Origin of the sequence: Microbispora sp. KK1-11, assembly GCF_006874435.1 — a bacterium.
Lineage (GTDB): Bacteria > Actinomycetota > Actinomycetes > Streptosporangiales > Streptosporangiaceae > Microbispora > Microbispora catharanthi.
This window is the reverse complement of the sequence record NZ_VIRJ01000007.1, coordinates 171,116-228,125: the sequence shown is the minus strand read 5'-3', so window position 1 is coordinate 228,125 and position 57,010 is coordinate 171,116. Positions and strand designations below refer to the sequence as shown.

Genomic DNA, 57,010 nt, shown 5'->3' with positions numbered 1-57,010 from the left:
TTCCCGGAGAACCGCATTTCGGATCACCGCGTGGGCTTCAAGGCCTACAACCTGGACCAAGTCCTGGACGGGGATCTCGACGCGGTGATACAGGCTTTGCTCGACGCCGAACTCGCGGAGAAGCTGGCCGCTCATTCGTGAGCCCGCGGCGAGCCTTATGAGGGGACGATGGGAGAAACGGTGATGGACGTGGGTCGTCGAACGACGATGGGCCGTCCCGGCGGCCCGTCTGCCCGTGATCGACGGTTCCCAGGCCACGCCGCGACGACCGTGCTCTAAGAGACCATGACCTTCCTGCTCGACGAAATCGCCCTCGCCACCGCCCGGCTCGCCGAGGCGGGAGTGCCGTCACCGCGAACGGACGCCGAGGAGATCGCGGCATTCGTACACGGCGTCCCGCGCGGCATGCTGCACACCATCAAGGACGCCGACTTCGACGCGCGGTTCTGGGAGGGCGTCGCCCGGCGCGAGGCACGGGAGCCGCTGCAGCACATCACCGGCCGGGCCTACTTCCGCTACCTCTCCCTTGAGGTGGGCCCGGGCGTGTTCGTGCCCAGGCCGGAGACCGAGGTCGTGGCCGGCTGGGCCATCGACCGGCTGCGTGAGATGGACGTCGCCTCTCCCGTCGTGGTCGACCTCGGCACGGGTTCCGGCGCCATCGCGCTGTCGATCACGCAGGAGGTCGCGCTGGCGCAGGTGCACGCCGTTGAGATCGACCCCGTGGCGTACGGCTGGGCCAAGCGCAACATCCTCGAACACGGCCAGGGGCGCACCACCCTGCATCCGGAGGATCTGGCCGACTGCCTGCCGGAACTGAACGGCCAGGTGGACCTGGTCATCTCCAATCCGCCGTACATCCCGCCTGGAGCGATCCCGCGCGACCCCGAGGTGCGCGACTACGATCCCTCGCGGGCCCTGTACGGGTCGGGGGAGGACGGGCTGGACGAGGTGAGAGCCGTCGAGCGCACGGCGCGGCGGCTGCTGCGGCCGGGCGGGTTCGCCGTGGTCGAGCACGCCGACCAGCAGGGCAACGCCGTCTATTGGCTGTTCGCCGAGGAGAACGGCTGGCGCGACGTGCGGTTGCGCCAGGACCTGACCGGCCGGGACAGGTTCGTCACGGCCCGGCTGACCCAGGACTGATCCGAACGGCCCGGTCGGTGGCCACGCGGCGGCGGAGCCGGGCGGGACACGTGGAAGGATGGCTTCGTGAGCCGACGGTTTGACTGTGCCGACCAGACGGAGCGGATGACCGGACTGGCCGAGGCGACCTCGGCGGTCCGGCGGGGCGAGCTCGTGGTGCTTCCCACCGACACCGTCTACGGGATCGGCGCCGACGCCTTCACCCCTTCCGCCGTCAACGCGCTGCTGGAGGCGAAGGGCCGGGGCAGGGACGTTCCCGTGCCCGTCCTCGTGGGCACCGTACGGGCCGCCAACGCCCTCGTGGAGAGCCTCGGGACGTACGGGCAGGACCTGGTGGACGCCTTCTGGCCGGGGCCGCTCACGCTCATCCTCAGGGCCAACCGGTCGCTGTCGTGGGACCTCGGCGACGCCAAGGGAACGGTCGCCGTCCGCATGCCGCTGCACCCGGTCGCGCTGGACCTCCTCAAGGAGACCGGCCCGATGGCGGTCTCCAGCGCCAACCGGGCCGGCAACCCGCCGGCCACCACGGTGGACGAGGCCGAGGAGCAGCTCGGCGAGTCGGTGGACGTCTACCTCGACGGCGGCCCCTGCGACGACAGCGTGCCGTCGACGATCGTCGACCTGACCACCGCCGTGCCCCGGGTGCTGCGCAAGGGTGCGATCCCCGTGGACAAGATCCGCGGCCTCGTGGGATACCTCGCGACCGAGGAGTGACCGCGATCCGGGCGTACGTCTCAAATGATGAGACGTCGTCAGTGCTCTGATCAGGGAGATCGATGCCGTCTGGCTATCGGGCTTCTTTACTGATGCCACCCCGGCTACCGTGAAGTGCGCCGATATCTCTGTGGAGGCGCGCCCATGGCCAAGCTCGACGGGATGGATCCGAAGCTCGTCCGTGAGTTGCTGTCGGAGGTTCAGCACGCGGCGAAGCAGATGGACGGCATCGAGGCCCGGGTCACCCAGTTGACGCGTACGGCCGGCGTCTCCGTGCACGTGACCCACCGGCCGTCGCAGGTCGCCGACGCGTGCACGACGATGGTCAAGGACGTCACGAACCGCGTGACCCTGCTGGAGAAGAAGGAGAAACAGCAGAGCACCGGCAAGGCCCCCACGGCCCACGGGGCCTCCTTCACGGAGGAGAGGGACACCACCGCCCCGGCGGACGATCCGGCACCGGAGTCCGGCGCGCAGGGCGACAAGGCCGACCACAAGGCCGACCACAAGGCCGAACACAAGGCCGACCACAAGGCCGACGCGAAGACGGACGAGCACAAGGCCGACGGCAAGTCCGACGCGAAGCCGGACGCCAAAGGCGACGGCAAGGCGGATGCGAAGCCGGATGCCAGGTCCGAGGGCAATGCGGCCCACCACAAGCAGGACGACAAGCAGGACGCCACCCGCACGTCGCCGCATGGTTCCGGAGATTCCGGCACGGCAGCGAAGGGCGAGACCTCCCACCGGGCGCACAGCGCCGCCGACGGAGCGGCCCGCGCGAACGGCGACGGCGGAGGCCGCGGCGTGGCCGAAGGGAAGCTCGCGGACAAGCCCTCCTACGGCACCGTCGAGGGTTCCCTCGCCCAGATGCCCTCATCGACACCCGGTCCGGCCCACCCCGCCGACACCACCGGTACGGCCACAGGCACAGGCACAGGCGCGAACACGGGGACGCCTCCGGCCCCCGGTGCGAGCGGCGACACCGGCGCGGGGACCGGCTCCGGTGTGGGCCAGGCGGTCGGCGACACCCAGGGCGTAGGCCAGGGCGTGGGGCAGGGTGCGAGCCATGGCATTGGTCAGGGTGTGGGCCAGGCGGTGGGCGACAGCCAGGGCGCGAGCCAGGGCGTGGGTCAGGGTGTGGGTCAGGACCAGCCTGCCGGACCGGGTCAGCCCGCCGGTGGCGATCAGATCGTGGGTCAGGATCAGGGCGCGAACCACGCGCAGCCCGTCGGCGACAGCCAGGGTGCCGCTCAGAGCCAGTCCGACGGCGGCCCGCATCAGCCCGTCGCCCAGGGGCAGGACCAGAGCCCGGGGCAGGGGACTTCGGTCGATTCGAAGGCGGCCGGGGAGCAACCCCCTACGGGCGGGAACGACTCGGCGATCTACGACACCCCCGGCAAGGATCACCCGGACGACATCGACCCCGCCGGTCGGCAGGTGACCGTCGTCGACGGTGTCAAGGTCGTCAGTACCCCGATGATCCAGCCTGGCGACCAGCAGGGCGTCCAGCCGAGCGGCATAACCGGCGTCGACGCGCAGACGGCGAGCGCCACCGGCGCGCACCCGGACGGGCCGCCCGGACTGGTGCCACCCGCCGAGCCGACCAACCCGGCGGCGAACCGGCCTCCGCAACCCGGCCTCGCACCCGGCGATCCCATGGGCGCCTACGTCGGCACGCCCGCGGACAACCTTTCCGGTGATCCGCTCGCGGGGAACAACCCGAACGCCGTGCAGGGGACTCCCGCCGGCCACGGCGCGGTGACGGCGAGCGCCGGCGGTCATGCGTACACGGGCGACACGGCCGCAAGCGGTACGGCGACCGGAACCTCGCATCCGGCGGACACTGCCGGTGCGAGCGGTACCAGTGGTGCGGCGCAGGCGGCCGGCACGGCACAACCGGCGGGTACGGCCACGGCAGCGACTGGAACCGCTCACCCGGCGGGCACGGCCGACGCGGCACCCGCGGCACCTGCGGGGACGAATGCGGCGAACGGCACGGCTCACGCGGCCGGGACGGCGGGCGCCACGGGCACGGCCGACGCGGCACCCGCGCCATCGGGCGCGACGGGCACGGTGACCGGCAACCTGCAGGCGGTGGACGCTTCCGGCGCCGGGCACGCGGCGGGTACGACCGGCACGGCGACCGGCAGCCTGCACGCGGTGGGGACGGCGGCCGGTGGCGGCCACGTGGCAGGGACGGTGGGGGCTGCGGGCACGACGGGTGCCGGTGGCGACGGCGCGACGGGCCACACCGGGACGACCGGTGTGAGCGACAGGCCCGACGGCGCGGCCGGTGCGAGCGGGCGAGCGTGCGACAACGATGCCGCGACGGGCGCGACGGGCGCGACCGGGGCGGCCGGGGGCGGCGCGGCGACGCACGGCTCCGGCGCGTACGGTGCGGGGACACATGGCCATGGCATGCACGGTGCCGGAACGCACGGTCATGGCACACACGGCGCGGGAGCGCACGGCTCAGGCACGTACAGCGCGGGGACCGACGGTGCGGCGGGGACGCCGGACACCGGCCAGGCTCCGGCTCCCGATGCCCGATCACTCGCCGCCGCGCAGCCCGGGGACGTGCTCGGCTACCCCGCTCACCACTCCGATGACGAGGCCGTCTCGCGCATGCCGGTGGACCACCATCGGGACATCGAGCCCGTGGACATGCCGGACGTCCGCGTTCCGGAAGGGGAGTGGGGCGAGGACGACTGGGTGGCCAGGAAGATCCAGCCCGACGGGCCCGCCGGCCGCGTCGAAGCCGTCGACGTCGTCATTCAGAAGCCGGAGAAGTGACGCGTGCGAGCGCCGTTCCCGCTCGGGCGGTATCGCCGCCAAGGCCCGCCTCACGAGGATCGCTTCCGTGCGACTCAGGCGGCCGGGCCGGACGACGGTGCGGGGCGAGGCGGCGACCGGATGAGCAGAGCCGGGCGGCGGCCCGCGGGGGCGCTCGGGGCAGGGCAGGCGACGACCAACGCCGGCGTGCTGGCCGGCTTCGCACAGGAGGCGTGATCGTGAGTTATGTCGACCCGCCGGCGCCGACTCCGCTGCAGCCGGGGGAGACCCCGCCGGCGCCGTCGAGCACCGACCTGCTCTCGCCCGGCGGGCAGCCGACGGGATGGGTGTTCAACCCGGAGTACCAGAAGCTCGTCGACCTGTGGCTGCAGGTGGTCCCGCTGATGGACCAGCTCACCAAGTCCCTGGACAAACCGTACGAGATGGCGCGGAGCAGGGACGTGTGGGACGCCCCGGTCGCCGAGCGGTACGTCCAGGACGTGGCCGAATGGCGCAACCGGCTCGGGATGTACCGTCAGGCGGTGCTGACGGCGATCAGCGACCAGGCGGCGGACACGCCGCGCTGGATTCCGGGCAAGGCCGGCGCGCCGCACGCCTTCACCTCCTGAGCGGCAACCGACAACCTCCTGAACAGCGACGACGCCCGCGCCACGGCCCGCGTGCGGTCTACTCTTGGAGCGAAGACCGCCACGGGATTGTGAGCCGGTTCCATGGACAGTTCGGAGCCGTTCTACGGGCCTGATTTCGCCCGGCTCGCCGCGCAGGACCCGGACATCGCCCAGGTGCTGCTCGACGAGGTCGCCCGGCTGCGCGGCGGGCTCCAGCTCATCGCCAGCGAGAACCTGTCCTCGCCCGCCGTCCTCGCCGCGCTCGGCTCGGTGCTCAACGGCAAGTACGCCGAGGGCTACCCGGGCCACAGGTACTACCGCGGCTGCGAGGTGGCCGACCGCGCCGAGCAGATCGCCGTAGAGCGGGCCAAGCGGTTGTTCGGGGCCGACCATGTCAACGTGCAGCCCTACAGCGGCACCACGGCAATCCTGGCGGCGTACGCGGCCCTTCTGCGGCCGGGGGACACCGTCCTGGCGCTCGCGCTGGAACACGGCGGCCACATCACCCACGGGTCCAAGGTCAACTTCTCCGGCAGATGGTTCCACGTCGTCTCCTACGGCGTGCGGCGGGACACCGAGACGATCGACTACGACGAGGTGAGGGACCTGGCGCTGCGCCATCGGCCCCGCGTGATCGTCTGCGGCGCCACGGCGTATCCCCGGCTGATCGACTTCGCCGCCTTCCGCGACATCGCCGACGAGGCCGGTGCCTGGTTGCTGGCGGACGTCGCCCACGAGATCGGCCTCATGGCCGGCCGGGCCATCCCGTCGGCCGTGCCGTACGCGGACGTCGTGACCTTCACGACCCACAAGTCGTTGCGCGGCCCGCGCGGGGGAGGCGTGCTGTGCACGGACGAACTGGCGGCGGGGATCGACCGGGCGGTGTTCCCCTTCAGCCAGGGCGGGCCGCTGATGCACGTCGTCGCGGCCAAGGCGGTGGCGTTCGGAGAGGCGCTGCGCCCCGAGTTCGGGGCCTACGCCGCGGCGGCGGTGGACAACGCGAGAACCCTGGCGGAGGGGCTGGCGGCCGAAGGGCTGCGTCCGGTGTCGGGCGGCACCGACACCCACCTCGCGCTGGTCGATCTGCGCGGCGCCGGGGTGAGCGGGGCGGAGGCGGAGCGGCGCTGCGCCGACGCCGGGATCCTGCTCAACCACAACGCGATCCCGTACGATCCGGCGCCCGCGACCGTGACCTCCGGGATCAGGGTCGGCACGCTCTGCGTGACCACCCAGGGCATGGGCGCGTCGGAAATGAGGGAGATCGCGTCTCTCGTCGTCCGGGCCATCCGGCAGCCGGGTGCGATAACGTCGGTCCTCGAACGGGTAAAGGGGCTGACCGCGACGCATCCGGCATATCCCCGTTAGGGATAGGGCGATCTATGTCTTTTGCCCGTCACAACCGATCCGCCTATCCAGGAAACTAGGTCCGTGCGCGAATATCTCCTCTTGGCGCTCGTGGCGGCCGCGGTGACGTACCTGCTGGTGCCGCCGGTCAGGGCGTTCGCGCTGCGCATCGGCGCGGCGCCCGAGGTGCGGGAGCGGGACGTGCACACGGTGCCCACCCCACGCCTGGGCGGGCTCGCGATGTTCGGCGGGATGGCGGCGGCGCTGCTGGTGGCGAGCAAGCTGCCGTACGTCGGCGGGGCGTTCGACAGCGGCCAGACGGGCCAGACGGTCATCGGGCTTCTCGCGGCCGGCGGCCTGATCGTCATCACCGGGTTCCTGGACGACTGGCTCGGCATGGACGCGCTCGTGAAGCTGGGCGGCCAGATCGCGGCGGGCGGACTGCTCGTCAACTTCGGCGTGTACCTGCAGTTCCTCCCGCTGCCGCAGTCGATGGGCGGCTCCCAGGCCCTCGACGACACCCTGCACACGATCCTCACCATCATGATCGTGGTCGTTGTGATCAACGCGGTGAACTTCGTCGACGGGCTGGACGGCCTGGCCGCGGGCATCGTCGGGATCGCGGCGATGGCGACCTTCGCCTACTCGATCGTGCTGCAGCAGACCGCGAGCGGTTCGCGGATCAACGGGACGGCCGCCATCGCGGCGATCCTGATCGGGATGTGCTTGGGCTTCCTGCCGCACAACTTCAACCCCGCCAAGATCTTCATGGGCGACACCGGCGCCATGCTGCTCGGCCTGCTGCTCGCCACCTCGCTGATCACGAGCCTGTCGTCGGTCGAGCCGGACGCGGTCGTCGGCAAGATCAACCGGTTCCCGGTGATGCTGCCGCTGGTGCTGCCGATCGCGGTCGTGGTCCTCCCTCTGGCCGACCTGATCATGGCGGTCGTCCGGCGGACATCGGCCGGGATGTCGCCCTTCGCACCCGACCGCGGTCACCTGCACCACCGGATGCTCGACATCGGCCACTCCCATCGGCGCAGCGTCCTGATCATGTACGCGTGGACGTTCCTGTTCGCCTTCGCGATCGTGGGCCTGTCGATCGGCCGCGTGCCGCTGATCGTGTTCCCCATGACGATCGTGCTCGCGGTGGCGGTGCTGGTGATCATGGGCCTGCCGCGGTGGCGGTCGCGCCGCGCCGCGACGCAGGACCCCAAGAGCGACCAGCGGATCGGAGCGCGTCCGGCCGGGAGCTGCTCGTCCGGCCCCGGCTCCGCCAGACGCGGGACGACGGAGCACGACACGCTCGTCTACCCCGTCGTCCCCCCGCCCGCCCCGCCCGTCACCCCCGGTCGGGCCGCTCCCGCCGCCTCCGGCCAGGCGGTCCCCGGAAGACTCCCGGCGCCGGGCCGGCATCCCTACCCCGGGCAGGGTGCTCCGGATTCCCCGGGCGTCCCTCCCACCACTTCCCGCGCCGACACCGGGACCTTCCTCTGAGCCGTCCCCGCAGGTCGGCGGCGACCCGAAACGCCAGGTAAAGGCGGCACTCCGGGGCTTGTGATAGCTTTCACTAGCAAGGGGCAAGGCCAACAACGCCCCAGCAGGTAGCAATCGCTCGTTTGACAACCGATTCTGGAGTCCCATGCAGGCCAACGACGTGCGCGTTCTCAAGGGCGCCGCCGTGCCGACCTTGATCGTCGGTCTCCTCGCCGCGCTCGTCGCGGTGTTCACGACCGGGGCCAAGGGTGCGTTGGGCGCCGGCATCGGTCTCGTCCTCGTCGCCGCCTTCTTCACCGTCGGCCTGGTCGTCGTCTCCTGGGCCGGCCGGGTCTCGCCCATGGCGATGATGGCGGCCGCCGTGCTGGGTTACGTCGTCAAGATCCTCGCGATCATGGCGATGATGAACGCCTTCTCCGGCACGACCGCGTTCGACTCCCGGGTGTTCGCGCTGAGCGTCATCGCGTGCACGCTCACGTGGACCATCGGTGAGATGCGCGGATTCATGAAACTGAAGATGCTTTATGTGGAGCCTGAGGCGAAGGTTCCCGGGCAGGGCCGCGGATGACCACGCGTACGGGGCAGCCCGATATGACTAGTCCGCATGGCTCCTGCTATCGTCGTGGCGCGATGAGCGAACAGGAGCGCAGGCCCGAGACCGACGGCCGCGACTTCGCCGACGCCGCCTGGTCGGTCCCGAGCTATCTGCTGTCCGGGATCCTGGTATGGGGCGGCCTCGGCTGGTTGCTGAGCTGGTGGACCGGCGTGCATGCGTTCATCCCCATAGGCGTCATTCTCGGGGTCGGGCTGGCTGCCTACCTCGTCTATCTGAAGTACGGCCGCTGACAGCCGGCCCGCTTCCCACGCTCTTCTGTTGATCCAATCGTTGAAGGGAACGCCCGTGCGCGAGCGTAGCGAACGGACGAACAAGCACATGCTTCGGGCATTCGGCCCCGAGCAGGCAGGCGAGGTGGCCAAGTGACCCCCCTCATGCTCGTCGCCGAGGACTTCACGGCGCCGGGACCGTCCATCTTCGACTTCCCACCCCTCTACGAGGGTGCGCCGTACTGGCTGACGAAGCCGGTGCTCATGGCGGTCTTCGGCGCCATCGTGGTGTGCGCCCTCGCGTGGAGCGCCTTCGCCAACCCCAAGCTCGTGCCCCGGGGCATGCAGAACATCGGCGAGATGGGCTACCAGTTCGTCCGCGACCAGGTCGCTCGCCCGTTCCTGGGCAAGGACGCCGAGCGGTGGATGCCGCTGCTGCTCAGCCTGTTCTTCCTGATCCTGCTGTGGAACCTCTTCGGCGTCGTCCCGCTGATCCAGATCCCGGTCGCGTCGCACATCGCGTTCCCGGTGGTCTTCGCGGTTCTGATCTACGTGATCAAGATCTATCTGGGTATCAAGCACCAGGGCCTCGGTGGCTACTTCAAGAACATGATGTTCCCGCCCGGACTGCCGAAGCCGATCTACGTGCTGCTGGCGCCGATCGAGTTCCTGTCGAACCTGATCATCGCGCCCTTCACGCACGCCGTGCGACTCTTCGCGAACATGTTCGCCGGCCACCTGATCCTGGCCTTCTTCAGCGCCGTCGGCTTCTGGTTCCTCTTCGAGAAGCTGACCCCGCTTGGCGCGGGCCTCGGTGTCGTGGGCGCGGTCATGACGATCGCGATGACCGGCTTCGAGATGTTCATCCAGTTCCTTCAGGCTTTCCTGTTCACCCTGCTGGCCGCCATGTACATCGGTGGCTCGCTGCACCCCGACCACTGACGGATCTCCGAGACCCGCCCCTTACGTAGACCAGACCGGTGAGACGACACTCACCGGCCGACCAGTAAAGGAAAAGACGAATGAGCGTTCTCGCTGCGGCCACCGGCGTCATCGGCAACCTTGGTGCCATCGGCTACGGCCTGGCCGCCATCGGCCCCGGCATCGGCGTGGGCATCATCTTCGGCCAGGGCGTGCAGGCCATCGCCCGCCAGCCCGAGGCGTACGGCCTCATCCGGCAGAACATGCTGCTCGGCTTCGTCCTCACCGAGGCGCTGGCCCTCATCGGCCTCGTCGCCCCCTTCATCTACCCCACGAGCTGACGTACCCACTCTGACGGAAGGCTGCACCCATGACTCTGGCAGCTACGCTCCTGGCGGCTGAGGGGGCGGAGAACCCTCTCATCCCGCACGCTTACGAGCTGGTCGTCGGCAGCTTCGCCTTCCTCGTGGTCTTCCTCGTCGTCGGAAAGATCCTCACCCCGCGCATCCAGAAGACGCTGGCCGAGCGGACCGAGGCTATCGAGGGCGGCATCAAGAAGGCCGAGGACGCCCAGGCCGAAGCCCAGCGCACTCTGGAGCAGTACCGGGCGCAGCTCGCGGAGGCCCGCCAGGAGGCGGCTCGCCTGCGCGAGGAGGCCCGCGAGCAGGGCGCCGCGATCAAGGCCGAGCTCCGCGAGGAGGCCCAGGCCGAGGCGCGGCGCATCATCGAGGCGGCCCACGCGCAGATCGAGGCCGACCGCCAGCAGGCGTTCACTCAGCTGCGCGGTGAGATCGGGCGTCTGTCCACCGAGCTGGCGAGCCGCATCGTCGGCGAGTCGCTCGAGGACGAGGCCCGCCAGCGTCGCATCGTGGACCGGTTCCTCGAAGAGCTCGAGGGCCGTCCGGAGGCGGTCCGCTGATGCGCGGCCTCAGCAGGACCGCCCTAACGGAGGTCGAGGAGCGGTTCAACACCGTCGCCGCGACCGCCGACCTCGGCGCCCTCGCCGAGGAGCTGTTCGCCGTCGCCGACCTCTTCGACCGTGAGCACGGGCTGCGCCGGGGTCTTTCCGACCCCTCGCGCCCGGCGGAGCAGAAGGAGAGCGTCCTGCGCTCCCTGCTGCAGGGGAAGGTCGGCGAGGCCGCGCTGGAGATCGCGGTCGCCGCGGTCAGGGCCAAGTGGTCCAAGGCCGGCGACCTGCCGGACGCCCTGGAGCGCGTCGGCGTGATGTCCGCGGCCGCCGAGGCCGAGTCGGAGCGCCGCCTCGACGACGTCGAGGACGAGCTGTTCCGCTTCGGCCGCATCCTCGCCGCCAACCCGGAGTTGCGCCGCGCGCTCAGCGACCCGGCCGTTCCGGCCGAGCGCAAGCGCGACCTGCTCGCCACGCTGCTCGGCGGGAAGGCCGCCTCCTCCACCCTCCGGCTCGTCACGCAGGCTGTTGTGCACCCGCGGGGACGTAGCCTGGAGACGGCACTGGAGGAGTTCGGCTGGATCGTCGCGCGGGCGCGCGAGCGCCTGGTGGGCGTGGTCCGCAGCGCGGTGCCGCTCTCACAGCAGCAGAAGCAGCGGCTCGCGGCCTGGCTGCGAACCACCTACGGGCGAGACGTCCACCTGAACGTCGAGGTGGACCCGGAGGTGCTCGGTGGGTTCTCCGTCAGAGTCGGAGACGACTACATCGACACCACGATCGCCGGACGTATCGAAGAAGTCCGCCGCCGGTTGGCCGGCTGAGGCGAATAGGGAGACAAGAAAGAGATGGCGGAGCTTACGATCCGGCCGGACGAGATCCGGGACGCCCTTGAGCGCTTCGTCCAGGCGTACGAGCCGGAAGGTGCCGCGCGCGAGGAGATCGGGACCGTCGTCGACGCCGGCGACGGCATCGCCCATGTCTCCGGTCTGCCCTCGGCGATGGCGAACGAGCTGCTCGAGTTCGAGAACGGCACCCGTGGCCTGGCGCTGAACCTCGACGTCCGCGAGATCGGTGCGGTCGTCCTGGGCGACTTCAGCGGCATCGAGGAGGGCCAGCAGGTCCGCCGCACGGGCGAGGTCCTGTCGGTGCCGGTCGGCGACGACTTCCTCGGCCGCGTGGTCGACCCCCTGGGCAACCCGCTCGACGGCAAGGGCCCGATCGCCGCCGAGGGCCGCCGCGCCCTTGAGCTGCAGGCCCCCTCGGTGGTCCAGCGCCAGCCGGTGAAGGAGCCGCTGCAGACCGGCCTCAAGGCGATCGACGCCATGACGCCGATCGGCCGCGGCCAGCGTCAGCTGATCATCGGCGACCGCGGCACCGGCAAGACCGCGATCGCGGTCGACACGATCCTCAACCAGAAGGAGAACTGGCTCTCCGGCGACCCGAGCCGCCAGGTTCGCTGCATCTACGTCGCCGTCGGCCAGAAGGGCTCCACGATCGCCCAGGTGCGGGGCCGCCTCGAGGAGGCGGGCGCGCTGGAGTACACCACCATCGTCGCCGCTCCGGCCTCCGACCCCGCGGGCTACAAGTACATCGCCCCGTACACCGGTTCTGCCATCGGCCAGCACTGGATGTACCAGGGCAAGCACGTCCTGATCGTCTTCGACGACCTGACCAAGCAGGCCGACGCCTACCGCGCCGTGTCGCTGCTTCTGCGCCGTCCGCCGGGCCGTGAGGCGTTCCCCGGCGACGTCTTCTACCTCCACTCGCGTCTGCTGGAGCGCTGCGCCAAGCTCTCGGCCGACATGGGCGGCGGCTCGATGACCGGTCTCCCGATCATCGAGACCAAGGGCAACGACGTGTCGGCCTTCATCCCGACCAACGTCATCTCCATCACCGACGGCCAGTGCTTCCTGGAGACCGACCTGTTCAACGCCGGTGTCCGCCCGGCGATCAACGTCGGTGTCTCGGTCTCCCGAGTCGGCGGTTCCGCGCAGGTCAAGGCCATGCGCAAGGTGGCCGGCACGCTCCGTCTGTCGCTGTCCCAGTACCGCGATCTGGAGGCCTTCGCGGCCTTCGCCTCCGACCTGGACGCGGCCTCCCGTGCCCAGCTGGAGCGCGGCGCCCGCCTGGTCGAGCTGCTCAAGCAGCCGCAGTACAGCCCGTTCCCGGTCGAGAAGCAGGTCGTCTCGGTGTGGGCCGGCACCACCGGCGAGCTGGACGACGTGCCGGTCGAGGACATCCGGCGCTTCGAGGCCGAGTTCCTCGACTACCTCGGCACCGCCCAGAAGGGTGTCTTCGACAGCATCCGCGAGACCAAGGAGCTGACGGACGACACGGTGACCACCCTCAAGGACGCCATCACGGAGTTCAAGAAGGGCTTCACCACCTCCAGCGGTGAGCTGCTCGTCAACGACGAGCCGGTGGATGCGCTGGACGCCAGCGAGGTCGGCCAGGAGAAGGTCGTCAAGCACGTTCGCAAGGTTGAGGCGAAGTAACCCATGGGTGCCCAGCTTCGACAGCTGCGGCGGCGGATCAAGTCGGTCAAGTCCACCGCGAAGATCACCCGCGCGCAGGAGCTGATCGCCTCGTCGCGCATCGTCAAGGCGCAGCAGCGGATGCAGGCGGCCGTGCCGTACGAGCGGGAGATCACCCACGCGGTGTCGGCGGTCCTGTCGAACACGACGAACGTCGACCACCCGCTCACGGTGGCCAAGGAGCAGCCGGCATCGGCCGGCGTCCTGATCGTCACCAGCGACCGCGGCTTCGCCGGCGGCTACAACGCCAACATCCTCCGTGAGGCCGACGCGCTGAAGGGCCACCTGACCGGGCGCGGCCTGACCGTGAAGCCGTACGTCGTGGGCCGCAAGGGCCTCACCTGGCACCGCTTCCGCAGCCGGGAGATGTTCGGCGAGTGGGACGGCTTCTCCGACAACCCGACCTACGCCAACGCCAAGGAGATCGCCGACGCGCTCATCACGGCGTTCAAGGCGGAGGACGGGATCGACGAGATCCACGTCGTCTACACCGGGTTCGTCTCGATGCTGACGCAGAACGTGATCGTCAAGCGGATCCTGCCGCTCGAGGTCGAGGAGGCGGAGACGCCCCCGGAGGGCATCCCGCCCTACTACGAGTTCGAGCCGACGGCCGGTGACGTGCTCGACTCGCTGCTGCCGCGCTACATCGAGTCGCGCATCTACAACGCGTTGCTGCAGTCGGCCGCCTCCGAGCACGCCGCCCGGCGCCGCGCGATGAAGTCGGCCACCGACAACGCCAACGAGCTCATCCGCGTGTTCACCCAGCAGATGAACCAGGCGCGTCAGGCCGAGATCACCCAGGAAATCAGCGAGATCGTCGGTGGCGCGAACGCGCTGGCTGACGCCGCAGCGGGGAAAGAGTGAAATGACCGCACAGACTGTTGAGACCACCGTGGGCCGTGTCGCCCGCGTCACCGGTCCGGTCGTCGACGTGGAGTTCCCCGTCGAGGCCATGCCGGACATCTACAACGCGCTCACCGTCGACGTCACGCTCGGCGGCGAGACCAAGACCCTGACGCTGGAGGTCGCCCAGCACCTCGGCGACAACATCGTCCGGGCCATCTCGATGCAGCCCACCGACGGCCTGGTCCGCGGTGCGGCCGTGACCGACACCGGTGCGGCGATCTCGGTGCCGGTCGGCGACTCGGTCAAGGGCCACGTGTGGAACGCGCTGGGCGAGCCGCTGGACGCGCCCAAGGCCTCCATCGAGGTCAACGAGCGGTGGCCGATCCACCGTCCGGCCCCGGCGTTCGACCAGCTCGAGGCCCGTACGGAGATGCTGCCCACCGGCATCAAGGTCATCGACCTGCTCACGCCGTACGTGAAGGGCGGCAAGATCGGTCTGTTCGGCGGCGCGGGCGTCGGCAAGACCGTTCTGATCCAGGAGATGATCCGCCGCGTCGCGCTGAAGTTCTCGGGCACCTCGGTGTTCGCGGGCGTCGGCGAGCGCACCCGTGAGGGCAACGACCTGTGGCTGGAGATGGAGGAGGCGGACGTCCTCAAGGACACCGCGCTCGTCTTCGGCCAGATGGACGAGCCCCCGGGCACCCGTCTGCGGGTGGCGCTGTCCGCTCTGACCATGGCGGAGTACTTCCGCGACGTGCAGAAGCAGGACGTGCTGCTGTTCATCGACAACATCTTCCGCTTCACCCAGGCGGGTTCCGAGGTGTCCACGCTGCTCGGCCGCATGCCGTCCGCCGTGGGTTACCAGCCGACCCTCGCCGACGAGATGGGCGTGCTCCAGGAGCGCATCACCTCCACCCGCGGTCACTCGATCACCTCCATGCAGGCGATCTACGTGCCCGCGGACGACATCACCGACCCGGCGCCGCACAACGCGTTCGCGCACCTCGACGCGCAGACCGTTCTGTCCCGGCCGATCTCGGAGAAGGGCATCTACCCCGCGGTGGACCCGCTCGACTCCTCCTCGCGGATCCTCGACCCGCAGATCATCGGTGAGGAGCACTACGCGGTCGCCCAGGAGACCAAGCGAATCCTGCAGAAGTACAAGGAACTGCAGGACATCATCGCCATCCTGGGCATCGACGAGCTCTCCGAAGAGGACAAGGTCACCGTTCAGCGGGCGCGCCGCATCGAGCGGTTCCTGTCCCACCCGATGTACGCCGCCGAGGCGTTCACCGGCCAGCCGGGCGAGTTCGTGCCGCTGGACGAGACCATCGCCTCGTTCAAGGGCCTGTGCGCCGGCGAGTACGACCACCTGCCCGAGCAGGCCTTCTTCATGGTCGGCGGCATCGAGCAGGCCATCGCCAAGGCGAAGGAACTCGAGCGCTAGGACGCCTTCGACGCCTGTACGGCACGGCCGCGGCCGCGCCGTACAGGCGTCCGTCGAAAGGGAGCTGAGAAGTGGCAAAGCTTCGCGTGGGCGTCGTGTCGCCGGAACGTGAGATCTGGACGGGCGAGGCCGACATGGTCATTGCCAAGACCGTGGACGGCGAGATCGGTATTATGCCGAACCACGCTCCCGTTCTCGGTGTCCTCGTCGAGGGCGGGGTGCTGCGCGTCAAGCGCGGCGACGAAGGCGACCTCGTGGCCGCGGTGCACGGCGGATTCATCTCCGTCGCCGACAACGACGTGTCGATCCTGGCGGAGGCGGCCGAGCTCGGCTCCGAGGTCGACGTCGCGCGGGCCAAGGACGCGCTGCAGCGTGCTCAGGCCTCGATCGAGGCCGACCAGGAGGACACGGACGCACGACTGCAGGCCAAGCGTGCGGCTGCCCGGCTGCGGGCGGCCGGCGAAGAGGTCTGACACGACAGGAGGAGGGCGGCCAGTGGCGGCGCTTGGGATACTCACGGGCGTCTTCGCCGTGGCCGCGCTCCTCGTCATCCGGGGCTTCGTCCTGGCACGGGCCCGGGGCACGATCGTCTGTCGAGTACGGGACGGCCAGGGGGGCTGGAAGAGCGGGGTCGCCCGCTACGTAGGGGGAGAGCTCCACTGGATCCCGTTCCTGGGACTCGGTCTGAGGCCGCGCCACGCGATCGCGAGGCGCGGCCTCACCGTTTCCAGCCGGAGGATGCTCGACACGGGTGAGGGCCCCGCCGGCTACTGGACCGTCGTCTGCTCCGCCGAGCGCGGCCCGCTGTCGCTCGCGATGAGCGAGGACGCCCTCACCGGCTTCCTCGCCTGGCTGGAGTCCGCCCCGCCGAGCGCCCACCTCGACGCCGCCTGACCGCGCGCGGGCAGTTTTACAGCGACTCAGCGGGTGGCGCCGGGCTTCCAGAGGATCTCGTCGCCGGCGGAGGCCACGCGGCAGAGGATGAACATCAGGTCGGACAGGCGGTTCAGATACGTGGCCGTCAGGGGGTTCACGTCGTCGTGCGCCTCCAGCGCCGCCCAGGCCGACCGCTCGGCCCGCCGTACGACCGTGCGGGCGAGGTGGAGGAAGGCCGTGGCGGGTGCGCCACCGGGCAGGATGAAGCTGCGCAGCGGCTTCAGCTCCGCGTTGAACCGGTCGCACTGCTCCTCCAGCCAGGCGACGTACGGCTCCTCGACCCGCAGCGGCGGAAATTCGAGGTTCTCGACGACAGGGGTGCACAGATCGGCGCCGACGTCGAACAACTCGTTCTGCACCCGGCTCAGGACGGCCGTGACGTCCTCGGACAGGCCGCCTGTGGCGAGAGCGACGCCGATGGCGGCGTTGGCCTCCTCCACGTCCGCGTAGGCGGCCAGGCGGGGGTCGGTCTTGCGGGTGCGGCTCATGTCGCCCAGTGCGGTCGTGCCGTCGTCGCCCGTCTTCGTGTAGATCTTGGACAGGACGACCGGCTTGTCGTTGTCGGCTCGGGTCATGCCGCTCAGGGTAGTCGCCGCGCTCCGCTTCGCCGGGAGGAGGCCGCCACGGGTCACTGGGAGGAGGCCGTCAGGGGACCGTCGGAGGAGAAGGTGCGGCGGAAGATGTACACGGCGGTGTCGACCAGCTGTTCCGTGGGTGGGGACGGTTCGGTCATCACCCACTCGATGAGTAACTCGGTGATGGCGCCGATGAGGCCGAGCGCCAGCAGGTGGAGATCGAGGGGAGGCATGCGGGCCGCACCCCGCGCCGAGGACTCTATGACCTTGGTGAACGACGCCACCGCCTGCTGACGGGCGCCGCTGAGCACGTTGCCCGCCCGCCGTACCTCCAGGTGCATCAGACGGGCGCGCCGCACGTCCTTGGTGACGAAGCGGATGTATTCGCCGATGCCGGCGACGATTCTGTCGTCGAGCGTGGGCGGGGCCGTGTCGATGGCCTCGGTGACCGACGCGAGGGTCTCCTCGATGCACCGCTCGTAAACCGCGCGCATCAGGTCTTCACGGCTGGAGAAGCATTCGTAGAAGGCGCGATTGGAGATGCGCGCCGTCGCGCACAGCCTCTCGATGGTGGTGGCGTGGAAGCCGGGTTGGGCGAACAGGGTGTATGCGGCCGATATGAGCCTTTCCCTCCTGTCTGCAAGCCTTTCGGCAGCCGACATCCCCCGATAGTCCCGTCCCGCCACTTTTCACCTCACCCTGTCATGGTCCCCCCAGAAGTCCCCATTATGAACGCAAGATCCTTTTTGCGGAAGTGCTGAGAAATAAGCACTTTCGGGCTATGCCAAAGACGGTCATTAGCTTGACAAGGCCGTCAAGAGGTCAGCACGCTTACCAATTGAGATACACGGGCCTCGCTGCAATTGCATCGGCAATTACAGCAGCCCGCGCGCCAGGGCGGTCGTCACCGCGGCGGTGCGGTCGGAGACGCCGAGTTTCGTGAAGACCCGCAGCAGATGCGTCTTCACCGTGGTCTCACTGATGAACAGCGCCTTGCCGATCTCCGCGTTGGTCAGCCCCCGCGCGACCAGCGCCAGCACCTCCGTCTCACGCCGGGACAGCGCGGTCGCGGCGGGGGCGCGCAGGCGGGTGACGAGCTTGGTGGCCACCGAGGGCGACAGCACGGTCTCCCCGCGCGTCGCGGCGGTGATCGCGGCGAGCAGGTCGGCCCGGGAGGTGTCCTTCAGCAGGTAGCCGGCGGCGCCGGCTTCGACGGCCCGGACGATGTCCTGGTCGGTCTCGTAGGTCGTGAGCACGATCACCCGGATCTCGGGCCGGGCCGCGAGGATGCGCGTCGTCGCGCTCACGCCGTCCCCGCCGGGCATCCGCAGGTCCATCAGGACGACGTCGGGTACGAGCGCCGCGGCGCGGGCCACGGCCTCCTCGCCGGATCCCGCCTCGCCGGCCACCGTGATCGCCGGATCGGACTCCAGCATCCCGCGCAACCCCTCGCGTACGACGGGGTGGTCGTCGACGATCAGCACGCGGACCACGGGGTCGGCGGACGCGGACGAGACGGGCGGAAGGGACGAGGCGGACATGGCGTGCTCCCTGCGGCTCAAGGGACTGTCGTGTCGGATTCGGCGGGATCACCGGGATCGGCGGCGGGGGAGGAGCGCACGGTGACGCTGAGGGTGGTGCCCCGGCCGGGGAGGCTCTCGACGCCGAACGTGCCGCCCTCCTGCTCGACCCGCGACCGCATCGCGCGCAGACCGTATCCGTGTTCGGCTCCCGTGCGGAACCCCGCGCCGTCGTCGCCGACCCGGAGCGTGACGTGGCAGGGGCCGTACTCCAGGGTCACCGCGACCGACGAGGCTGCTTCGGCGTGCCTGCGCACGTTCGCCAGGCCCTCCTGGGCGGCCCGCAGGAGCACCACCTCGACGCCGGCGGGCAGCGGCCGCGACGCGCCCTCCACCGTGAACACCGCGCCGATGCCCGCCTCCTCCCCGAGCCTGGCGGTGACCCGCCGCAGCGCCTCCTCCAACGTGGAGCCGTCGAGCGGCGCCGGTGTGAGCGCCTCGATCAGGCCGCGGGCCTCGGCCAGGTTCTCCCGTGCGGTCCGTACGGCGAGGGCGAGATGGCGCGAGGGGTCGGGCTGGGCCTGGGCCGCCTGGACGAGCATGATGATGCTCGTCAGCCCCTGGGCCAGGGTGTCGTGGATCTCCCCGGCCAGCCGCTCCCGCTCGGTGAGCGCGCCCCGCTCCGCCGACAGGCGCGCGATCTCGGCCCGGCTCGACTCCAGCTCGGTGATGAGCCGGGCGCGCTCCGCGCTCTGCTCGATGATCCGGGTGATCCACGGCCCGAAGACCAGCGTGAACGTCAGGATCAGCGCCACCGAGCCGGCGAACATCACCACCTCGTCCCGGTCCCACCGGGCGTTCACCAGGAACCGGCAGACCGGGGCGAGGTTGAGGATCAGCACGACCACGACGGCGCGCCGCACCCGCAGCATCATGAACGCCTGCGGGCACAGGGCGAACAGCACGAACGACACCGACGACACCAGGAGCGCCGCCGGGACGAAGACCGCCACCACCAGGGCCCAGTAGAGCAGGGCCCGGCGGTCCTCCTCGCCGTCCAGCATCATCGACCGGCGCCCGAGCAGCGCGTACGCCACGGTGAGCACCGCGAGCCCGCCGACGGCCGCGGCCCTGGCCGCCACCGGCGCGTCGGTCACGGCGACGAACACGGCGGTGACGGCCAGGGTCAGGCCGAAGAGGAGCTCCCACCCGGCGGAGGTCTTCCAGGCGTGCGCGTCCGTGGCGGTCCCTCCGGGCCTCGCGCACCCGGCGCCAGGGGCGGGGCCCCGCCTGCCCGGAGATCGGCCGGCGCCGCGCTCCGCGATCGGGCTCATCCGTCGCGCCGCCCCTTCCAGCGGAACGTCGTCACGCACAGCACGAGACCGCCGACCAGCCAGGCGGCCAGGACCAGGGCGATCTTGCCCAGCGCGTACGACCCGGTCAGCTCCAGGGCGGCCCCCGCGTCGCCCAGGAAGACGGACCGGAACCCCTGGCACATCCACTTCAGCGGGAAGATCGAGGCGGCGTTGACCAGCCAGTCGGGCAGCTCCGTGATGGGGATGAAGACCCCGGAGACGAACTGCAGCACCACGAAGGGCAGGCTGATCACCGCGGTCGCGCTCTTGCCGGAGCGGGGCAGGCCGCTGACGGCGATGCCGAGCACGGACGCCGCCGACACGCCGAGCACGAACACCCAGGCGAACGTGGCCCAGGCCGACACCTCGGCCGGCAGTTCCAGGCCGTAGAACAGCACGGCGATGGTGAGCAGGATGGCCACCTGGAGCACCGTCATGACCAGCACGCTGGCGATCTTCCCGATGAAGTACGCCGCGCGCGGCATCGGCAGCCCGACGAGCCGCTTCAGCGTGCCGTCCTCCCGGTCGCCGGCGATGCCGATGCCGAGGTTCTGGAACCCCGTGCCCATCACGCCCGAGCCGATCAGGCCGGCGGTGTAGAGCTGGGCGACGGTGACGCCGGTCCCCTGGGCGCTGTCGGAGAAGATCGAGGCGAACAGCACCAGGAACACGATCGGTAAGGCGAAGGTGAAGACGACGGCGTCCCTCTCCCGGAACAGCACCTTCGTCTCGACGGCCGCGCGGGCCAGCGCGATCCTGAGCGGGGACGGCAGGGGTGCGGCCGCACGCGGGACGACGGCCGCGGGGGTGGCGGTCATGACGCACTTCCAATCGTGACTGCGGTCTCCGGGACGCCGCCGGCAAGCGGATCCGCTGAGTCGATGAGGCGGAGGTAGACGTCCTCCAGCGTGGGCCGGGTGACGGAGAGTCCGGGGATCTCCCCGTCGTACCGACGCGACAGCTCCAGGACGGCCGCGGTGGGGTTGTCGGTCTCGATCTCGCCGTCCGACCAGCTCACCCTGGCCTTCGCGGTGGCCCGGCCGCCCAGGGTGGCGGGGTCGCCCTCGGCCACCACGCGTCCGCGTGCCACGACCGCCACCCGGTCGGCCAGCGTCTCGGCCTCCTCCAGGTAGTGGGTGGTCAGCACGATCGTCGTGCCGTCGTGCGCAAGTCCCTCGATGAGCTCCCAGAACCGGCGCCGCGCCTCGGGGTCGAAGCCCGTCGTCGGCTCGTCCAGGAACAGCAGCTCGGGACGGCCGATGACGCCGAGGGCGACGTCCACCCGCCGCCGCTGGCCGCCGGAGAGCTGGCGGATGCGTTTGCCCGCGCTCTCGGTGAGCCCGACCTGCTCCATGAGCTCGTCAGGATCGCGGGGGTTCGCATAGTAGGTGGCGAAGTGCCGCAGGGTCTCCCGCACGGTCAGCTCCGCCCGGTCGTCGGCGGTCTGCAGCACGATGCCGATGCGAGACCGCCACTCGCGCGTCGGCCGGGCCGGGTCCTGCCCCAGCACGGTGACCTCACCCGCGTCGCGTTTGCGGTAGCCCTCCAGGATCTCGACCGTTGTCGACTTGCCGGCGCCGTTCGGGCCGAGGACGGCGAACACCTCGCCGTGCTCGATGTCGAGGTCCAGGCCCGCGACGGCCTGGACCTCGCCGTATCGTTTCGTCAGGCCCCGTACGCGTATGGCGTGTTCCATGCCCCAAGAATCCACCGCGCGAGGATCACGGAACACCCTCGATCGGACGATGACCGGTGTCCTCCATACGGTGGACACGGGCCGGGGTCAAAACAGCGTGGGGTTCTCCGGCTCGATGCCGCGCAGGGCGTCGTAGTCGAGCGTCACGCACTCGATGCCGCGGTCGGCGGCGAGCACGCGGGCCTGCGGCTTGATCTCCTGGGCCGCGAAGATCCCCTTGACCGGAGCCAGGCGCGGATCGCGGTTGAGCAGTTCGAGGTAGCGGGTGAGCTGCTCCACGCCGTCGATGTCGCCGCGCCGCTTGATCTCGACGGCGACCGCGCCGCCGAGGTGGTCGCGGCACAGGATGTCCACGGGGCCGATGGCGGTCATGTACTCCCTGCGCACCAGCGTCCAGCCGTCCCCGAGCGTGGTGATGTGCTCGGCGAGCAGTTCCTGCAGGTGCGCCTCGACGCCGTCCTTGCGCAGGCCCGGATCGACGCCCAGCTCGTGGCTGGAGTCGTGCAGGATCTCCTCGATCGTCAGCACGAGCTTCTCACCGGTCTTGCCGTGCACGACCGACCAGGTGACCACCCCGTCGATCGTCTCCTCGCGGACCTTGCAGGGAGGGTTCATCCAGTTCAGGGGTTTGAACGCGCGGTCGTCCGCGTGAATCGACACGCTTCCGTCCGCCTTCATCAGGATGAGCCGAGGTGCCATGGGGAGATGGGCGGTGAGCCGTCCCACGTAATCCACGCTGCACCGCGCGATGACCAGCCGCATGTGCGCCAACCCTACCGGGGTTACGGAGGTCCGGAGGCGTTCTGGGACACTGTCCGTCATGGCGCGGACGTCGCGGGCGCCCGGCGTCGCCGGGTCCGGCGGCTCGTCACGGCCCGCGTCCGGGGCATCCGCGCGTACGCCGGTTGAGCCAGTGCTGGAAGAATGGGCCGTCATCTCCCGTTCTGCCTGACATGAACCCCCCGGAAGGATGCCCGCCGTGAGTCCCCGCCGTGCCCGCCGCCGCGGCCCGTTCGAACGCCCGGACGGCCGTGCCGTACGGCCGATGGGCCCCCAGGTGGCCGGGGTGGACCGCGTGGAGAGCGCGCACGACGGCGAGTGGGTCGTCCGCAACGTCTCCGGCGCCGCCCAGGGCAAGGCGTACCGGTGCCCGGGGTGCGAGCAGGAGATCAGGCCCGGGCTGCCGCACGTGGTGAGTTGGCCGGCCTGGTCCGGGGGAGAGGACGAGCGGCGGCACTGGCACACCACGTGCTGGCGCAACCGGGCCAACCGGGGTCCGGGCCGCAGCCGTTACTGACACGAGCTTTCGGAGTGGGAATGGACATCAGGGCGTCCACGGTGCTGCCTGCCCGGCGCGAGGACATCGAGCTGCAGACGGCCGACGGGCTGACCCTCGTCGGCGAGGTGGCGCTCCCGGAGAGCCGGCCGCCGGTGGCGACGCTGGTCTGCCTGCATCCTCTGCCCACCCACGGCGGGATGATGGACAGCCACGTGCTGCGCAAGGCGTCCTACCGGCTGCCCGCGCTCGCCGACATCGCGGTGCTGCGCTTCAACACCCGGGGCACGACCTCCGACCGTGGCACCTCCCAGGGGTCCTTCGACGGCGGCGAGGCGGAGCGGTGGGACGTCGCCGCCGCCCTGGAGTACGCCGACTTCCACGACCTGCCGAACCCCTGGCTGCTCGGCTGGTCGTTCGGCACCGAGCTGGCGCTGAAGTGGGGGCGCGACCCGATCGTGCGGGGCGCGATCCTGCTGTCGCCGCCGCTGAAGCGGGCCGGCGAGAAGGACCTCGTCGCCTGGGGCGAGTTCGGCCGCCCGCTGGTGGCCCTGGTGCCGGAGCACGACGACTACCTGCGGCCGGAGGAGGCCGCACGCCGCTTCGCGTCGGCGCCGCAGGCGGAGGTCGTCGGCGTGGAGGGGGCCAAGCACCTGTGGGTCGGCGAGCCGTACGTGCGGATCGTGCTGAACGAGATCGTCAAGCGCGTGAACCCGGCCGCCGCGCCGCTGCCGACCACGGTCTGAGCGTGGCGGGCGGGCCGGCTGGGGTCGCGAATCGGTGACGAACGGCGGTGGCGGGCGCGCGGCGCGTTACCGTGACCTGCATGCAGCTCTACTCGCGATCCGCCGGGAGCGGCCTGCCAGTCGTCCTGCTCCACGCGTTCCCCCTGTCCTCCGCGATGTGGCTCGCCCAGAGGGAGGGCCTCGCGCCCGTCTGCCGGGTGATCACGCCGGACCTGCGCGGCTTCGGCGGAACGGTGCTCGGTGACGACGAGCCCTCGATCGACCTCATGGCCGACGATGTGGTGCACCTGCTCGACCAGGAGGGCGTCGACCGTGCCGTGGTCGGCGGCCTGTCCATGGGCGGCTATGTGGCGATGGCGCTGTGCCGCCGCCACCCGGACCGCGTACGCGGCCTCATCCTCGCCGACACCAAGGCCCAGGCCGACGCAGAGCCGGCCCGGGCGAACAGGGAGCGGATCGCCGCGGCGGTCCTGGAGAGCGGCACGGGCATCCTCGTGACCGAGTCGCTGCCCCCGATGCTCGGCGCGACCACCAGGGAGCGCAGGGGGATGGTTCTCGGGCGCGTCCGCGGGCTCGTCCAGGCGGCCCCGCCCGCGGCCGTCGCGTGGGCCCAGCGGGCGATGGCCGCCCGGCCCGACGCGTTCGGCACGTTGCGGTCCCTGGCTGTTCCGGCGCTGGTCGTCGTCGGCGACGAGGACGAGCTGTCGCCGCTCCCGGACGCCCAGGCGATGGTGGAGGCCATCCCGCAGGCACGGCTCGCCGTCATCGAGAAGGCGGGCCACCTGTCCGCCATCGAGCAGCCAGAGGCGTTCAACCGCGTCGTCGCGGAGTTCGTCAAGTCCCTCGACTGACTCGGCTGGGCCGGGAAGCGGGAGCGCGGACACGACAACGGGGCCCGGCGGTGCCGGGCCCCGTTCGTTCAGCCGTCAGACTCCCCGAATGCGCCAGTGACTACTCCTGCCACCACTCCGCGTCGTCGTCGGTCTTGGCGGAGCTGATCGGCTCGACGGCCGGCGTGGAGGGCACGGCCGGCTTCTCCACGACCGGCGGAGCCGACAGGGCCGGCTTCGGCGGGGCCGCGGTCACGGGCGCCGGCTCCGGGTCCATGCCCGGCAGCGGAGCGCCGCCGAGCAGCTGACGGAGCTGGGCGAGGTGGCTGGTGATGCTGTCGCGCTGGCGGGTGAGCTCGTCCACCTGGCGCTGCATCGCCGTACGGGTGCGCTCGGCCTCGTTCTTCGCCTCGGTCACTATCGTGTCGGCGCTGGTCTTGGCGTCGGCCACGAGCTGGTCGGCGTTCTTGCGCGCGTTGGCCAGCAGCTGCTTGGCGTGGGTGTCGGCCTCGCGGCGGGTCTGCTCGGCCTGCTGCGTGGCCTTGGCGGCCCGCTGCTCGGCGGTGGCGGCGCGCTGCTCGGCCTCGGCGACCAGCTTCTGGGTGTTGGCCTGGGCGGTGGCGTGCCGCTCGGCCTCCTGCCGCTCGGCCTCCTCGCGGCGGGCGGCGAGCTGGATCTCGAACTCCGCCTCGTCCTGGGCGCGCTTGGCCTCCGACTCCTCCAGGATCCGCTGCGCCTGGGCCCGCATCTCGTCCGCCTGACGCTTGGCCGTGGTGAGCACCTCGTCGCGCTCGCGCTTGGTCGAGGCCCGCAGCTGGGCCACCTCACGCTCGGTCGTGGTGCGCAGCTTGGCGATCTCGCGCTCGGCGTCCGCCCGCTTCTCCGCGACCTCGTGGTCGGCGGTGGCGCGGATCTTGGCGACCTCGCGCTCGGTGGTGGCGGTCAGCTCGTCGGACTCACGCCTGGCCGTCGACCGGATCTCCTCCGCGTCGCGCTCGGCGGTGCTGCGCATCTCCTCGGCCTCGCGCGCCGCCAGCGCCCGCTTCTCCGCCGCCTCGTTCTCCGCTGCCGCCCGCAGGTCGGCGGCGTCCACCTTGGCGGCGGCGCGGATCTCGTTCGCCTCCGACCTGGCCGCCTGGACGAGCTCGGTGGCCTGCTCCTCCGCGAGCCTGAGCAACTGCTCGATGCGGGCGCCGAGACCCGAGTACGTCGGCCGCTCCTGCTCCTGCAACTGACGCTGCGAGTCGGACAGCTCCCGCTGGAGGGCGCTGACCTGTTCCTTGGCCTGACGCAGTTCGGTGTCGAGGGTCTTCAGGTGGTCGTGGACCTGGTGCCGGTCATAACCCCGGAGCACCACGTCGAATTCGCGAGATGGGGCGTCCTCGAAGAAGTTGTTGAGCTGGGCGTCGATGTCGGACTGCATGAGGCTCGATCCTGGTTGTCGAGACGGCTACAGGGGCCGGACGGGGGGTCGGTTCCGAGGCGGGGAAGCCGGTTTGGCGTCCACGTCCGGTGGTACGCCAGCGTACTCCGGTACTGCCGCGTTGGAGGCCCCCTCCGACTTTCTGCGCGACTTGTTACGTATGAACGTTTCTTGCGTTTGCCTAGCGCCTGGACGTCTCGACGAGCTCGGTGAGAACCCCTCCCACGTCCTTGGGATGCAGGAACGCGATCGAGGCTCCCATCGACCCATGCCTGGGCCGCTCGTCGATCAGGCGCACGCCCTTCGCCCCGATCTCCTCCAGGGCCTTGGTGACGTCCGCCACGCCGTACCCGATATGATGCACGCCCTCGCCCCGCTTGGCGAGGAACCTGCCCACGGCGGTGTCGGGGTGCAGCGGTTCGAGGAGCTGGACATACGACGCGCCCTGGTCGCCGTCGGCCACGTGCAGCATGGCCTCGCGGACGCCCTGCTCCTCGTTCACCTCCCGGCTGACGACGGTCAGGCCGAAGACGGACTCATAGAACTCGATCTTCTCTTCCAGGTTGTGGCAGGCCACGCCCACGTGGTCGATTCGCAGCAGCATCGCCGTCTCCCCTCGCCGTTCCGTCCCGCCGCCCGCTTCCGGACGGCCTTACTACTCCTGGGTATGGTGACACCGTCGCCCCGATCTCGTAGTGGAGGGTCTCAATGTCTGGTTCCGTCATCGTCGCCGGAGCACGTACACCGATCGGACGGCTTCTCGGCTCACTCTCCGACCTGTCCGCCGTCGAGCTGGGCGGGATCGCGATCAAAGCGGCGCTGGAGCGGGCGGGCGTCGCCCCCGGCCAGGTCCAGTACGTGATCATGGGGCAGGTGCTCCAGGCCGGGGCCGGTCAGATCCCCTCGCGCCAGGCGGCGGTGAAGGCCGGCATCCCCATGACCGTGCCCTCCCTCACCATCAACAAGGTCTGCCTGTCGGGCCTCGACGCGATCGCGCTGGCCGACCAGCTCATCCGCGCGGGCGAGTTCGACATCGTCGTCGCGGGCGGCATGGAGTCGATGACCAACGCGCCGCACCTGCTGCCGGGCCTGCGCAAGGGCGTGAAGTACGGCAGCGCCGGGATCCTGGACGCGATGGCCTACGACGGGCTCACCGACGCGTTCGACCAGATCGCGATGGGGGAGTCCACCGAGCACCACAACGCCAGGCTCGGCCTGACCCGGGAGGAGCAGGACGAGTTCTCCGCGCGGTCGCACCAGCGCGCCGCCGAGGCCACCGAGAAGGGCCTGTTCGACGACGAGATCGTCCCGGTGCCGCTGCCGCAGCGCAAGGGCGACCCGGTGCTGTTCTCCGCCGACGAGGGCATCCGCAAGGACACAACGGCCGAGGCCCTGGCGAAGCTGCGCCCGGCGTTCACCAAGGACGGCACCATCACGGCCGGATCGGCCTCGCAGATCTCCGACGGCGCCGTCGCCGTGGTGGTGATGTCGAAGGCCAAGGCCGAGGAGCTGGGCCTCGAATGGCTGGCCGAGATCGGCGCGCACGGCAACGTGGCCGGGCCGGACAACTCGCTGCAGTCCCAGCCCGCCAACGCCATCACGCAGGCGCTGGCCAAGCAGGGGCTGACCGTCGGCGACCTCGACCTGCTGGAGATCAACGAGGCGTTCGCCCAGGTCGTGCTGCAGTCGGCGAAGGAGCTCGGCGTCCCGCTCGACAAGGTCAACGTCAACGGCGGCGGCATCGCGCTCGGCCACCCGATCGGCGCGTCCGGCGCCCGGATCGTGCTGACGCTGGCCCACGAGCTGAAGAGGCGCGGCGGCGGCCTCGGCGCGGCCGGCCTGTGCGGCGGCGGCGGCCAGGGCGACGCGCTGATCATCCGGGTTCCGGCGCCCGGCGCCTGATCGGAGCCGCAGGTGGACGTCCGTGAGCTTGTCGGCCAGGCGCGGCAGGGACGGCCGCGCGCGGTGGCGCGGCTGATCTCGCTGGTGGAGAACGCCGTCGAGAACGCGGCGAACGCCGCGAACACCGCGCGGGCCGCCGGTTCCGCCGGTTCCGCCGGTTCCGCCGGTTCCGCGGGGGGAGACCCTGCGGCGCCCGCGGCGGCGAGCCGTGCGCTGCGCGAGGCGATGGCCGAGCTCGCCACCGGCGCCGCCCGGCCGCACCCGGCCAGGGTCATCGGCCTGACCGGCTCTCCCGGCGTCGGCAAGTCGACCTCGACCGGCATGCTCATCCGGGCGTTCCGCAGGCGCGGCAGCACGGTGGGGGTGCTGGCGGTCGACCCGTCCAGCCCGTTCACCGGCGGCGCCCTGCTCGGCGACCGCGTCCGCATGCAGGACCACGCGACCGACCCCGGCGTCTTCATCCGCAGCATGTCGAGCCGGGGGCACCTGGGCGGGCTCGCGTGGGCCACGCCGCAGGCGCTGCGCGTGCTGGAGGCCGCCGGGTGCGACGTGATCCTCGTCGAGACGGTCGGCGTCGGGCAGGCCGAGGTGGAGATCGCCCGCCTGGCCGACACGACCGTCGTCATCCTCGCGCCGGGCATGGGCGACGGCGTGCAGGCCGCCAAGGCGGGCATCCTCGAGGTCGCCGACGTCCTGGTGGTGAACAAGGCCGACCGCGACGGCGTCCAGACGACCGTGCGGGAGCTGCGGAACATGACGGGCCTCGTCGAGACGCCGTGGCGGCCCCCGATCGTCACCACCGTCGCCTCCAAGGGCGAGGGCGCGGACGACCTGCTGGCCGCGCTGGACAAGCACCAGGCATATCTGGAGGAGTCCGGCGAGGCCCGCAGGCGGCGGCTGGCCAGGGCCCGCGACGAGATCGAGGCCATCGCGCTGGCCCAGCTCAGGTCGCGCTTCGCCGTGCTCCACGGCGACCGCCTCGACGCGCTCGCCGAGCGGCTGCTCGGCGCGGAGACCGACCCCTACGCCGCCGCCGACGACCTCATCGCCGCGCTGCGCTGAGGCGTCCGGCTGAGGTGTCCGGCTGAGGTCTCCGGGGGCCCCGGCCCGTACGGCTCTCGCCTCGCGGCGGCCGACGGGTCAGGGCTCGCCGGTGTACTTGACCGTGATCCTCGTGAAGCCGAGGGACTTCAGCATGCCCTCCAGCATGGCCTTGGCGTTCTGGTCGGCCCGCGAGCGCAGGTCACTGGCGGTGGCCGCGTCGCCGATCTTGCGTTCGGCCAGCACGTAGAGCTCCTGCTGGTTCTGCGGCGAGGACGACAGGAAGTCGGAGATCCGGTCGAAGATGCCCCTCTCCTGGGCGAACACGTACGACCGCTTGTTGTCGAGGTTGGGCTTTTCCAGCTCGGCGTGCGGCAGCCGCACCGTCACCGCCGTGCGGTCGGGGGAGACGGTGAAGGCGTCCTTGGGCAGCGTGGAGAAGTCCACGTAGGCGTCCACGGTGCCGGCGCCCACGAAGAGCGTGCGGGAGCCCTTGATCGCGTCTGGGAGGAACTTGGCGTCCTTCTCCAAATCGACGATGACCTGGAAGTCGCCGGTCGCGGCCTCGAAGCGGCTCAGGTTCTGCACCGACCGGAGCAGCGCGGGGCCGCTGCGGTCGATGGTCTGCTCGCCCAGCGGGTTGAGCCAGGACCAGGTCAGCCGGGCGCCGACCACGAGCAGCAGGACCACGAACAGCAGGCCGGCGAGCACCCGCCAGCCACGCCGGGAGCGGGCTGCGGGGGCCCCGGCGCTCGCCGTGGCATCGGTGGCGGCGGCGCCGGAGTCGGCCGGCGCGAACGAGGGACGGGTCTGACGATCCACGGGGGGAATCTTCCCGGTATTCCCGCGATCTCACGTTCAACAAGATCATTTCTGCCTACAGGCCGTGCTTCGGTCCTCCCAAACCCGTCTTCCGTCCGGACCGATGGCCGGACCGGCCGCTCCGCAGCGTCCGGCACGGTAACCGGACAGGCCTCCGTCGCAGCGCTCACGCGCCCGGCCCGCCGGCCGGGCGCGGCGCCGCTACAGCCCTGACGTCCAGGCCGTCCGCCGGGCGCCGCCTCGCCCGCGCGTTCCCGCGGCCTGCCGCGCGCCGCGCCCGGTTCTGCCCCGGGCGGGGCGCGGACTACGCGGCGGGGACCAGGAGCGTGCCGGGGACACCCGCCACGCCGGAGTCGTCCTGGGGGCTCGCGTCGCGGGCGCCGGTGTCGTCCGTGGCAGGCCGGGCGGGGTCCGTGCGACCGCCGGCCCGGTCGCCATCGCGAGCGCTGTCACGACCACCGTCTCGTCCTCCGTCTCGTCCTCCGTCGCGTCCTCCGGGGCGGGCGGTGCGCCCGGGGCGCCCGTCGTGCCCCTCCCGGCCGGGAACCGGGCCGCCGGACCGCGGACGGCCCGGCCGATGGTCTCGGACGGCTGAGGGGCTCGCGCCGCCGGGCCGGTTCTGCGCGCCGGGCTGCGGGCGGCCGGGCCGGTTCAGCGCGGGTGACGGGCTCGCGCCGACGCCGCCGGGCCGTTCCTGCGCACCTGGCCGTTCCTGCGCTCCGGGCGCTCCGGGCCTTTCCTGTGCTCCGGGCCGGTCAGGCGACGCGCCGTCACCGGGCCTGCCGGTCCTTCCGGGCCGCCAGGGGTGCGGCGACCGTCCCGGTCCTGGCGCCCATGGGCGGCCTCTCCGGGCGCCCTCGCCGTTCGGCGTGTCCCACGGACCCGGGTAACCCGGGCGGCCCGCCGGCCCCTGACCCATGGGGCCCTGACCCACCGGACTCTGACCCATCGGGCCCTGACCACCAGGGCCCTGACCCGCCGGATCCTGGCCCGCGGGGCTCGCGGCGGGAGACGGCCACACCGGGGCGGCCGGACTCGGGCCGGTCCATTCCGGACCGGTCCCGCCGCGCGGGTCCGTGCCCTGCCCCCAGCCGGGGTCGGGGCCGGTCGGCATGCCGGTGGCGACGGCCGTACCCCGCGGAGTCGGCCCGACCGGATAGTCCGGCGTGTACGCGGGGGTGGGGTTCACCGGATAGCCCGACGCGACGGGGTCGGCGGGCCGGGTGCCGCCGCCGAAGTGCTTGGCCTGCAGGCCGCAGGAGACGAAGTCGGAGTAGAACATGCGCAGCCAGTCGCGCCGCTGGCCATTGCTCAGTTCGGAGAACCAGATGGCCGCCTCCTGGTGCTCGCGCAACGGTCCGCTGGGCAGCGAGACGTCCCGCAGCCAGGCGACGACGATGGCCCGGTAGCCCGCGGCCACGGTTCCCGGGCAGGGGCGGGCCAGGCGGTCGAGAAACTCGGCGGCCGCCCGCTGGGCGTACCCGGACCCGAGGTCGTCGATGTGGACGACGACCACTCCCGGCCCCGCGGGATCACCCTCGCCGTACGCCCGTTGCTCGACCCTCTTGAAGGCGGCCGGCGTGCCGTCCAGCTTTATCGCGAGCGTGGTGAAGACGCTGGCGAGCTCGGCCAGGCCCCCGCGCAGCGCCGGATGCACGCAGACGCTGATCGGCCATTCCTGGCAGACGAGGCGTTCGCTCACCGTCATCGTCCGCGGCACGGTGACGAGCCGGGCCGCGCCGGTCCCCGCGGCCAGCACGGCGATCACCGCGGCGGCCAGCGCCAGCGTCCGCCGGGTCACCAGGGCCACCCATCCGAGGAGCAGCGCGGTGCTGAGGCCCAGCAGCCACAGCGTCTGGTCCGCGTAGGCGGTCTCGCTGACGCCGGAGAGCAGGTCGTACGGCTCCCCGGCGGCGGGCGCGAGGCGGTCGGCCCAGTTGGGCCCGGTGGCCAGCCAGGTGAACAGCCCGAACGTGCCGGCTCCCGCGATCAGCGGGACGACGACGACCGGCACGAGCCAGCCGAGGATCCAGCCGACCACGACGTACAGCCCCAGCCCGGCGACGGACATCGCGAGACCGCCGGGCAGCAGCGGCCCGCCCTGCCCGGTCAGCGCGGCGCGCAGCCCGAGCAGCAGCACGGTGGCCCCGAAGGAGCCGGTGACGACCGCGATGATCGACAGCGGCGCCCTGGCGGCCCGCCACGGCGTCAGGACACGGCCCTTCTCCGCGCGGCGCCTGCGGAACGCGACCCAGGCCGCGAACGCGGCTCCGAGCGGTCCCGTCAGGCGCAGCGAGCCGATGACGGCCGCCACTATGTCGTCCCAGTCCATGAAACCGGGAATGAGGACGCTCCACGCGGCGATGAGCGCGAGCACGAACAGCACGGTCGCCGCGACCAGCGCGCCGTGTCTCAGCTCACCGCGTGAACCGCCCCTATGCTCACCCACAGCAGGGCGCGGCCCCTGGCCACGCCACCGAAGTCCGGCGCGCATGCGGCGCCGGGACAGCGATGCTGTCCATTGAGAATCTCCCCCGTGTCTGTGTGAGCGGTGCGCGAACCCACGCCGTTCCCCGTGGCGCTGGTTCGCCGGCCGGCCTCGCCTCGCCCGCCGTCGGACGCGTCCCCCGCGGACCCCCGTCCGCGAGACGTCCTCTAGCAGACGGGGTTCCCCGTGCCGCCGGGTTTGCCGCCGCCTCACCTTTCGACGTGGCAACCATAACGGAGCGTGACCCGCACGGGGGGAGTTCTGGGGTCAAGGAATAGAGCCGGTTACGCTCGGTGCGCCGGTCGATCTTGGCCGCCGTCGCGCTACCGTATATCGCTGTGTCCGTTCCGCCCAGCTCAGAGCCACCGCCCACGGGTGGCCCCCGGCCGCTCAAGCTCCCGTTCGACCCGATCGAGCGGGCTGCCGAGACCTGGCGTTCGACGTTCGGGCCGTCGTCCGCCATGGCCGCCGTCACTTCGATCATGAGAGCCCACCAGATCCTGCTGGCGCAACTGGACACGCTGCTCAAGCCGTACGACCTGACCTTCGCCCGATATGAGGCGCTCGTGCTGCTCACGTTCAGCCGGGCCGGGTCGCTGCCGCTGTCGAAGATCGGCGAGCGGCTGATGGTGCACCCGACGAGCGTGACCAACACCGTGGACCGCCTCGAACGGGCCGGCCTGGTCCGCCGCATGCGCAACCCGCGGGACGGCCGCGGCGTGCTCGCGGAGATCACCGACGAGGGCCGCGACATCGTGCGGCGGGCCACGGCCGACCTGATGAACGCGGGTTTCTGCATGGGCATGTACGACGACGCCGAGCTGGACGAGATGTTCGGGCTGCTCAGGACCCTGCGCGTCGCCGCGGGCGACTTCAGCTCCTGACGCGGCCCTTGGCGAGCATCGCGAACGAGCCCCGGACGAGGGCCAGCAGTTCGGCCCCGGCCGAGTTCTCGTCCAGTGCGGTGCGGGGGTCGCCGGTGAGCGCGGTCACCACGTATGTCCTGCCCGCGGCGTCACGGGCGAGGTAGCCCATGGAGAGCACGCCGGGCTCGGAGCCGCCCTTGAACCAGACCGTGGGCCAGGCCTTGGCGTCGAGCCCGAGCCCGGCGTCGTTGGCCGACATGACCTCGCCGAGGGGCGGCGTGTTCAGCGCGGACAGGCCCGAGAAGGCGCGGCAGACGTCCCCGGGAGAGGCGAACCACTCCAGCCTGTCGATGTCCCTGGGCTTGTTCCACGCCTTCACCTCGGTCAGGGGCGTACGCGCGACGGTGGTGGCCAGGTAGCGGTACCGCCGGGAGCGGTCGAGCGACAGGTATTTCCTCGCGAGGCGCGGATAGCCGACGGCCTTCAGGAGGAAGAGCTCCCTGGTCGTGAGGAACGGCCGGTTCAGCGCCGCGTGGCCGGACCACCGCCCCGCCTGGGCCTCCACCCGGGCGCGGCCGACCTTGTCGATCAGCAGGTCGGCGCCGGTGTTGTCGCTGATCGAGATCATCAGCTTGGCCGCCTCGCGTACGGAGACGGTGCTGTTGTCGGGACGGTCCTGGAGCGTGCCGCTCGGCAGGCTCTTCAACTCGGGCCGGATGGTCAGGGGCGTGTCCCAGGAGAGCCGGCCCTTCTTGATCTGCTCGGCCGTCGCGCCCAGCACGTACAGCTTGAACATGGAGCCGAGCGGCCGGGGGGTGTCCGGGGCAACGGTGTGCACGGGACGGCATCCGCCGTCCGCGCGGACCTCGGCCGCCAGGAACCCCACGTGGGGCGCGATCGCGCGCAGGCGCTTGTCCAGCTCGGCCCAGCTCCGCGGCGCCTCGCGCTGCTCCAGGCCGAACAGGAGGGCGTCGATCCTCCCGTCGCCGTCGACGGACATGGAGAGCTGGACACGTCCCCGGGCGGTCGTGACCACCCCGGACAGAGCGGTGGGCGTGACCTGGGTCAGCGACTCGAGCCGCAGGCCGACCAGGCTCTTCAGGGCCTCGTTGACCTGAGCAGGGGGCACCTGCGTGAGGAAGCCGGCGCTGAAGTGCGCCCTGATCTGGTCCTCGGGAATCGGGAGGGCGGCGGCCGCCGCCAGGAACCAGCGAAGCTGCTCGCCCACCGGAGAGTTCGGAATGTCCGGCGTGGGTGTGGGGCTGGGCGCCGCGAGTGCCGCACCGGCGGCGACGGCGGCGGGAGCCGCGGCGGCGGGTGCGGCGGTGGTCGCCGCGGCGAGCACGAGCGCCGCGCTCATGAGGGGAATCGTCCTGCTGCGCATCGATCTCGGTGCGATCGGCACGAGAGAGCTCCTTCGAGGTAGGGAATCCGGCGCTCGGGTGCGGGACCGTCGGCGGTTCGCCGCGGCGGTGGGCGGCCACGTGATCTCACGCTAAAGATCACTGCGCGGTCCCGATACACGGCGTACCCCCGGCTTGCGGGCTGCGGGGAGCCGCACCGAATGTGAGGACAACCTCATAGACGGTGGACGCGCGCGCCCGTCAGGATGCCTGCCATGAAGTCCACGGCAGCGGTCCGGCCGCTCGCGGCGGGCATGGCCGCCGTCGCCGCCGCCGGGATCGTCGCCGGCGCGTTGCTCGAGACGGGGCTGCCGGCCCCCGCGTCGCAGTGGGCGTTCATGTCGATCGCCCTGCTCCTGCCCGCCCTCGGCTGGTTGATCGCGGCCCGGCGGCCGGACAACGCCTACGGCTGGCTGCTGCTGGCGGCCGCGGACTGTCTCGGGCTGGGCGGGCTCGGTATCGGCCTGCTGCTCCGGCTCGGTCCTGATCCGTACTGGCCGGTCGTCGTCGGCGCCGTGCTGAGCTCGGCGTTCCCGGTCTTCTACGGCCTGTCGTGGGTGTTGGTGCCGCTCCTGTTCCCCGACGGGAGACTGCCGTCACGGCGCTGGCGGGTCGTCGCGGTCGCGGCGGCCGTGGCGATCGCCGCGCACTGGCTGGGCGTGCTGTTCATGCCGGCCGGTTATCCGGACGAGGTCGTGCACGCCAACCCTCTCGGGCTGCGGGGACCGCTCGGCCTCGTCGCCGCGCTGCTGGCGACGGCCGGTCAGCTGGTCGCCTTCCTGCTGGCGCTGGTGGTGCTGGGCGGCCTTCTCCTCCGTCTGCGGCACAGCCGTCCGCCCGAGCGGGGCCGGCTCGGCTGGATGGTGGCGGGCCTGCTGGCCAACCTCGGCGCCTTTGTCGTGATCATGTTTTCCGGAGCGTCGGAACCGCACGACGCCGCCGACGTCGTCGGGGTGCTGGGCCTGGTCGGGGCGCTGCCGGCCGCCATCGGCGCCGCCGTGCTGCGCCACGACCTGCTCGACATCAGGGTCGGCGTCCGGGGCTCGCGTCTGTACCTCGTGTTCGACGTCCGCCCGACGGTCGACGAACTGCTGTCCCGCCTGGGCCCGGACCTGGAGGAGGCCGAGCCGGTCGAGCAGCTCGGCAGGCTGGCGCAGGCGGTGCGGGCGGGACTGGACGCCCGCTGGGCCGCCGTCGAGCTCGGGGACGGCACCCGCGTCGTGGCGGGGGAGGAGCGGGGCGAGGCCGTGCTCACGGTCCCGGCCGGGCTGGGGCGCATCACCTGCGGGCCCAAGACGGCGGGGCGGCTGACCCGCGACGACCGGCGGCTGCTCGCGGCCCTGGCCGTGCCGGTCGGGCTCGCGATCCGCAGCGCGGCGCTCGCCGCCCGGCTGGTGAACGCCCAGGAGGCCGAGCGGCGGCGGATCGAGCGCAACATCCACGACGGCGTGCAGCAGCAGCTCGTGGCGCTGATCGCGGGGCTGGAGCTGGCCCGCGCGACGGGCGGCGGGGCCGAGGCCCTGGCCCTGCTGCGGGAACAGGCCCGCCAGGCGCTGGCGGACCTGCGGGAGCTCGCGGCCGGCATCCATCCCTCCGTGCTGAGCCAGGGCGGGCTGGTGGAGGCCGTCGAGGGGCGGTGCTCGGGCCTGCCGGTCGCGACCACCGTGACGGCCGATCCGGCCCTGCGCACCCGCAGGTTCCCGGACGAGATCGAGGGAGCGATGTATTTCGTGGTCAGCGAGGCGATCGCCAACGCGCTCAAGCACGCGGGGGCGTCCCGGATCGAGGTGCGGCTCTGGCACGACGCCGGCAGGCTCCAGGCGTCGGTGACCGACGACGGGACGGGGTTCGACCTCCGGGCCGTGGCACGCCGCGGGCTGGCCACGCTGGCCGACCGCATGGCGGCGCTCGGCGGAGGGCTGGAGACGACGGCCGGGCCCGGAGAGGGAACGCGGGTGCGCGCCTGGGTGACCGCCGATGTCTGAACGTCCCCCCGCCGGGCCCGCCGCCGGAAGGCAGCCGCGCAGGCTGCGCGCCCTGGTCGCCGACGACCACTACCTCGTACGCGAGGGCACCCGGCAGTTGCTGGAGAGCTCGGGGGAGGTCGCGGTCGTCGGAGCGGTGGGGAGCGCGGCGGAGTTGGTCGACGCGGCCAGGCGGCTCGGTCCCGACGTGGTCGTCACCGACATCCGCATGCCGGGCGAGGGCTGGCGCCCGGGGTTCGAGGGGATCGACGCCGCCCACCGGATCCGCGCGGACGAGCCCCGCGTCGGTGTCGTCGTGCTGTCGCAGTTCGCCGACTCGATCTACGCCTTCGAACTGTTCAGGGGCGGCACGGAGGGCCTCGCGTACCTGCTGAAGGACCGGGTGGGGGACCTCGACGAGCTGCTCGGCGCGATCCGCTCGGTCGCCGAGGGCGGCTCGGTCATCGACCCCAAGGTGGTGGAGGGGCTGCTGGCGCGCCGCGCCGTACGGGGAGAGCGGGAGGCGTTCACGCCCCGGGAGCGTGACGTGCTGCGCGAGATGGCGCGCGGCAGGTCGAACGGCGGCATCGCACGGGCACTGTCCCTGTCGATCTCCGCGGTGGAGAAGAACGTGAACTCGATCTTCCTGAAGCTGGGGCTGGAGGCCAGCCCGGACATCCACCGCCGGGTCGCCGCGGTCCTCGCCTATCTCGGCGGCTCCTGATCCGCGCCGCCCGGGTGGGCCGGTGACGCACACCACGGGTTCGTCACCGGCCCGAGGGCGTCAGCGGCCGACGGCGCGCAGGGCGTCGACGATGCCCCTGCCGTAGAAGCCGTTGTTGTCGGCGGTGCCCTCACAGGTGTGCGTGGCGGTCACCGTGGTGCCGTCCGGCAGGTGACGGGTGTAGGTGTAGGCGGGCGGGTTCGGGCAGGCCGTCCTGGTGGCCGTTCCCTTGAGGATCGCCTCCACCTTGTCGGGGTCCATCGTCAGGCCGCCGTGGGCGCGGTCGTGCTTGCCGTACCGGCTGACGATCAGCGCCGCGACGCCGGCCGCGCGCGGCGAGGCCATCGAGGTGCCCTGCAGGTACTGGTAGTAGGCGCAGACGGAGCCCTTGCAGTCCTTCACCACGTACGGCACCGTCGGGTCGCCGTTCTCGTCGATCTCGCCGTTGGCCACGGCGAGCGCCTTGGGATAGGCCGAGAGCGTGGCCTTGGTGATGTCCCTCGTGTTGCCGGCGGTGTCATAGACGTCGCCGCCGGGCGAGGCCACGTCGACGTAGCCGTTGCCGTAGCTGGAGTAGTAGGCCTTCCGCTTGCTGATGCCGGTGGAGGACACCGAGATCACGTGCTCGGCCTCGGCCGGCAGCGAGACGCAGGACGCGGGGATGGTCCGGGTCCTGACCGCCTGGCCTGGGAAGCTGGCGTAGTCGGGGCTGACGGCGTCGACGTTGGTCTTGGTGTAGTCGATCGCCTCGTTGCCGGCCGCGCTGACGAGCGTCACGCCGCGCGCGTGGGCGTAGTCGAGCGCCCGCTGGGTGGCGGCGATGTACAGCCGCTGCTGGGCCTGCTCCTCGGGGCTGTCGGCCGGGTTGTCGGTGCAGTTGAACAGCCACGGGTCGATGTAGTAGCTCATGTTGACCACGTCGACGCCGATGTCGCCCGCGTAGGTGAGGGCGTCGACGGTGGGCTGGAGGAAGAAGTAGCCCGAGTCCTGGCCGGCCCGCAGGTTCACGATCGTCACCTTGGGCGCGACGCCCGAGATGCCCAGCTTGTTGATGGGGGAGGCGATCGACGAGGCGACGTGGGTGCCGTGGCCGTCCTCGTCCACGTCGTTCGGGTCGGTGCAGGACCCGTCGGGGTCGTCCTCGCACTTCCCGTCGATGTTGTCGCCGTTGGCGTCCGCGGGCAGGTCGACGGTGAAGTTCCGGCTCAGCCGCCGGTCGAAGTTGGGCGCGATGTCGGGGTGCGAGCCGTCGACGCCGGTGTCGAGGATGCCGACGAGGACCCGCTTGTCGCCCTGCTCGAACCTGTGGGCCTGGTCCGCGTGGATCTGCTTCATGTCCCACTGCAGGTCGGCGAGCGGCTCGTCCTTGACGTTGCGGCCCCACTTGGGGCCCGTGGCGCCGCCGCGGCCCTCCTTCTCCACGGCCTTGCTCCTGGCCGCCTTCGCCACGGCCTTCTTCGCAGCGGCGGACGCCTTCGCGTCGTCCGGCGCGCTGCCGATCACGCGGTTGCGGGCGACCCCTTCGATGGCCGCCGCGCCCTGCAGGGCGTTGACGAAGCCGGCGTTGGTAGTGCTGACCGTGGCCAGTCCGACCTCGGTGTTCACCTTGATCACACTGCCGCCCGCCGCTTCGATCGCCTTCTGGGCGTCCGCGGCGGCCGCGCCTTCCTTGTACAGGACCACGTATTCGGTCTGGGCCGCCGACCCGGCGGCCGCCGGTTCGGCCTGCGCGGGTGTGGCGAGGGTTGCCGCCACCATCGCCGCGGTCGCGGCGACGACTGTCAAGCGCTTCACATCCACCTCCGTGTGGACTTCGAGGGCGCTGACCATGTTTGAAGATTTCCTGGCTCTGTCAAAGGTCCGTGACAATTCGCGACCAACGTGTGACATGAGCACCGGGGAGGCGACCGGCCGGCCGGGGGAGCGGTGGTGGCCGAATTTACTAGGACGTCCTAGTATTTTCTCGGAGAGTGAGACCCGGGGAGGGGTACATGAAGCCGGACGCGACGAGCGCCGAGGCGACAGAGGCGGGCAGGGCCCGCTGGCAGGCGCGATACGACGCCGCCTTCAAGCGGGACCGCGAGTTCCGGACCCTGTCGGGGCTGGAGGTGGACCCCGTCTACGGGCCGCCCGGGGAGGACCCGAGGTTCGAGCGCATCGGCTGGCCGGGCGAGTTCCCCTTCACCCGCGGCCTGTACGCCACCGGCTACCGCGGCCGTCCCTGGACCATCCGTCAGTTCGCCGGGTTCGGCAACGCCAGGCAGACCAACGAGCGCTACAAGATGATCCTCGGCGCCGGGGGCGGCGGCCTGTCGGTGGCGTTCGACATGCCGACGCTGATGGGCCGCGACTCCGACGACCCCCGCTCGCTCGGCGAGGTGGGCCACTGCGGCGTGGCGATCGACTCGGCCCTCGACATGGACCTGCTGTTCGACGGCATCCCGCTCGGCGAGGTCACCACGTCGATGACCATCAGCGGGCCCGCCGTGCCGATCTTCTGCATGTACGTGGTCGCGGCCGAGCGGCAGGGCGTGCCGGTGGGGAAGCTCAACGGCACGCTCCAGACGGACATCTTCAAGGAGTACATCGCGCAGAAGGAGTGGCTGTTCGCACCCGAGCCGCACCTGCGGCTGATCGGCGACCTGATGGAGTTCTGCGCCGCCGAGATCCCCGCGTACAAGCCGCTGTCGGTGTCGGGCTACCACATCCGCGAAGCGGGGGCCACGGCCGCGCAGGAGCTGGCCTTCACGCTCGCCGACGGCTTCGGCTACGTCGAGCTGGGCCTGTCGCGCGGGCTCGACGTGGACGTGTTCGCGCCGGGCCTGTCGTTCTTCTTCGACGCGCACATCGACTTCTTCGAGGAGATCGCGAAGTTCCGCGCCGCGCGGCGCATCTGGGCCCGCTGGATGCGCGACGTGTACGGCGCGCGCACCGAGAAGGCGCAGTGGCTGCGCTTCCACACCCAGACGGCGGGGGTGTCGCTGACCGCCCAGCAGCCGGACAACAACGTCGTCCGCACCGCGATCGAGGCGCTGGCGGCCGTGCTCGGCGGCACCAACTCGCTGCACACCAACGCGCTGGACGAGGTGCTCGCGCTGCCGTCGGAGAAGGCCGCCGAGATCGCGCTGCGCACCCAGCAGGTGATCATGGAGGAGACGGAGGTCGTCAACGTCGTCGACCCGCTGGGCGGCTCCTGGTACGTCGAGGCGCTGACCGACCGGCTGGAGGCCGAGGCGGAGAAGACCTTCGCGAGGATCCGGGAGATGGGCGGCGACGGCACGATGACCGCCGGCATCCTGCGGGGCATCGAGGAAGGCTGGTTCATGTCGGAGATCGCCGAATCGGCCTTCGACTACCAGCGCAAGCTGGAGAAGGGCGACAAGCGGATCGTCGGCGTGAACTGCCACACCTCGACCGTGGAGCAGCCGCTGGAGATCCTGCGGATCAGCCACGAGGTCGAGGTCGAGCAGCGCAGGGTGCTGTCCGAGCGGCGCGCCGCGCGGGACCGGGAGGCCGTCGACGCGGCGCTGGCCGCCCTGCGGGCCGCGTCAAAGGGCGACGACAACATGATCCCGCCCATGCTGGAGGCCGTGCGGGCCGAGGCCACGCTGGGCGAGATCTGCGACGTCCTGCGCGAGGAGTGGGGCACCTACTCCGAGCCCGCCGCCTTCTGACGCGGACGTTCCCGGGACGGCGTGCGCCCTGACGTCCCGGGAACAGGCTCCGGCCGGACCGCCGCCGCATCCCCGGCGCGCTGCGGGGGCTCGGCCGGCGGCCGGAAAGCGATCACGACATGAAGTGGTTGAAGGCCCGGCCGTCGAGCTTCCAGCCGGGCTCGTTGTTGACGATGCTGATCATGTGCGACTCCACGGCCAGACGCCACTTGCCGTTGTCGCTCAGACGCCAGACCTTGGTCGTGCCGGCGGCGCAGCCGTCCTCGGCCGCGTATCCGAGTATGCCGTCGTTCACGAATCTGCCTGATCCGACCAGCTGGTCGCGCTCCTGGGGGGAGACGGTGACCAGGTAGGACGACTTGATCGTATAGCGGAGCCGCCACATGGGCTTGCCACCGGGGAAGGCCGTACGGGAGATGTAGTACAGCGGCGTCTGGGTCACCCGCATGCCGTGCTTGGTGACGGCCTGCTCCATCTCCGCCTGGTCGGCCGTGTAGAAGAAGCCCTGGTCGCCCTTGGTCGTCAGTTCGTAGAGCCGGACCTTCTGGATGGACGTGCTCGATGCGGCCGCCGTCGCCGACGACGGGGCGGCTGAGGCGGGGACGGCGCCGGCGGCCGACGCCGAGGCGGCGAGGGCCAGCGCGAGACCGAACGTGGCAGTGCGCCCGCCGAGCCGAATAGACATGTGCTGTCCTTTCGCAAGATTTCAACGTTCGGTCAGCTTGGGCGGTGTGCGGCCGGGTTCCCGGCCATTTCAACGAACGTGCAAGCGACGTCCCCGGTGGTTTCGCGGATCTTTGAAACGTCAGAAGGGTTCCGGCCGGCTTGGCTAGGGTGTGCCTTCACGTAGTGGAAGAAGTGCCTCGGGGGAAAGGTGCGACGCGCGGAGACGTGGAGCGAATTGCGGCTCTGCCCCAGCCCGGGGGTTTCGGTCGCGGTCTCGCCGCAGGTGTCGGTGCTGTCGCTGTTGGTGGACGCGGTGGCCGCTCGGCGGCGGGGACTGCCGGAGCGGTGGCGGCGCAGGATCCGGGAGTCCGTCGGCGCCGAGGGCCGGCAGGCGTGTCGCCCGCTCGGCGCGCCCGGCCACTCCGTGGCGCCGGACACGATCGTCCCGCTGCCGCCGGTCGCCGACGCCTCCGTGGAGTCCCAGATCGCCTGGCTGCTCGACATGCGGCCGGACGCGCTGCTCGACGACATGGAGCAGGCGTACGGGCCGGAGCGCGTGCCCGAGCACTGGAGGCTGGCCGCTGAGCGGCCGCGCCGGTGGCTGAACGGGTACGCGAGCGCCGTCTCCGACGTCTGGTCCGCGGTCAGGCCTCTGTGGGAGCGAGCGCAGCCGCTGCTCGACCGGGAGGTCGAGCGGGTCGGTACGGCGGTGGTGCGCGGCGCGCTCGACGCGCTCCTCGGCACGCTCAGCGAGCGCATCAGGTACGCCGAAGGCAGCCTGCTCATGAGCGACCAGGAGCCCGCGCGGTACGACCTCGGCCGTCGCAGGCTGGTGCTCGTGCCCATGCTCTCCGGGCCCGACGCCACGATCCTCAACCTCGACCTGCCCGGCTACGTCTGGATCGCCTACCCGCTCCCGCGGGCGGACGCCGTGTGGCTCGGGGCCGATCCCGCGCGCCGAGGGGCCGACGAGCTGGCCTCCATGCTCGGGCCGGCGCGCGCCGGCCTGCTGTCGTCGCTGGTCCGGCCTGCGACCATGGGTCAACTCGCCACTCTGGCCGGTACGGTCCCGAGCGCCATCACCTACCACTGCGACCGTCTGGAGGCGGCCGGGCTGATCCGCAGGGAGCGCAGAGGGCGCGAGGTGTGGATCCTGCGCACCCGCCGTGGCCACGAGATCATCGACCTTTTCTCCCGCTGACGGCCACGCTCGTGTGATCCGCCTAGAGCCCGGACAGGGCGGCGACGCGGTCGAGGAGAGCTTCGAGGGTCTTGTCGTCGGTGGCCGGGGCCATGACCGTCACCCGCAGGTGGCGGACGCCCCCGAGCTCGGCCGAGGTCAGGTGGAAGGAGCCCTCCTCCAGCAGGGTCTCGCGAATGGCGGCCTGGTCCCCGTCGCCGCACCGGAAGCAGACGATGTTGCTCTCCGGCTCGTACGGGCAGTGGAAGCCGGGCCGCTCGCGGGCCAGTTCCCAGAAGCGATGCGCGGTGGCGTACCGCCGCGCCACGTGCTCGCCGAGGCCGCGCTCACCCCGCCAGGCCAGGTTGAGGAAGACCTTCAGCCCGAGCGCCGCCTTGGTGCACTCCACGGTCCTGCCGATCAGGTCGAACCCCTGGTCGCCGTAGAACAGGTAGCTGGCCCGCTGCCGGAACGCGGCGTCCAGGTCGCCCTCGCGCCGGACGAGCACGGCCGCCGCGAGGCCTGAGGTGCGCAGCATCTTGTGCGCGTCCCAGATGACGGAATCGGCCAGCTCGACGCCGTCGAGCAGGTGGCGGTGCCCGTCGCTGAGCAGCGCCGACGCGCCGTGCGCGCCGTCCACGTGGAACCACAGGCCGTGCTCGGCGCAGAACTCGCCGATGGGCCGCAGGTCGTCGTAGAGGCCGGTGCCGGTGGCGCAGGCGGCGGCGACCAGGGCCATCGGCCGGCGGCCGGCCCGCCGCGCCCGATCGAGCCCCTCGGGGAGCCGGGCCACGTCGATCCTGCCCAGGTCGTCCACGTCGAGCGGCACGACCGCGCGCTCGCCGAGGCCGAGGATCGCCGCCGCCCGGGTGACCGAGTAGTGCGCCGACGGCGGCGCGAGGAGGGCGAGATCGCCGGGCACGCCCTCGGTCCACGCGTCCGGCGCGGCGGCGGCCCGCGCGGCGAGCAGCGCGGTCAGGTTGGCCAGCGACCCGCCGTGGGTGAGCACGCCGCCGCCCTCGGGGAAGCCGACCTTGCCGAGCATCCAGCGCAGCACCTCGAACTCGACGGTCGCCGCCGCGGCGCCCATCTCGTAGATCGCCATCGGGTTGTTGATCGCGCCGTGGACGAAGTCGGCCAGTGCGGCGGGGAAGTCGGGCGCGGCCGTCTGGTGGGCCAGGTAGGCCGGATGGTGCAGCCGCGTGCTCTCCGCGAGGTAGGCGTCGAGCCACTCCCGGTAGCTCTCCGGGGTCATGCCGCCCTCCCGGATCCAGCGGGTGAGCCCCAGCCGTCCGGCCAGCTCCCCGGGCGGCCGACGGCGGATCACCGGCGCCGCCCCGTCCTGGCTCTCCCGGACGTACGCGGCCAGGCCCTGCACGGTCACCTCGGCGGCGTGGACGAAGTCGTCGATGTCCCAGGCGTGATTCGGGGTCATGGCGCGATGATGGACGTAGTGGACGCCCTTCCGCCACAGACACCGAATCGACGAAGGGAAGAAGGCGTGACCGCCGAACTGGATTCGACCGACAGGAAGATCCTGGAGCTGCTGCAGAAGGACGCGCGGCTGCCCAACAAGGATCTCGCCGAGCGGGTCGGCGTCGCCCCCTCCACCGCTCTCGAACGCGTGCGGTCGCTGCGCCGGCGGGGCCTGATCACGGCCTTCCGCGCGGAGGTCGACACCCAGGCGCTCGGACGGCCGCTGGAGGCCCTGCTGGCGTTGCGCGTGCGGCCCCACACGAGCCAGCTGGTGGACCCGCTGCGGGCGTTCGTGCTCGGGCTCCCCGAGACGATCGCGCTGTTCCACGTGGCCGGCCCGCAGGACTTTCTGGTGCACGTCGCGGTGCCCGACGCCGATCACCTGCACCGGCTGGTCCTCGAGCGCATCCTGGTCCGTCCGGAGATCGTCCATCTGGAGACGACGCTGATCTTCCGTACCGAGCGCAGGACCGTCCAGGGCCCGGTTGGCTGAGGAAACGGTGAGCTGACGGGCGGGGCGGGTGGTCTCAGGCGCCCACGGTTCCGTCGACGCCCTCGCGCAGGAAGTCGGCGTGGCCGTTGTGCCGGGCGTACTCGTGGATCATGTGCAGCATCACCAGCCGCAGCGAGACCTCTTCGCCCCACCGGGGCTGGTAGGCGGTGACGTCGAGCGACTCCGCCGCGCGCTCGATCCTGCGGGAGTGCTCGACCTCCGCCTGCCAGGCGGCGAACGCCTCCGCGCCGGTGGACCCGCTCGGGTCGTACGCCGCCTGGTAGTCGCCCTCCTCCGACCAGACGAGCGGCACGTCCTCCTTGCCGATCACACGGCGGAACCACGCGCGCTCGACCTCGGCCATGTGCCTGACCAGGCCGAGCAGCGAGAGCGTCGAAGGCGGCATCGACCTGCGGCGCAGCTCCTCGTCCGACAGGCCGTCGCACTTCAGCGCGAGCGTGGCCCGGTGGTAGTCGAGGAACGCCCGCAGCATCTCGCGCTCCCCGGCGACGGTCGGCGGGCCGATGCGTTCCACTGCCATCTCCTGCTCCCTCCATAGGGCGTTTTGTGCGTCATTCACCCTACGGCGGGCGCCGGCCCGCCCAGATCGCGGAGGAAGGCGGCGGGGATCGCACGGATCACGCGGGCGGGTACGGCAGGATTGGGGGTATGGCAGCGGAGTTCTCTCGACCTGGATCGCTCTACGGCGCCGTGGACCTCGGCGCACGCAAGCAGGCACTCGAGGCCCAGGCGCGGCGTGAGGCCGCCGGGCCTTCCGGAGCCGCCTCGGCGGACGTCATCGAGGTGACCTCGGCCACCTTCAACGCCGAGGTGGTGGAGCGCTCCCTGAGCGTTCCCGTGATCGTCGAAGCGACGGTGACCAGGGCCGAGCAGGTCCGGCAGTTCAGCGGCGTGATGGAGAAGCTGGCCGCGGAGGCGGCGGGCGCATGGGTGCTGGCGAGGGTGGACGTGGAGGCCGACCCGCAGCTCGCCCAGGCGCTGCGGATGCGCGCGGTGCCCACCGTCTATCTGGCCTTCCAGGGGCAGCTCATGCCCCTGTTCGAGGGCCCGTTGCCGGAGGCGCAGCTCCGGCAGGCGTTGGCGCAGGTGTTCGAGCAGCTCGGCATGGAGCCGGTCGCGCCGGGCGAGGACCAGCCCGCAGAGCCGCCGGTCGACCCCGAGCTCCTGGCGGCCGAGCAGGCCGTCGAGAAGGGCGACCTGGACGCCGCGGCCGCGGCGTACGAGCGCCTGCTGGCGAGGGCGCCGTCGGACGAGGGCGCGAAGATCGGCCTCGCGGGGGTCGGGCTGCTGCGGCGCACGCAGGACCTCGATCCGGCCGACGTGCTGCGCCGGGCCGCCGCGAACCCCGACGACGTGGACGTGCAGACCCAGGCCGCCGACCTGGAGATGGTGAACGGCCAGGTGGACGAGGCGTTCGACCGGCTCATCGCGCTCGTGAAGCGCACCCGGGGCGCCGACAGGGACAAGGCGCGCGTCCACCTGCTGGGGCTGTTCGACGCGCTGCCCTCCGACGACCCGTCCGTGTCGCGGGCGCGCAGGGCGCTGGCCAGCGCGCTTTTCTGACCCGTTTCCGGCCGGGTTCCGGCCCGCGCCCGCCCGGCCCGGCCGTACGGCGGCGCGCGGGCCGGGCACGGCGCGTGGCGGAACAGTACGGGCACGGGCTGAAACACCCCGCCGGGGATGGCACGATGGATAGCACCCATGAGCCGTCCAGCCGGATGCGCGAGCGTGGCCGCCACGCGGAGGCCGCGCCCCACTGGAGCAGCCGGGAGAGCACGGCCAGGCATCACCCGCAAAGGAGCGGATAGACGTGGCCACCGTGCCCAGCGTGTCCTACTCGATCACCGTGCGCCTCGAGGTGCCCGCAGGGGGCAAGGCGGTCAGCCTGCTCACCCACGCGGTGGAGAACGCGGGCGGCGTGGTGACCGCCCTCGACGTGACCAACGCCGGTCACGAGAAGCTCCGCATCGACGTGACGTGCGCGGCCAAGGACGCCGACCACGTGCAGGCGATCGTGGACAGCCTCGGCGCGGTCGAGGACGTCGTGATCCACAAGGTCTCCGACCGGACCTTCCTCATGCACCTCGGCGGCAAGATCGAGATGCAGTCGAAGGTCCCCCTGCGCAACCGCGACGAGCTGTCGATGGCGTACACCCCCGGGGTGGCGCGGGTCAGCCTGGCGATCGCGCGCAATCCCGAGGACGCCCGCCGCCTCACGATCAAGCGGAACTCGGTCGCCGTCGTCACCGACGGCTCGGCCGTCCTCGGCCTCGGCAACATCGGCCCCGCCGCCGCACTGCCGGTGATGGAGGGCAAGGCCGCCCTGTTCAAGCGGTTCGCCGGCATCGACGCCTGGCCCATCTGCCTCGACACCCAGGACGTGGACGAGATCGTCGCGACCGTGCGGGCCATCGCGCCGGGCTTCGGCGGCATCAACCTGGAGGACATCTCGGCGCCGCGCTGCTTCGAGGTGGAGCGGCGGCTGCGTGAGCTGCTCGACATCCCGGTCTTCCACGACGACCAGCACGGCACCGCCATCTGCGTGCTCGCCGCGCTGACCAACGCGCTGAAGGTCGTCGGCAAGGAGCTTTCCGAGGTGCGGATCGCGATGGCCGGCGCCGGAGCGGCCGGCACCGCCGTCCTGCGCCTGCTGCTGGCGGCCGGGGCGAGGAACGTCGTCGTCTGCGACTACCGCGGGGCGGTGCACCTCGGCCGCGACGACCTCGACGACTCGCTGCGGTGGATCGCCGAGCACACCAACAGCGAGGGGTACGGCGGCGACCTGCGCGGTGCGGTCAAGGGCGCCGACGTCTTCATCGGCGTCTCCGCGCCGGGGATCCTGACCGGGGACGACGTCGCCGCCATGGCGAAGGACGCGGTGGTGTTCGCGCTGGCCAACCCCGAGCCGGAGGTCTCCCCGGACGACGCCCGCGAGCACGCGGCGGTCGTGGCCACGGGCCGGTCGGACTACCCCAACCAGATCAACAACGTGCTGGCGTTCCCTGGCGTGTTCCGCGGCCTGCTCGACGCCCAGGCGGACGGCGTCACGCCGGAGATGCTCCTCGCGGCGGCCCGCGCGCTGGCCGCGGTCGTGACGAGCGAGGAGCTCGGCCCCAACTACATCATTCCCAGCGTCTTCCACCCCGACGTGGCCAACGCGGTGGCGGCGGCCGTACGAGAGTCGGCCGGGGGCAAGGCGCGCGGCTTCACCGAGGCCTGATCGACTCCCGGGCGGTGACGCCGCTGTCACGGTAAGTAATATGGCGCGGCAAACCGGGGTCGGCGTACACGAATCCGCAATCCTCCCTCATGATGGGATGTATGGCGGAGGCGATCTACGTCGGCGGGTTGCTTGTAGCGACGCCACTGCTCGACGACCCCAACTTCCGGCGTAGCGTGGTGCTCGTCCTGGAGCACGACGAGGACGGCGGCACTTTGGGTGTGGTCCTCAACCGTCCCAGCGAGATCGCCGTGACCCAGGTCTTACCGTCCTGGGACGCCTTGGTCACGGGTCCTCCGGTGCTGTTCGAGGGGGGCCCGGTGCAGACGGACAGCGCGCTCGCGCTCGCCGTCGTGCTCAGCGGCGAGGAGCCGCTGGGCTGGCGCCGGCTGCAGGGCAGGGCGGCGGTCTCGCGCCTCGGCACGGTGGACCTCGACGCGCCCCCGGAGATCCTGGCGGGGGAGATCTCCCAGATGCGGATCTTCGCGGGCTACGCGGGCTGGACCGCTGGACAGCTCGAGAACGAGCTCCAGGAGGGCGCCTGGTACGTCGTGGACTCCGAGCCGGGGGACACCTTCCACCCGAACCCGGCCACGCTGTGGCGCACCGTGCTGCGCAGGCAGAAGGGCGACCTCGCCATGGTCGCCACCTTCCCCGACGACCCCCTGCTCAACTGATTCCCCGGCACGCCCCGCCCGGGCCGCGCGGTGACGCGGAGGCCGGGCGCGGGGAGCGCGCCCGGCCATCTGGGTGAGGCGTCTCAGCTCGCGGTGCAGCTCACCGACGGCACCGCGTTGGTGCCGGTCCAGGAGCCGAGGAACCCGAACGAGGTGGACGCTCCGGCGGCGAGGCCGCCGTTGTAGCTCACGTTCTTGGCCGTGATCGACGATCCGCTCGACGTCACGGTGGCGTTCCACACCTGGGTGACCGCCTGGCCGTTGGCGAACGTCCAGGTCACGGTCCAGCCGGAGATGGCGCTGGAGCCGGCCTTGACGGTCACCTCGCCCTGGAAGCCGCCGCCCCACTGGTTGGCGACCTTGTACGTCGCCGAACAGCCCTTGGCGCCGCCGCTCGGGGACGGGCTGGGGCTCGGGGACGCGCTCGGCGAGGCGCTGGGCGACGCCGACGGGCTGGGGGAGGCGGACGGGCTGGCCGACGGGCTCACCGGCGGCTGGCCGCTGTAGATCGTCGCCTCCTTGGCGGTCGACTTGATGCCGTTGGCGCCGTTGAAGAGCCGCTGGCCCCAGGAGGTGAGCTGGTTGACGTTGAAGTTCGTCACCTGGTCCAGGTATTCGACGCCGCCGCCGTTGCCGCTCCACGACCAGCCGAGGTAGCCGACGCCCCGCGACTGGGCCTGCGACATGATCGTGTCCTCGTCGGGGTCGCCGTCCGAGTGCATGTTGCCGAACTCGCCGATCACCAGCGGCAGGCCGGCGGTCTGGAACGCCTGGAGGTAGCCGGTGACCTCGGCCGCCGTGTCGAAGACGCCGTACATGTGGATCGAGAAGACGGTGTTCTTCTGGGGGTCGCTGTCGAAGACCGAGGCGGCGTTGTCGCGCATGACGAACTGCCAGTCCTGGCCCCAGTTCGGCGCGTCGACCATCAGCAGGTGCTGGAATCCGGCCGCCCGCATCCTGCTGATCGCGCTCTTGGTCGCGCTGGTCCAGGCGGACGGGCTGTTGTTGCCGTACGGCTCGTTGCCGATGTTGATGACGACGTAGTTCTCCTGGCCGGTCAGCACGCTCTTGAGGCCGACCCAGTAGTCGACCGCCTGGTCCAGCGTGTACGCGCCGCTCTGCTCGCCGTAGCCGGTGGTGTCGTGGTTCTCGAGCACGCAGATTAACCGGTTCTGCTTGCACAGGGAGATGACGTTGGCGACGTCGCTCGCCGCGTTGGCCGTCCAGCGGCCGCCGCTCAGCACGACGCGGACGGTGTTCGCGCCCAGGGACTTGATGTTCGCGAACGAGCTCGTCTGGCTCGAATACCAGGTGTGGGCGTGGCTGGTGCCCCGCATGATGAACTGGTTGCCGTTGGCTTCGAGGATCTTCGTGCCGCTGACGTGGAGTCCGGTGGCGGCCTGCGCGTTCTGGGTCATCGCGACCACTGACATCAGGAGGGCGAGGAGGGCCGCGCCCGCGGCGATGAAACGTGTTCTCATTCGGTACCTCGGGTGGGGGTCTCGGCGCCGATGGAAGCGCCGCACGCACCATAGGCAGGGGGAGCCGGGGCCGTACAGGAGACGGCTCTCGCGCGCTCGCCGACGGCCGCCTCCCTACTGAACCGGTTCGGCGGCGCGGGCCATCGGACCAGCGCGATCTCCCGCCGCGGGCCCTCACCTGGCCGCGTCATCCCGATGAAACATTCACCGATCGGCCGCTGTGCGAGGGCGTGGAGGTCGTCTGTAGAGTCGGCTGCCATGCCCGATCTCGGCGTGCCCGAACCCCGTTGGGCGCCTCCGGGCGCCGTACGGTTCGCCGGCGGTGTGCCCGTCGCCCTGGTGGCGCCCGGTGCGGGGCTGCCGTCGCTGCCCACGGCCGTGGGCGACATGGCGACGCTGCGCCACATCGACCTCGACGGGAACGCGCTCACGACGCTGCCCGGCTGGATCGGGCGCCTGGAGCGGCTGCGGGTCCTGCTGCTCTACGGCAACCGGATCGCGGCCCTCCCGCCCGAACTCGGCCGTCTCGCCTCGCTCGAACACTTCAGTGCGGGGCGCAACGCGCTGACCGCGGTGCCGGACACGCTGTGGCGGCTCAGCCGGCTGCGGTCGCTCAACCTGGCGGAGAACGAGATCGCCGGCCTTCCTCCCGGCCTCGGCCGCCTTCGCGAGCTGCGCATGCTCGACCTCGGGCACAACCGGCTGCGCGAGGTGCCCGCGGAGATCGGCGACCTGCCCCGCCTCACGGACTACCTCTACCTGAGCGACAACGGGTTCACCTCGGTGCCCGCCTCGCTGGGACGGCTCGACCGGCTCGGCTATCTCAATCTGGCGGAGAACCGGCTGGCCGCGCTGCCCGCGTCGATCGGCGGCATGACCGGCCTGCACGAGCTGCGCGCCCACGACAACCTGCTGACGGCGCTGCCGGAGACGATCGGCCGCCTGACCGGGCTGCGCGAGCTGCACCTCAGGAACAACCGTCTCGCCGCGCTGCCCGACGCGATCGGAGGGCTGCGCGCGCTGCGTCACCTGGACCTGCGCGGCAACCCCCTGGAACGGCTGCCCGACTCTGTCGTACGCCTGACGGAGCTGACCCACCTCGACCTGCGGGCGACCCGCCTCTCCACGCTGCCCGGCGGGCTCGCGGAGCTGCCGCGGCTGGAGAAGCTCGATCTGCGCTGGATCAAGTTCGACGAGGTCCCGGCCTGCGTCCGCCCCCTGCGCGAGCGCGGGTGCGTCGTCCTGCTGTGAGGACGCGCCGGCGCGTCAGCCCGGGGCCGAGGCCGGCTCGGCCGCCCCGGAGCGTACGGGCTGGTCCCAGCCGGGACACAGGGAGCGCTCGGCCAGTGCGAGCAGGTCCTCCAGCCGCCGTGCCAGTACGGCGGGGTCCTGTGTGCGCTCGTCGAAGCAGGCGAGGGCCACGCTGACGAAGACGGCCACGATGAACTGCGGCTGCAGGTCGCACGGGTCCGCTCCCAGCCTGCGGGCCACCTCGGCGACCAGCCTGCGCTCGTTCTCCTTGATCAGCCGCATGGTCCCGGCGAGCAGGGCGGGCGTGGAGTGCACGACCTTCTGGCAACGCAGGTACCTGCCTGCCTCCGCATCATCCGCCTCTCGTAGGATCTGCAGCAACGAGCGCATCGCCTGGCACAGCGCCGTGAACGGCGACTCCGACTCGGGGCGCGAAGCCAGCTCCGCGAGGAGCATCCGCTGCTCGTCGGCGGTCAGCGAGAGCGCCACGTCCTCCTTGGAGGCGAAGTACCGGAAGAACGTCCTGGGCGAGACCTCCACCTCGGCGGCGATCTGGTCGACGGTCGTCGCCTCGTAGCCCCTGGTGAGGAAGAGGTCGAGGGCCGCGTCGATCAGAGCGTCCCGCGTCCGCTGCTTCTTGCGTTCGCGTAGACCCACGGCGGTCACCTCCTCGAAACTGCCGGTTCACAAACTCTCAGATGTCACCGTATGTCGGATAAAAGGATTTGTCATCTGTCATCGACTGACATAAATTACTGCTGGTCGACACAGTGGTGCTAAGGGGGAATCTCCATGACTCAAGCCGTATCGGTGGACGCCGACGCGCCTCCAGGACGAGGCCAGGGGCATCCATGGCTCACGCTGCTCGCCGTCTCGCTCGGCGTGATCATGGTCATGCTCGACGGCACGGTCGTGGCGATCGCGAACCCGGTCATCCAGGTCGAACTGAAGGCGACGCTGGCGGACCTGCAGTGGGTGACCAGCGGTTACCTGCTCGCGCTGGCGGTCTTCCTGATCACCGCGGGCAAGCTCGGCGACCTGTTCGGGCACAAGCTCGTCTTCCTGGTCGGCGTCGCAGGCTTCGCGCTGACCTCGCTCGCCATCGGACTGTCGTCCTCGATCGGCGTGCTGATCGCGCTGCGGGTGCTGCAGGGACTGTTCGGCGCGCTGCTCCAGCCCGCCGCGCTCGCGTTGCTCCGCTCGGCGTTCCCCGGTGAGAAGCTCAACATGGCCATGGGCGCGTGGGGCGCGATCATCGGTCTGTCGAGCGCGGCGGGCCCGATCGTCGGCGGCCTCCTGGTGGAGAACGTGAGCTGGCAGTCGGTGTTCTTCATCAACGTGCCGGTCGGCGTGGTGGCTTTCGCGTTCGGGCTGTGGGCGCTGCGGGAGAGCAAGGCCAAGATGCTGTCCCGGGTCGACTGGCTCGGCGTCCTGCTGCTGTCCGGCGCGATGTTCGCGCTGGTGTGGGCCATCATCAAGGCTCCCGAGTGGGGCTGGGGCGACGCCAAGACGCTCGGCTTCCTCGCCGCCGCCGTGGTGGTCGGGGCCGTGTTCCTGTTCTGGCAGTCGAAGGCGAGCGAGCCGCTGCTGCCGCTGAGCCTGTTCCGCAACGCCTCGGTCTCGATCGGGACCGTCCTCATGATCCTCATGTCGTTCGCGATGTTCGGCGCGATGTTCTTCCTCACGTTCTTCTTCCAGGGCGTGCACGGGCTCACGCCGCTCGACTCGGGTCTGCGGATGCTGCCCATGAGCGCCGGCATGATCGTCGCCTCGCCCATCGCGGGCATCCTCATCGGCAAGCTCGGTCCGAAGATCACCATCGCGGGCGGCATGGTGATCAGCGCCTTCGCGATGTTCCTCATGTCGCGGCTCAGCGTCGAGGCCGCCTTCGCCGACAGCGCGATCCCGTTCGTGCTGCTCGCGTTCGGCCTGTCGCCGGTGTTCGTCGGCGCCACCGAGATCATCGTGGGCAACGCGCCGGAGGAGCTGAGCGGCGTCGCGGGCGGCGTGCAGAACTCCGCGATGCAGGTCGGCGGCGCCCTCGGCACCGCCATCCTGGGCGCGGTCGTGTCCGCCAAGGTGGCCGACGTGCTGCCCGGATACCTCGGCCCGGTGGCGCAGGGCGTCAAGCCCGCGGAGATGGAGGGGCTGAAGGCCCTGGCCTCGGTGGGCCAGGCCCCGCCCGGGCTGCCGGCCCAGGTGGCCAAGACGGTCTCCGACGCGGCGCACCTGTCCTTCATGGACGGCCTGCACCTCGGCTTCGTCGTGAGCACGGCGGTCGCCCTGGTCGCGGCGGCCCTGGCCCTGTTCGTCAAGGCCGGCCGCAAGACCGAGGGCGCCCCGATCCACATGGGCTGACGCCAGGCCCGTTCCGTACGGCTCCCGCCACCCCGGCGGGGGCCGTACGCGCGTCAGGGCCGGAGGCGCCTGCTCGCTCAGTAGACTTGGTATCCGTGAGCGGCACGAAGATTCTTCCCGAGAGCGACGTAACACCCCGGCTCTCGCACGGCGACGGTGACCACGAGCGCTTCTCGCACTTCGCCGACAAGAACAAGATCACTGAGAGCTACGTGACCGGCGCGCCGGTGCGGGCCCTGTGCGGCAAGGTCTGGGTGCCCAGCCGCGACCCGAAGAAGTACCCGGTCTGCCCGGAGTGCAAGGAGATCTACGAGGGGTTGCCCAAGGGCGAGCCGTCCGGCGAGTGAGTGTCGATACGGGATCATCGCCTCCCCGGCGGCTAGGGTCAGCCTTCTGACCAGCCGTATCGGGGGAACGAATGGTTCGGCGACCCATCGCCGTCTTCCTTGCATGCCTTTACGCGCTGGGCGGCGTCTGCGCCGCCCCGGCGTCCGCCGCCTCCCGGGCGACCGGTGGTCTCACCGGCGCCGGACTGCGCGGATCGCCGGCCTCCCGGCCGGACGCCTGCATCGCCCGCCACGCCGTTCCGCAGCGCCGGCACGGCGTGGGCGCGCTCACGCACGCCCTGGAGCCGCGTGAGCCGGGACCGGACGAGGTCGCCAGGATGGCGGCCGACCTGGCCCGCAGGCTCGGCACGGCCCGGCCGGGAGAAGGCGCCCAGCCGGGAGAAACCGCGCAGCCGGGTGGCGCGGCGCCACCGGTGGTCGCAACGCCACCGGGTGACACCGCGCGGGCGGCGAGCGGTGCGAACGACCGGCGGAGCGTTTCCGAGGCCGTCGAGCGGATCACCGTCCCGGTGTGGGTGCACATCATCAGGGACCACGCGCTCGGCCTGCCCGACGCCGCCGTCTCCCGGCAGATCGCCGTGCTCAACACCGCCTATTCCGGCGGCTACGGCGGGGCCGACACCGGCGTCCGCTTCGAGCTCAAGGGCATCACGCACACCGACAACCGGAGCTGGTTCCGCGACCCCCTCGGCTACGAGGAGCCGATGAAGAAGAAGCTGCGCGTCGGGGGCCCCGAGACGCTCAACCTGTACATCGCGCAGCTGAGCCGGCTCGTGCTCGGCTACTCCACCTATCCGTACTGGTACGACGACGAGCCCGTGCTGGACGGCGTGGTGATCGACTGGCGGAGCGTCCCCGGCGGCCCGCTGCGCGACTTCGCCAGAGGCTTCACGGCCGTGCACGAGATCGGCCACTGGCTGGGCCTGCTGCACACCTTCGAGAACGGCTGCAAGGCCCCGGGCGACTCGGTGGACGACACTCCCGCCGAGGCGTACCCGACGAACGGCTGCCCCTCCAAGAAGGACACCTGCCCCGCCTCGGGTGGCGACCCGCTGCACAACTTCATGGACTACGCCCAGGACCGCTGCATGCGCGAGTTCACCGCGGGCCAGGGCGTACGCGTCCACCAGATGTGGGACGCCTATCGCCGCCCGGCGCCGCAGGGAGCCGACCCGGGGCTGCAGAAGGCCGCCGCGGGGCTCCAGGGGGCCGCCGCGGACGGTGCGGACGGCGCGGACGGCATCACGAACGACCCTGTGCGGAGCCTCGCCGCGCAGGGCCCTGCGGGCTCGGCCGACGACGTACAGGGCGATGAGGAATCGCCGGGAGGAACAGGGCGATGACGAATCGGCCGGAGCCGTTGACGTCGCGGCGCGGGTGTGAGTAACTCCACAGCAGCGTTCATGGTCACGAAGCTTCGCGCCCGGCCCTGAGCGCCGAGTCGCTCGCCGGTTCCGTCCCACGCGCCCGGCCAGGCCGCCCGGGGAGGCTTTGTGGATGACCAGTGGATGCGCCGGGTCTGGCCCCCCGCCGAGGAGGAGCCCCCGCCGTCCAAAGAGGGCCCCACCCGCCCGTACGGCGCCCCGGGCGGGTCGCCGCGGTCGTCCACTCCGCCCGCGTCCCCCCAGTGGCCCACACGGCCGTACGGCGGCCGTGAGCCGGACCGGAACGCCGCAGAGGAGAGCATCACCGGTCTGTACGGCGCGCCGGTCGCCGAACGGCGCCAGGCCGACCGCCCGGCCTGGCCCTCGCTGGGCCTGGAGTCCCCGGAGCCCGAGGACGACCTGCCCCCTTCGGCCCGCCGTTACCGTGCGCCCGAGACGCCTCCCCGCCCGATGCCGCGGTGGCTGCGGCGCCTTCTCGTCGGCGGTCTCGCGCTGGTCTGCTCGGCCGCCGTCATCGGCGCGGTGGTGGTCACGGTCCTGCATCGGGCCGAGAGCGCGCCACCCACGGTGATCCACGACCAGATCGCCGGGGTCTCCTACACGTTGCCGCCGGAGTGGCGGGAGGGCGTGGTCGCGCCCGTGACCGGCTTCACCTCCGTCGCCGCGCGCGGGGACAGCGCCACGGTCATGGCCCGCTCCGGCGACCGGGTGGACCCGCCCAACCTGCGCTCGGCCGTCATCGACCTGAGCGATCTCTACGCGCAGCTGCTGCTGCACGGCGACAAGGTCGAGGTGCTGGACGACCGCGCGGTGACCGTCGGCGGGCGGCCGGGTCACACCCGGGCCGTACGCGCCGAGTACACCGACGTGGTGAACGAGCCCGCCTTCATGCGGGTGACCCTGCTGACCCGGCCTGACGGCGGCAGCACGGTCCTGCTCGGGCTGGCCCATCCCGACCGTCCCCAGTCGCGCGCCGAGATCGAGGGCCTGATGTGGGGAGCCCGCTGATCCCCCGCCGTACGGGAGTGGATCGGACGACTCGGGACAACGCCGGGCGACGGCATGCCACGGCATGCCACGGCCTCCCGGAGGTCATCGCTGATCGAAGGGGCTGCCTCCGGGAGGCCGTGGGTTCATACCGGCAGAAGGGTTGACGCGGTTCCCCGCCGTAGATGCGGTCCGGTCCATGACGACCCGCACGACGAGTTCACGACGTCGTCCGATCGGCCGACCGGTTCTCGGCCGGCGTGCCACCGCGAGTCGCGGTGGCTGGTGATGGTGTGGTTCACCGAGCGGGCCGGTTGGCGAATCCGGCGGCTCCGGATGCCCCACTGCCGCCCGACGCGGTGGGAACGTCGGCGGGACCGAACGATCGGCTGCCGGATGTGGTGGGTCCGAACCCTCCGGGGCCGGGCGCTGGGGTGGGAACGTCGGCTGGTCCGAACGATCCGGGGCCGGCCAGCAGTGTGGTCGGTTCTGGTTCTCCGACGACGCTGATCGGCGCGCCGTCTCGGCGATTGTGCGTCTGCTGCGCCGCGACGGCGGGCAGGGCGGTCAGGGGCACCAGGCCGGCCGCCACGACCGCCGCTGCCAGGACTGACCGGCTGCGCGTCTCCCTTCGCGGGTTCTCTGTCATGT

55 protein-coding genes (1 of these 55 only partly in view) are annotated in these 57,010 nt (G+C 71.5%); 37 read left to right on the top strand and 18 right to left on the bottom strand.

From position 1 onward, the window contains the following. The 18 genes from prfA to FLW16_RS13475 all read left to right on the top strand — a co-directional run. Positions 1-141: the 3' end of a peptide chain release factor 1 gene (gene prfA, locus FLW16_RS13560; protein ID WP_221891051.1), read on the top strand. It extends 906 nt beyond the left edge of the window; only the last 141 of its 1,047 coding nucleotides appear in the window; the start codon falls outside the window, past its left edge; the stop codon is at positions 139-141. A 144-nt stretch (positions 142-285) separates the two neighbouring features. Next, entirely contained in the window at positions 286-1,140 is an 855-nt protein-coding gene (prmC, locus tag FLW16_RS13555) for a peptide chain release factor N(5)-glutamine methyltransferase (protein WP_142560349.1), read from the top strand. 66 nt (positions 1,141-1,206) lie between these two features. Then, positions 1,207-1,854, top strand: coding sequence for an L-threonylcarbamoyladenylate synthase (locus tag FLW16_RS13550; protein ID WP_142560348.1), 648 nt, complete (start codon positions 1,207-1,209; stop codon positions 1,852-1,854). Positions 1,855-1,998: 144 nt separating this feature from the next. Beyond that, complete coding sequence (locus FLW16_RS43640) at positions 1,999-4,647, top strand: hypothetical protein (RefSeq protein WP_185949402.1); 2,649 nt, start codon at positions 1,999-2,001, stop codon at positions 4,645-4,647. Positions 4,648-4,865: 218 nt separating this feature from the next. Next, positions 4,866-5,255, top strand: a complete 390-nt coding sequence (locus FLW16_RS13540; protein WP_139575869.1) for a hypothetical protein — start codon at positions 4,866-4,868, stop codon at positions 5,253-5,255. Positions 5,256-5,357: 102 nt separating this feature from the next. Then, complete coding sequence (gene glyA / locus FLW16_RS13535; RefSeq protein WP_142560347.1) at positions 5,358-6,620, top strand: serine hydroxymethyltransferase; 1,263 nt, start codon at positions 5,358-5,360, stop codon at positions 6,618-6,620. Between the two features lie 63 nt (positions 6,621-6,683). Beyond that, a complete protein-coding gene (locus FLW16_RS13530; RefSeq protein WP_260615232.1) occupies positions 6,684-8,096 on the top strand; it encodes an MraY family glycosyltransferase in 1,413 nt (470 codons plus the stop codon). Between the two features lie 145 nt (positions 8,097-8,241). Further along, a complete protein-coding gene (locus FLW16_RS13525) occupies positions 8,242-8,664 on the top strand; it encodes a hypothetical protein (RefSeq protein ID WP_142560346.1) in 423 nt (140 codons plus the stop codon). Between the two features lie 62 nt (positions 8,665-8,726). Further along, on the top strand, positions 8,727-8,942 hold the full coding sequence (locus FLW16_RS13520; protein ID WP_079320510.1) for a hypothetical protein: 216 nt from the start codon (positions 8,727-8,729) through the stop codon (positions 8,940-8,942). A 132-nt stretch (positions 8,943-9,074) separates the two neighbouring features. Beyond that, complete coding sequence (gene atpB / locus FLW16_RS13515; RefSeq protein WP_260615229.1) at positions 9,075-9,863, top strand: F0F1 ATP synthase subunit A; 789 nt, start codon at positions 9,075-9,077, stop codon at positions 9,861-9,863. Between the two features lie 80 nt (positions 9,864-9,943). Next, on the top strand, positions 9,944-10,183 hold the full coding sequence (gene atpE / locus FLW16_RS13510) for an ATP synthase F0 subunit C (RefSeq protein ID WP_142560345.1): 240 nt from the start codon (positions 9,944-9,946) through the stop codon (positions 10,181-10,183). A 29-nt stretch (positions 10,184-10,212) separates the two neighbouring features. Next, the gene (locus FLW16_RS13505) at positions 10,213-10,761 is read left to right on the top strand and encodes a F0F1 ATP synthase subunit B (RefSeq protein WP_142560344.1); all 549 of its coding nucleotides are present in this window, start codon (positions 10,213-10,215) and stop codon (positions 10,759-10,761) included. Then, complete coding sequence (locus FLW16_RS13500) at positions 10,761-11,570, top strand: F0F1 ATP synthase subunit delta (protein WP_142560343.1); 810 nt, start codon at positions 10,761-10,763, stop codon at positions 11,568-11,570. Before FLW16_RS13505 ends, FLW16_RS13500 begins: the two co-directional genes overlap by 1 nt. Before the next feature lie 24 nt (positions 11,571-11,594). Beyond that, positions 11,595-13,244 carry a F0F1 ATP synthase subunit alpha gene (gene atpA / locus FLW16_RS13495; RefSeq protein ID WP_142560342.1) on the top strand — a complete coding sequence of 550 codons (1,650 nt, stop codon included), beginning with the start codon at positions 11,595-11,597 and terminating at the stop codon, positions 13,242-13,244. Positions 13,245-13,247: 3 nt separating this feature from the next. Next, a complete protein-coding gene (locus FLW16_RS13490; protein WP_142560341.1) occupies positions 13,248-14,147 on the top strand; it encodes a F0F1 ATP synthase subunit gamma in 900 nt (299 codons plus the stop codon). A 1-nt stretch (position 14,148) separates the two neighbouring features. Beyond that, on the top strand, positions 14,149-15,576 hold the full coding sequence (gene atpD / locus FLW16_RS13485) for a F0F1 ATP synthase subunit beta (RefSeq protein ID WP_142560340.1): 1,428 nt from the start codon (positions 14,149-14,151) through the stop codon (positions 15,574-15,576). A 71-nt stretch (positions 15,577-15,647) separates the two neighbouring features. After that, positions 15,648-16,049 (top strand): F0F1 ATP synthase subunit epsilon, encoded by a 402-nt coding sequence (locus FLW16_RS13480; protein ID WP_142560339.1) that lies wholly within the window; start codon positions 15,648-15,650, stop codon positions 16,047-16,049. Between the two features lie 22 nt (positions 16,050-16,071). Continuing rightward, positions 16,072-16,470 carry a DUF2550 domain-containing protein gene (locus tag FLW16_RS13475; protein ID WP_142560338.1) on the top strand — a complete coding sequence of 133 codons (399 nt, stop codon included), beginning with the start codon at positions 16,072-16,074 and terminating at the stop codon, positions 16,468-16,470. A 26-nt stretch (positions 16,471-16,496) separates the two neighbouring features. Here the strand turns inward: FLW16_RS13475 and FLW16_RS13470 are convergent, their stop codons facing one another. The 7 genes from FLW16_RS13470 to nucS form a co-directional block, all read right to left on the bottom strand. Continuing rightward, complete coding sequence (locus FLW16_RS13470; protein WP_142560337.1) at positions 16,497-17,087, bottom strand: cob(I)yrinic acid a,c-diamide adenosyltransferase; 591 nt, start codon at positions 17,085-17,087, stop codon at positions 16,497-16,499. Between the two features lie 53 nt (positions 17,088-17,140). Then, positions 17,141-17,773 (bottom strand): TetR/AcrR family transcriptional regulator, encoded by a 633-nt coding sequence (locus FLW16_RS13465; RefSeq protein WP_260615228.1) that lies wholly within the window; start codon positions 17,771-17,773, stop codon positions 17,141-17,143. Positions 17,774-17,962: 189 nt separating this feature from the next. Then, entirely contained in the window at positions 17,963-18,580 is a 618-nt protein-coding gene (locus FLW16_RS13460; protein WP_142560415.1) for a response regulator transcription factor, read from the bottom strand. A gap of 65 nt (positions 18,581-18,645) precedes the next feature. Further along, complete coding sequence (locus FLW16_RS13455; RefSeq protein ID WP_142560335.1) at positions 18,646-19,941, bottom strand: sensor histidine kinase; 1,296 nt, start codon at positions 19,939-19,941, stop codon at positions 18,646-18,648. Next, entirely contained in the window at positions 19,938-20,780 is an 843-nt protein-coding gene (locus FLW16_RS13450; RefSeq protein ID WP_142560334.1) for an ABC transporter permease, read from the bottom strand. Before FLW16_RS13450 ends, FLW16_RS13455 begins: the two co-directional genes overlap by 4 nt. After that, positions 20,777-21,658, bottom strand: coding sequence for an ABC transporter ATP-binding protein (locus tag FLW16_RS13445; protein WP_142560333.1), 882 nt, complete (start codon positions 21,656-21,658; stop codon positions 20,777-20,779). Before FLW16_RS13445 ends, FLW16_RS13450 begins: the two co-directional genes overlap by 4 nt. A gap of 87 nt (positions 21,659-21,745) precedes the next feature. Then, positions 21,746-22,420, bottom strand: a complete 675-nt coding sequence (gene nucS / locus FLW16_RS13440; RefSeq protein ID WP_139575885.1) for an endonuclease NucS — start codon at positions 22,418-22,420, stop codon at positions 21,746-21,748. Between the two features lie 208 nt (positions 22,421-22,628). Here nucS and FLW16_RS13435 point away from each other — a divergent pair, with 208 nt between their 5' ends. From FLW16_RS13435 to FLW16_RS13425, 3 genes are all read left to right on the top strand, one after another. Further along, positions 22,629-22,955 carry an ATP/GTP-binding protein gene (locus FLW16_RS13435; RefSeq protein ID WP_396686187.1) on the top strand — a complete coding sequence of 109 codons (327 nt, stop codon included), beginning with the start codon at positions 22,629-22,631 and terminating at the stop codon, positions 22,953-22,955. Positions 22,956-22,975: 20 nt separating this feature from the next. Next, complete coding sequence (locus FLW16_RS13430) at positions 22,976-23,680, top strand: alpha/beta hydrolase (RefSeq protein ID WP_142560332.1); 705 nt, start codon at positions 22,976-22,978, stop codon at positions 23,678-23,680. A gap of 80 nt (positions 23,681-23,760) precedes the next feature. Further along, positions 23,761-24,531 (top strand): alpha/beta fold hydrolase, encoded by a 771-nt coding sequence (locus FLW16_RS13425; protein WP_142560331.1) that lies wholly within the window; start codon positions 23,761-23,763, stop codon positions 24,529-24,531. A 100-nt stretch (positions 24,532-24,631) separates the two neighbouring features. Here FLW16_RS13425 and FLW16_RS13420 read toward each other — a convergent pair whose 3' ends face one another. Both FLW16_RS13420 and mce read right to left on the bottom strand, forming a co-directional pair. Next, positions 24,632-25,933 (bottom strand): DivIVA domain-containing protein, encoded by a 1,302-nt coding sequence (locus FLW16_RS13420; RefSeq protein ID WP_142560330.1) that lies wholly within the window; start codon positions 25,931-25,933, stop codon positions 24,632-24,634. 181 nt (positions 25,934-26,114) lie between these two features. Continuing rightward, positions 26,115-26,537 (bottom strand): methylmalonyl-CoA epimerase, encoded by a 423-nt coding sequence (gene mce, locus FLW16_RS13415; RefSeq protein WP_139575889.1) that lies wholly within the window; start codon positions 26,535-26,537, stop codon positions 26,115-26,117. A 104-nt stretch (positions 26,538-26,641) separates the two neighbouring features. Here mce and FLW16_RS13410 point away from each other — a divergent pair, with 104 nt between their 5' ends. Both FLW16_RS13410 and meaB read left to right on the top strand, forming a co-directional pair. Beyond that, entirely contained in the window at positions 26,642-27,835 is a 1,194-nt protein-coding gene (locus FLW16_RS13410) for an acetyl-CoA C-acetyltransferase (RefSeq protein ID WP_142560329.1), read from the top strand. Between the two features lie 12 nt (positions 27,836-27,847). After that, entirely contained in the window at positions 27,848-28,897 is a 1,050-nt protein-coding gene (gene meaB / locus FLW16_RS13405) for a methylmalonyl Co-A mutase-associated GTPase MeaB (RefSeq protein WP_260615227.1), read from the top strand. A gap of 78 nt (positions 28,898-28,975) precedes the next feature. On the opposite strand, the gene FLW16_RS13400 is transcribed toward meaB, so the two are convergent. Beyond that, a complete protein-coding gene (locus FLW16_RS13400) occupies positions 28,976-29,698 on the bottom strand; it encodes a DUF4230 domain-containing protein (protein WP_260615226.1) in 723 nt (240 codons plus the stop codon). Between the two features lie 304 nt (positions 29,699-30,002). Beyond that, positions 30,003-32,147: a hypothetical protein gene (locus FLW16_RS13395; protein ID WP_142560328.1), complete on the bottom strand. Its 2,145-nt coding sequence runs from the start codon at positions 32,145-32,147 to the stop codon at positions 30,003-30,005. 377 nt (positions 32,148-32,524) lie between these two features. Here FLW16_RS13395 and FLW16_RS13390 point away from each other — a divergent pair, with 377 nt between their 5' ends. Then, the gene (locus tag FLW16_RS13390; RefSeq protein WP_142560327.1) at positions 32,525-33,070 is read left to right on the top strand and encodes a MarR family winged helix-turn-helix transcriptional regulator; all 546 of its coding nucleotides are present in this window, start codon (positions 32,525-32,527) and stop codon (positions 33,068-33,070) included. On the opposite strand, the gene FLW16_RS13385 is transcribed toward FLW16_RS13390, so the two are convergent. Then, a complete protein-coding gene (locus FLW16_RS13385; RefSeq protein WP_142560326.1) occupies positions 33,060-34,457 on the bottom strand; it encodes a serine hydrolase in 1,398 nt (465 codons plus the stop codon). The genes FLW16_RS13390 and FLW16_RS13385 overlap by 11 nt on opposite strands. A gap of 213 nt (positions 34,458-34,670) precedes the next feature. Between FLW16_RS13385 and FLW16_RS13380 the strand changes: the two genes are divergently transcribed. Together FLW16_RS13380 and FLW16_RS13375 are read left to right on the top strand one after the other, a co-directional pair. Continuing rightward, on the top strand, positions 34,671-36,440 hold the full coding sequence (locus FLW16_RS13380) for a histidine kinase (protein ID WP_142560325.1): 1,770 nt from the start codon (positions 34,671-34,673) through the stop codon (positions 36,438-36,440). Then, a complete protein-coding gene (locus tag FLW16_RS13375) occupies positions 36,433-37,143 on the top strand; it encodes a response regulator transcription factor (RefSeq protein ID WP_142560324.1) in 711 nt (236 codons plus the stop codon). Before FLW16_RS13380 ends, FLW16_RS13375 begins: the two co-directional genes overlap by 8 nt. A gap of 60 nt (positions 37,144-37,203) precedes the next feature. On the opposite strand, the gene FLW16_RS13370 is transcribed toward FLW16_RS13375, so the two are convergent. Next, the gene (locus FLW16_RS13370) at positions 37,204-38,937 is read right to left on the bottom strand and encodes a S8 family serine peptidase (protein WP_260615225.1); all 1,734 of its coding nucleotides are present in this window, start codon (positions 38,935-38,937) and stop codon (positions 37,204-37,206) included. Positions 38,938-39,134: 197 nt separating this feature from the next. Between FLW16_RS13370 and FLW16_RS13365 the strand changes: the two genes are divergently transcribed. Then, a complete protein-coding gene (locus FLW16_RS13365) occupies positions 39,135-40,817 on the top strand; it encodes a methylmalonyl-CoA mutase (protein WP_142560323.1) in 1,683 nt (560 codons plus the stop codon). Positions 40,818-40,929: 112 nt separating this feature from the next. Here FLW16_RS13365 and FLW16_RS13360 read toward each other — a convergent pair whose 3' ends face one another. Beyond that, positions 40,930-41,502 carry a hypothetical protein gene (locus FLW16_RS13360; RefSeq protein ID WP_142560322.1) on the bottom strand — a complete coding sequence of 191 codons (573 nt, stop codon included), beginning with the start codon at positions 41,500-41,502 and terminating at the stop codon, positions 40,930-40,932. Positions 41,503-41,691: 189 nt separating this feature from the next. Here FLW16_RS13360 and FLW16_RS13355 point away from each other — a divergent pair, with 189 nt between their 5' ends. Then, entirely contained in the window at positions 41,692-42,684 is a 993-nt protein-coding gene (locus FLW16_RS13355; RefSeq protein WP_142560321.1) for a MarR family transcriptional regulator, read from the top strand. Between the two features lie 22 nt (positions 42,685-42,706). On the opposite strand, the gene FLW16_RS13350 is transcribed toward FLW16_RS13355, so the two are convergent. Then, positions 42,707-44,098: a pyridoxal-dependent decarboxylase gene (locus FLW16_RS13350; RefSeq protein WP_142560320.1), complete on the bottom strand. Its 1,392-nt coding sequence runs from the start codon at positions 44,096-44,098 to the stop codon at positions 42,707-42,709. 66 nt (positions 44,099-44,164) lie between these two features. On the opposite strand from FLW16_RS13350, the gene FLW16_RS13345 reads away from it, so the two are divergent. Then, a complete protein-coding gene (locus FLW16_RS13345; RefSeq protein ID WP_221891049.1) occupies positions 44,165-44,632 on the top strand; it encodes an Lrp/AsnC family transcriptional regulator in 468 nt (155 codons plus the stop codon). A 34-nt stretch (positions 44,633-44,666) separates the two neighbouring features. Here FLW16_RS13345 and FLW16_RS13340 read toward each other — a convergent pair whose 3' ends face one another. Next, on the bottom strand, positions 44,667-45,173 hold the full coding sequence (locus tag FLW16_RS13340; RefSeq protein WP_142560319.1) for a DinB family protein: 507 nt from the start codon (positions 45,171-45,173) through the stop codon (positions 44,667-44,669). A 128-nt stretch (positions 45,174-45,301) separates the two neighbouring features. Between FLW16_RS13340 and FLW16_RS13335 the strand changes: the two genes are divergently transcribed. From FLW16_RS13335 to FLW16_RS13325, 3 genes are all read left to right on the top strand, one after another. Continuing rightward, positions 45,302-46,216 carry a tetratricopeptide repeat protein gene (locus FLW16_RS13335; RefSeq protein ID WP_142560318.1) on the top strand — a complete coding sequence of 305 codons (915 nt, stop codon included), beginning with the start codon at positions 45,302-45,304 and terminating at the stop codon, positions 46,214-46,216. 247 nt (positions 46,217-46,463) lie between these two features. Further along, the gene (locus tag FLW16_RS13330; protein WP_142560317.1) at positions 46,464-47,873 is read left to right on the top strand and encodes an NAD-dependent malic enzyme; all 1,410 of its coding nucleotides are present in this window, start codon (positions 46,464-46,466) and stop codon (positions 47,871-47,873) included. Between the two features lie 101 nt (positions 47,874-47,974). Further along, the gene (locus FLW16_RS13325) at positions 47,975-48,550 is read left to right on the top strand and encodes a YqgE/AlgH family protein (RefSeq protein WP_142560316.1); all 576 of its coding nucleotides are present in this window, start codon (positions 47,975-47,977) and stop codon (positions 48,548-48,550) included. Between the two features lie 83 nt (positions 48,551-48,633). Here the strand turns inward: FLW16_RS13325 and FLW16_RS13320 are convergent, their stop codons facing one another. Beyond that, positions 48,634-50,031: a cellulase family glycosylhydrolase gene (locus FLW16_RS13320; RefSeq protein WP_142560315.1), complete on the bottom strand. Its 1,398-nt coding sequence runs from the start codon at positions 50,029-50,031 to the stop codon at positions 48,634-48,636. 258 nt (positions 50,032-50,289) lie between these two features. Between FLW16_RS13320 and FLW16_RS13315 the strand changes: the two genes are divergently transcribed. Next, positions 50,290-51,282 (top strand): leucine-rich repeat domain-containing protein, encoded by a 993-nt coding sequence (locus FLW16_RS13315; RefSeq protein WP_142560314.1) that lies wholly within the window; start codon positions 50,290-50,292, stop codon positions 51,280-51,282. A gap of 15 nt (positions 51,283-51,297) precedes the next feature. Here the strand turns inward: FLW16_RS13315 and FLW16_RS13310 are convergent, their stop codons facing one another. Beyond that, on the bottom strand, positions 51,298-51,939 hold the full coding sequence (locus tag FLW16_RS13310) for a TetR family transcriptional regulator (protein WP_185949400.1): 642 nt from the start codon (positions 51,937-51,939) through the stop codon (positions 51,298-51,300). A gap of 135 nt (positions 51,940-52,074) precedes the next feature. Here FLW16_RS13310 and FLW16_RS13305 point away from each other — a divergent pair, with 135 nt between their 5' ends. The 4 genes from FLW16_RS13305 to FLW16_RS13290 all read left to right on the top strand — a co-directional run bounded on the left by FLW16_RS13305 (position 52,075) and on the right by FLW16_RS13290 (position 56,380). Beyond that, positions 52,075-53,640, top strand: a complete 1,566-nt coding sequence (locus FLW16_RS13305) for an MFS transporter (protein ID WP_142560312.1) — start codon at positions 52,075-52,077, stop codon at positions 53,638-53,640. An 86-nt stretch (positions 53,641-53,726) separates the two neighbouring features. Beyond that, a complete protein-coding gene (locus FLW16_RS13300) occupies positions 53,727-53,987 on the top strand; it encodes a DUF3039 domain-containing protein (RefSeq protein WP_030510937.1) in 261 nt (86 codons plus the stop codon). A 71-nt stretch (positions 53,988-54,058) separates the two neighbouring features. Next, entirely contained in the window at positions 54,059-55,330 is a 1,272-nt protein-coding gene (locus FLW16_RS13295; RefSeq protein WP_260615224.1) for a zinc metalloprotease, read from the top strand. 150 nt (positions 55,331-55,480) lie between these two features. Then, on the top strand, positions 55,481-56,380 hold the full coding sequence (locus FLW16_RS13290) for a hypothetical protein (protein ID WP_142560311.1): 900 nt from the start codon (positions 55,481-55,483) through the stop codon (positions 56,378-56,380). The last annotated feature ends 630 nt before the right edge of the window (positions 56,381-57,010 follow it).

Coding starts and splice junctions, on each gene's coding strand:
- FLW16_RS13320 (WP_142560315.1), bottom strand. CDS start 50,031: ATGAGAACACGTTTCATCGCCGCGGGCGCGGCCCTCCTCGCCCTCCTG.
- FLW16_RS13505 (WP_142560344.1), top strand. CDS start 10,213: ATGACTCTGGCAGCTACGCTCCTGGCGGCTGAGGGGGCGGAGAACCCT.
- FLW16_RS13365 (WP_142560323.1), top strand. CDS start 39,135: ATGAAGCCGGACGCGACGAGCGCCGAGGCGACAGAGGCGGGCAGGGCC.
- FLW16_RS13305 (WP_142560312.1), top strand. CDS start 52,075: ATGACTCAAGCCGTATCGGTGGACGCCGACGCGCCTCCAGGACGAGGC.
- prmC (WP_142560349.1), top strand. CDS start 286: ATGACCTTCCTGCTCGACGAAATCGCCCTCGCCACCGCCCGGCTCGCC.
- atpA (WP_142560342.1), top strand. CDS start 11,595: ATGGCGGAGCTTACGATCCGGCCGGACGAGATCCGGGACGCCCTTGAG.
- FLW16_RS13360 (WP_142560322.1), bottom strand. CDS start 41,502: ATGTCTATTCGGCTCGGCGGGCGCACTGCCACGTTCGGTCTCGCGCTG.
- FLW16_RS43640 (WP_185949402.1), top strand. CDS start 1,999: ATGGCCAAGCTCGACGGGATGGATCCGAAGCTCGTCCGTGAGTTGCTG.
- FLW16_RS13455 (WP_142560335.1), bottom strand. CDS start 19,941: ATGAGCCCGATCGCGGAGCGCGGCGCCGGCCGATCTCCGGGCAGGCGG.
- FLW16_RS13315 (WP_142560314.1), top strand. CDS start 50,290: ATGCCCGATCTCGGCGTGCCCGAACCCCGTTGGGCGCCTCCGGGCGCC.
- FLW16_RS13380 (WP_142560325.1), top strand. CDS start 34,671: ATGAAGTCCACGGCAGCGGTCCGGCCGCTCGCGGCGGGCATGGCCGCC.
- FLW16_RS13490 (WP_142560341.1), top strand. CDS start 13,248: ATGGGTGCCCAGCTTCGACAGCTGCGGCGGCGGATCAAGTCGGTCAAG.
- FLW16_RS13295 (WP_260615224.1), top strand. CDS start 54,059: ATGGTTCGGCGACCCATCGCCGTCTTCCTTGCATGCCTTTACGCGCTG.
- FLW16_RS13500 (WP_142560343.1), top strand. CDS start 10,761: ATGCGCGGCCTCAGCAGGACCGCCCTAACGGAGGTCGAGGAGCGGTTC.
- FLW16_RS13520 (WP_079320510.1), top strand. CDS start 8,727: ATGAGCGAACAGGAGCGCAGGCCCGAGACCGACGGCCGCGACTTCGCC.
- FLW16_RS13375 (WP_142560324.1), top strand. CDS start 36,433: ATGTCTGAACGTCCCCCCGCCGGGCCCGCCGCCGGAAGGCAGCCGCGC.
- FLW16_RS13470 (WP_142560337.1), bottom strand. CDS start 17,087: ATGACCCGAGCCGACAACGACAAGCCGGTCGTCCTGTCCAAGATCTAC.
- FLW16_RS13340 (WP_142560319.1), bottom strand. CDS start 45,173: ATGGCAGTGGAACGCATCGGCCCGCCGACCGTCGCCGGGGAGCGCGAG.
- mce (WP_139575889.1), bottom strand. CDS start 26,537: ATGCTGCTGCGAATCGACCACGTGGGCGTGGCCTGCCACAACCTGGAA.
- FLW16_RS13410 (WP_142560329.1), top strand. CDS start 26,642: ATGTCTGGTTCCGTCATCGTCGCCGGAGCACGTACACCGATCGGACGG.
- FLW16_RS13420 (WP_142560330.1), bottom strand. CDS start 25,933: ATGCAGTCCGACATCGACGCCCAGCTCAACAACTTCTTCGAGGACGCC.
- FLW16_RS13525 (WP_142560346.1), top strand. CDS start 8,242: ATGCAGGCCAACGACGTGCGCGTTCTCAAGGGCGCCGCCGTGCCGACC.
- FLW16_RS13430 (WP_142560332.1), top strand. CDS start 22,976: ATGGACATCAGGGCGTCCACGGTGCTGCCTGCCCGGCGCGAGGACATC.
- glyA (WP_142560347.1), top strand. CDS start 5,358: ATGGACAGTTCGGAGCCGTTCTACGGGCCTGATTTCGCCCGGCTCGCC.
- FLW16_RS13450 (WP_142560334.1), bottom strand. CDS start 20,780: ATGACCGCCACCCCCGCGGCCGTCGTCCCGCGTGCGGCCGCACCCCTG.
- FLW16_RS13435 (WP_396686187.1), top strand. CDS start 22,629: ATGCCCGCCGTGAGTCCCCGCCGTGCCCGCCGCCGCGGCCCGTTCGAA.
- FLW16_RS13350 (WP_142560320.1), bottom strand. CDS start 44,098: ATGACCCCGAATCACGCCTGGGACATCGACGACTTCGTCCACGCCGCC.
- FLW16_RS13425 (WP_142560331.1), top strand. CDS start 23,761: ATGCAGCTCTACTCGCGATCCGCCGGGAGCGGCCTGCCAGTCGTCCTG.
- atpE (WP_142560345.1), top strand. CDS start 9,944: ATGAGCGTTCTCGCTGCGGCCACCGGCGTCATCGGCAACCTTGGTGCC.
- FLW16_RS13325 (WP_142560316.1), top strand. CDS start 47,975: ATGGCGGAGGCGATCTACGTCGGCGGGTTGCTTGTAGCGACGCCACTG.
- FLW16_RS13445 (WP_142560333.1), bottom strand. CDS start 21,658: ATGGAACACGCCATACGCGTACGGGGCCTGACGAAACGATACGGCGAG.
- FLW16_RS13335 (WP_142560318.1), top strand. CDS start 45,302: ATGGCAGCGGAGTTCTCTCGACCTGGATCGCTCTACGGCGCCGTGGAC.
- nucS (WP_139575885.1), bottom strand. CDS start 22,420: ATGCGGCTGGTCATCGCGCGGTGCAGCGTGGATTACGTGGGACGGCTC.
- atpD (WP_142560340.1), top strand. CDS start 14,149: ATGACCGCACAGACTGTTGAGACCACCGTGGGCCGTGTCGCCCGCGTC.